This window comes from Paraburkholderia susongensis (assembly GCF_900177725.1).
In the GTDB taxonomy this organism is placed as follows: Bacteria; Pseudomonadota; Gammaproteobacteria; order Burkholderiales; family Burkholderiaceae; genus Paraburkholderia; species Paraburkholderia susongensis.
Genome location: NZ_FXAT01000004.1, coordinates 689456 through 745856, shown reverse-complemented (window position 1 = coordinate 745856; position 56401 = coordinate 689456). Strand labels below are relative to the sequence as shown.

The 56401-nt window shown below is 62.5% G+C and carries 59 protein-coding genes and 1 tRNA gene (2 of these 60 cut by a window edge); 20 read left to right on the top strand and 40 right to left on the bottom strand.

All coding sequences use genetic code 11. The features are described 5' to 3' along the window. The 4 genes from B9Z01_RS16255 to B9Z01_RS16240 form a co-directional block, all read left to right on the top strand. Nucleotides 1-175, top strand: the final stretch of a protein-coding gene (locus B9Z01_RS16255; RefSeq protein WP_085484729.1) for a DUF2863 family protein. It extends 1040 nt beyond the left edge of the window; only the last 175 of its 1215 coding nucleotides appear in the window; its start codon lies off the left edge, out of view; its stop codon occupies nt 173-175. A 214-nt stretch (nt 176-389) separates the two neighbouring features. After that, nucleotides 390-1271, top strand: coding sequence for a response regulator transcription factor (locus B9Z01_RS16250; protein WP_085484727.1), 882 nt, complete (start codon nt 390-392; stop codon nt 1269-1271). Between the two features lie 111 nt (nt 1272-1382). Further along, entirely contained in the window at nt 1383-2057 is a 675-nt protein-coding gene (locus tag B9Z01_RS16245; protein ID WP_085484725.1) for an energy-coupling factor ABC transporter permease, read from the top strand. Nucleotides 2058-2234: 177 nt separating this feature from the next. After that, complete coding sequence (locus B9Z01_RS16240) at nt 2235-2843, top strand: BspC domain-containing protein (RefSeq protein ID WP_085484723.1); 609 nt, start codon at nt 2235-2237, stop codon at nt 2841-2843. A gap of 144 nt (nt 2844-2987) precedes the next feature. On the opposite strand, the gene B9Z01_RS16235 is transcribed toward B9Z01_RS16240, so the two are convergent. Together B9Z01_RS16235 and yaaA are read right to left on the bottom strand one after the other, a co-directional pair. Then, nucleotides 2988-4154, bottom strand: a complete 1167-nt coding sequence (locus B9Z01_RS16235) for a M14 family metallopeptidase (RefSeq protein WP_085484721.1) — start codon at nt 4152-4154, stop codon at nt 2988-2990. 48 nt (nt 4155-4202) lie between these two features. Continuing rightward, entirely contained in the window at nt 4203-4985 is a 783-nt protein-coding gene (gene yaaA, locus B9Z01_RS16230) for a peroxide stress protein YaaA (protein WP_085484720.1), read from the bottom strand. Nucleotides 4986-5042: 57 nt separating this feature from the next. On the opposite strand from yaaA, the gene B9Z01_RS16225 reads away from it, so the two are divergent. Both B9Z01_RS16225 and B9Z01_RS16220 read left to right on the top strand, forming a co-directional pair. Then, complete coding sequence (locus B9Z01_RS16225) at nt 5043-5549, top strand: putative toxin-antitoxin system toxin component, PIN family (protein WP_085484718.1); 507 nt, start codon at nt 5043-5045, stop codon at nt 5547-5549. Nucleotides 5550-5757: 208 nt separating this feature from the next. Then, the gene (locus tag B9Z01_RS16220; protein ID WP_085484716.1) at nt 5758-6930 is read left to right on the top strand and encodes a pyridoxal phosphate-dependent aminotransferase; all 1173 of its coding nucleotides are present in this window, start codon (nt 5758-5760) and stop codon (nt 6928-6930) included. A gap of 106 nt (nt 6931-7036) precedes the next feature. On the opposite strand, the gene B9Z01_RS16215 is transcribed toward B9Z01_RS16220, so the two are convergent. Further along, on the bottom strand, nt 7037-7684 hold the full coding sequence (locus tag B9Z01_RS16215; protein ID WP_085484714.1) for a glutathione S-transferase family protein: 648 nt from the start codon (nt 7682-7684) through the stop codon (nt 7037-7039). Nucleotides 7685-7813: 129 nt separating this feature from the next. Between B9Z01_RS16215 and B9Z01_RS16210 the strand changes: the two genes are divergently transcribed. The 6 genes from B9Z01_RS16210 to B9Z01_RS16185 all read left to right on the top strand — a co-directional run bounded on the left by B9Z01_RS16210 (nt 7814) and on the right by B9Z01_RS16185 (nt 14218). Continuing rightward, nucleotides 7814-9370 carry a 3-hydroxyacyl-CoA dehydrogenase gene (locus B9Z01_RS16210; RefSeq protein ID WP_143808951.1) on the top strand — a complete coding sequence of 519 codons (1557 nt, stop codon included), beginning with the start codon at nt 7814-7816 and terminating at the stop codon, nt 9368-9370. Next, nucleotides 9367-10155, top strand: coding sequence for an oxepin-CoA hydrolase, alternative type (locus tag B9Z01_RS16205; protein WP_085484709.1), 789 nt, complete (start codon nt 9367-9369; stop codon nt 10153-10155). Before B9Z01_RS16210 ends, B9Z01_RS16205 begins: the two co-directional genes overlap by 4 nt. 39 nt (nt 10156-10194) lie before the next feature. Next, the gene (locus B9Z01_RS16200) at nt 10195-10911 is read left to right on the top strand and encodes a histidine phosphatase family protein (protein ID WP_085484707.1); all 717 of its coding nucleotides are present in this window, start codon (nt 10195-10197) and stop codon (nt 10909-10911) included. A 20-nt stretch (nt 10912-10931) separates the two neighbouring features. Then, nucleotides 10932-12038: a phosphotransferase gene (locus B9Z01_RS16195; RefSeq protein ID WP_085484705.1), complete on the top strand. Its 1107-nt coding sequence runs from the start codon at nt 10932-10934 to the stop codon at nt 12036-12038. 28 nt (nt 12039-12066) lie between these two features. After that, the gene (locus tag B9Z01_RS16190; protein ID WP_085484703.1) at nt 12067-13326 is read left to right on the top strand and encodes an acyl-CoA dehydrogenase family protein; all 1260 of its coding nucleotides are present in this window, start codon (nt 12067-12069) and stop codon (nt 13324-13326) included. A 190-nt stretch (nt 13327-13516) separates the two neighbouring features. Then, a complete protein-coding gene (locus B9Z01_RS16185; protein WP_085484701.1) occupies nt 13517-14218 on the top strand; it encodes a glutathione binding-like protein in 702 nt (233 codons plus the stop codon). 98 nt (nt 14219-14316) lie between these two features. Here the strand turns inward: B9Z01_RS16185 and B9Z01_RS16180 are convergent, their stop codons facing one another. The 30 genes from B9Z01_RS16180 to B9Z01_RS16035 form a co-directional block, all read right to left on the bottom strand. Beyond that, nucleotides 14317-14793, bottom strand: a complete 477-nt coding sequence (locus tag B9Z01_RS16180; RefSeq protein WP_085484699.1) for a MaoC family dehydratase — start codon at nt 14791-14793, stop codon at nt 14317-14319. After that, nucleotides 14790-15248: a MaoC family dehydratase gene (locus tag B9Z01_RS16175; protein ID WP_085484697.1), complete on the bottom strand. Its 459-nt coding sequence runs from the start codon at nt 15246-15248 to the stop codon at nt 14790-14792. The genes B9Z01_RS16180 and B9Z01_RS16175 overlap by 4 nt, the downstream gene beginning before the upstream one ends. Nucleotides 15249-15281: 33 nt before the next feature. Continuing rightward, complete coding sequence (locus B9Z01_RS16170; protein WP_085484695.1) at nt 15282-16409, bottom strand: acyl-CoA dehydrogenase family protein; 1128 nt, start codon at nt 16407-16409, stop codon at nt 15282-15284. Nucleotides 16410-16419: 10 nt separating this feature from the next. Continuing rightward, a complete protein-coding gene (locus tag B9Z01_RS16165; RefSeq protein ID WP_085484693.1) occupies nt 16420-17616 on the bottom strand; it encodes an acyl-CoA dehydrogenase family protein in 1197 nt (398 codons plus the stop codon). A 47-nt stretch (nt 17617-17663) separates the two neighbouring features. Continuing rightward, nucleotides 17664-18089 carry a DUF1178 family protein gene (locus B9Z01_RS16160; RefSeq protein ID WP_085484691.1) on the bottom strand — a complete coding sequence of 142 codons (426 nt, stop codon included), beginning with the start codon at nt 18087-18089 and terminating at the stop codon, nt 17664-17666. Nucleotides 18090-18335: 246 nt separating this feature from the next. After that, nucleotides 18336-18860, bottom strand: coding sequence for a helix-turn-helix transcriptional regulator (locus B9Z01_RS16155; protein WP_085484689.1), 525 nt, complete (start codon nt 18858-18860; stop codon nt 18336-18338). A gap of 64 nt (nt 18861-18924) precedes the next feature. Continuing rightward, nucleotides 18925-19170 carry a hypothetical protein gene (locus B9Z01_RS36245; RefSeq protein ID WP_085484687.1) on the bottom strand — a complete coding sequence of 82 codons (246 nt, stop codon included), beginning with the start codon at nt 19168-19170 and terminating at the stop codon, nt 18925-18927. 304 nt (nt 19171-19474) lie between these two features. After that, complete coding sequence (locus tag B9Z01_RS16145) at nt 19475-20065, bottom strand: NUDIX domain-containing protein (RefSeq protein WP_085484685.1); 591 nt, start codon at nt 20063-20065, stop codon at nt 19475-19477. 43 nt (nt 20066-20108) lie between these two features. After that, nucleotides 20109-20405 carry a DUF2818 family protein gene (locus B9Z01_RS16140; RefSeq protein ID WP_007175603.1) on the bottom strand — a complete coding sequence of 99 codons (297 nt, stop codon included), beginning with the start codon at nt 20403-20405 and terminating at the stop codon, nt 20109-20111. Beyond that, complete coding sequence (gene nuoN / locus B9Z01_RS16135; protein WP_085484683.1) at nt 20405-21877, bottom strand: NADH-quinone oxidoreductase subunit NuoN; 1473 nt, start codon at nt 21875-21877, stop codon at nt 20405-20407. Before nuoN ends, B9Z01_RS16140 begins: the two co-directional genes overlap by 1 nt. A 24-nt stretch (nt 21878-21901) precedes the next feature. Further along, nucleotides 21902-23392, bottom strand: a complete 1491-nt coding sequence (locus tag B9Z01_RS16130) for an NADH-quinone oxidoreductase subunit M (RefSeq protein WP_085484681.1) — start codon at nt 23390-23392, stop codon at nt 21902-21904. A 14-nt stretch (nt 23393-23406) separates the two neighbouring features. Beyond that, complete coding sequence (nuoL, locus tag B9Z01_RS16125) at nt 23407-25479, bottom strand: NADH-quinone oxidoreductase subunit L (RefSeq protein ID WP_085484679.1); 2073 nt, start codon at nt 25477-25479, stop codon at nt 23407-23409. 17 nt (nt 25480-25496) lie between these two features. After that, nucleotides 25497-25802 carry an NADH-quinone oxidoreductase subunit NuoK gene (gene nuoK / locus B9Z01_RS16120; RefSeq protein ID WP_006052894.1) on the bottom strand — a complete coding sequence of 102 codons (306 nt, stop codon included), beginning with the start codon at nt 25800-25802 and terminating at the stop codon, nt 25497-25499. Between the two features lie 20 nt (nt 25803-25822). Further along, complete coding sequence (locus B9Z01_RS16115; protein ID WP_085484677.1) at nt 25823-26509, bottom strand: NADH-quinone oxidoreductase subunit J; 687 nt, start codon at nt 26507-26509, stop codon at nt 25823-25825. 182 nt (nt 26510-26691) lie between these two features. Next, entirely contained in the window at nt 26692-27180 is a 489-nt protein-coding gene (gene nuoI / locus B9Z01_RS16110; protein WP_085484675.1) for an NADH-quinone oxidoreductase subunit NuoI, read from the bottom strand. Nucleotides 27181-27195: 15 nt separating this feature from the next. Continuing rightward, nucleotides 27196-28260, bottom strand: coding sequence for an NADH-quinone oxidoreductase subunit NuoH (gene nuoH, locus B9Z01_RS16105; RefSeq protein ID WP_085484673.1), 1065 nt, complete (start codon nt 28258-28260; stop codon nt 27196-27198). After that, nucleotides 28261-30594: an NADH-quinone oxidoreductase subunit NuoG gene (gene nuoG / locus B9Z01_RS16100; RefSeq protein ID WP_085484671.1), complete on the bottom strand. Its 2334-nt coding sequence runs from the start codon at nt 30592-30594 to the stop codon at nt 28261-28263. A gap of 154 nt (nt 30595-30748) precedes the next feature. After that, nucleotides 30749-32077 carry an NADH-quinone oxidoreductase subunit NuoF gene (gene nuoF / locus B9Z01_RS16095; RefSeq protein ID WP_085484669.1) on the bottom strand — a complete coding sequence of 443 codons (1329 nt, stop codon included), beginning with the start codon at nt 32075-32077 and terminating at the stop codon, nt 30749-30751. Further along, nucleotides 32074-32559 carry an NADH-quinone oxidoreductase subunit NuoE gene (gene nuoE / locus B9Z01_RS16090; RefSeq protein WP_085484667.1) on the bottom strand — a complete coding sequence of 162 codons (486 nt, stop codon included), beginning with the start codon at nt 32557-32559 and terminating at the stop codon, nt 32074-32076. Before nuoE ends, nuoF begins: the two co-directional genes overlap by 4 nt. A gap of 133 nt (nt 32560-32692) precedes the next feature. Further along, nucleotides 32693-33946, bottom strand: coding sequence for an NADH-quinone oxidoreductase subunit D (locus B9Z01_RS16085; RefSeq protein WP_085484665.1), 1254 nt, complete (start codon nt 33944-33946; stop codon nt 32693-32695). A 9-nt stretch (nt 33947-33955) separates the two neighbouring features. Next, a complete protein-coding gene (locus B9Z01_RS16080) occupies nt 33956-34558 on the bottom strand; it encodes an NADH-quinone oxidoreductase subunit C (protein ID WP_085484663.1) in 603 nt (200 codons plus the stop codon). Between the two features lie 20 nt (nt 34559-34578). Beyond that, nucleotides 34579-35058, bottom strand: coding sequence for a NuoB/complex I 20 kDa subunit family protein (locus B9Z01_RS16075; protein WP_006052903.1), 480 nt, complete (start codon nt 35056-35058; stop codon nt 34579-34581). 62 nt (nt 35059-35120) lie between these two features. Beyond that, nucleotides 35121-35480, bottom strand: a complete 360-nt coding sequence (locus B9Z01_RS16070) for an NADH-quinone oxidoreductase subunit A (protein WP_025496704.1) — start codon at nt 35478-35480, stop codon at nt 35121-35123. Between the two features lie 158 nt (nt 35481-35638). Next, nucleotides 35639-35723: transfer RNA gene (locus B9Z01_RS16065), tRNA-Leu, on the bottom strand. Between the two features lie 112 nt (nt 35724-35835). Beyond that, nucleotides 35836-36225, bottom strand: coding sequence for a preprotein translocase subunit SecG (gene secG / locus B9Z01_RS16060; RefSeq protein ID WP_085484661.1), 390 nt, complete (start codon nt 36223-36225; stop codon nt 35836-35838). An 82-nt stretch (nt 36226-36307) separates the two neighbouring features. Continuing rightward, entirely contained in the window at nt 36308-37084 is a 777-nt protein-coding gene (tpiA, locus tag B9Z01_RS16055; protein WP_085484659.1) for a triose-phosphate isomerase, read from the bottom strand. A gap of 182 nt (nt 37085-37266) precedes the next feature. Beyond that, nucleotides 37267-38283 (bottom strand): NAD(P)H-quinone oxidoreductase, encoded by a 1017-nt coding sequence (locus B9Z01_RS16050; protein ID WP_085484657.1) that lies wholly within the window; start codon nt 38281-38283, stop codon nt 37267-37269. Between the two features lie 142 nt (nt 38284-38425). Next, entirely contained in the window at nt 38426-40573 is a 2148-nt protein-coding gene (pnp, locus tag B9Z01_RS16045; protein ID WP_208626020.1) for a polyribonucleotide nucleotidyltransferase, read from the bottom strand. 347 nt (nt 40574-40920) lie between these two features. Beyond that, the gene (gene rpsO, locus B9Z01_RS16040) at nt 40921-41193 is read right to left on the bottom strand and encodes a 30S ribosomal protein S15 (RefSeq protein ID WP_008920609.1); all 273 of its coding nucleotides are present in this window, start codon (nt 41191-41193) and stop codon (nt 40921-40923) included. A 251-nt stretch (nt 41194-41444) separates the two neighbouring features. Continuing rightward, on the bottom strand, nt 41445-42848 hold the full coding sequence (locus B9Z01_RS16035) for a branched-chain amino acid ABC transporter substrate-binding protein (RefSeq protein WP_085484652.1): 1404 nt from the start codon (nt 42846-42848) through the stop codon (nt 41445-41447). A 189-nt stretch (nt 42849-43037) separates the two neighbouring features. On the opposite strand from B9Z01_RS16035, the gene B9Z01_RS16030 reads away from it, so the two are divergent. Then, nucleotides 43038-43589: a hypothetical protein gene (locus B9Z01_RS16030; protein ID WP_085484650.1), complete on the top strand. Its 552-nt coding sequence runs from the start codon at nt 43038-43040 to the stop codon at nt 43587-43589. Between the two features lie 172 nt (nt 43590-43761). Here the strand turns inward: B9Z01_RS16030 and B9Z01_RS16025 are convergent, their stop codons facing one another. From B9Z01_RS16025 to B9Z01_RS16000, 6 genes are all read right to left on the bottom strand, one after another. Then, complete coding sequence (locus B9Z01_RS16025; RefSeq protein WP_085484648.1) at nt 43762-45309, bottom strand: 2-isopropylmalate synthase; 1548 nt, start codon at nt 45307-45309, stop codon at nt 43762-43764. Nucleotides 45310-45748: 439 nt separating this feature from the next. Continuing rightward, nucleotides 45749-46618, bottom strand: a complete 870-nt coding sequence (pssA, locus tag B9Z01_RS16020) for a CDP-diacylglycerol--serine O-phosphatidyltransferase (protein ID WP_085484646.1) — start codon at nt 46616-46618, stop codon at nt 45749-45751. A gap of 24 nt (nt 46619-46642) precedes the next feature. After that, nucleotides 46643-47281: a phosphatidylserine decarboxylase gene (locus B9Z01_RS16015; protein WP_085484644.1), complete on the bottom strand. Its 639-nt coding sequence runs from the start codon at nt 47279-47281 to the stop codon at nt 46643-46645. A gap of 144 nt (nt 47282-47425) precedes the next feature. Continuing rightward, nucleotides 47426-48442, bottom strand: a complete 1017-nt coding sequence (gene ilvC / locus B9Z01_RS16010) for a ketol-acid reductoisomerase (RefSeq protein ID WP_085484642.1) — start codon at nt 48440-48442, stop codon at nt 47426-47428. Between the two features lie 141 nt (nt 48443-48583). Next, entirely contained in the window at nt 48584-49075 is a 492-nt protein-coding gene (gene ilvN, locus B9Z01_RS16005; RefSeq protein WP_025602412.1) for an acetolactate synthase small subunit, read from the bottom strand. 145 nt (nt 49076-49220) lie between these two features. Beyond that, nucleotides 49221-50984, bottom strand: coding sequence for an acetolactate synthase 3 catalytic subunit (locus tag B9Z01_RS16000; protein ID WP_085484640.1), 1764 nt, complete (start codon nt 50982-50984; stop codon nt 49221-49223). Nucleotides 50985-51384: 400 nt separating this feature from the next. On the opposite strand from B9Z01_RS16000, the gene B9Z01_RS15995 reads away from it, so the two are divergent. Genes B9Z01_RS15995 through B9Z01_RS15980 form a run of 4 tightly spaced genes read left to right on the top strand, consistent with a single transcriptional unit; the run spans nt 51385 to nt 53686 of the window. After that, nucleotides 51385-51948 carry an RNA polymerase sigma factor gene (locus B9Z01_RS15995; protein ID WP_085484810.1) on the top strand — a complete coding sequence of 188 codons (564 nt, stop codon included), beginning with the start codon at nt 51385-51387 and terminating at the stop codon, nt 51946-51948. Next, nucleotides 51945-52370, top strand: coding sequence for a DUF3619 family protein (locus tag B9Z01_RS15990; RefSeq protein ID WP_085484638.1), 426 nt, complete (start codon nt 51945-51947; stop codon nt 52368-52370). The genes B9Z01_RS15995 and B9Z01_RS15990 overlap by 4 nt, the downstream gene beginning before the upstream one ends. A 16-nt stretch (nt 52371-52386) precedes the next feature. Continuing rightward, on the top strand, nt 52387-53154 hold the full coding sequence (locus B9Z01_RS15985; RefSeq protein ID WP_085484636.1) for a DUF3106 domain-containing protein: 768 nt from the start codon (nt 52387-52389) through the stop codon (nt 53152-53154). A gap of 10 nt (nt 53155-53164) precedes the next feature. After that, nucleotides 53165-53686: an RDD family protein gene (locus B9Z01_RS15980; protein WP_085484634.1), complete on the top strand. Its 522-nt coding sequence runs from the start codon at nt 53165-53167 to the stop codon at nt 53684-53686. 3 nt (nt 53687-53689) lie between these two features. Here the strand turns inward: B9Z01_RS15980 and B9Z01_RS36240 are convergent, their stop codons facing one another. Beyond that, complete coding sequence (locus tag B9Z01_RS36240; protein ID WP_244196032.1) at nt 53690-53911, bottom strand: hypothetical protein; 222 nt, start codon at nt 53909-53911, stop codon at nt 53690-53692. A gap of 357 nt (nt 53912-54268) precedes the next feature. On the opposite strand from B9Z01_RS36240, the gene B9Z01_RS36235 reads away from it, so the two are divergent. From B9Z01_RS36235 to B9Z01_RS15960, 3 genes are all read left to right on the top strand, one after another. Next, nucleotides 54269-54430 carry a hypothetical protein gene (locus B9Z01_RS36235; RefSeq protein WP_244196031.1) on the top strand — a complete coding sequence of 54 codons (162 nt, stop codon included), beginning with the start codon at nt 54269-54271 and terminating at the stop codon, nt 54428-54430. Nucleotides 54431-54508: 78 nt separating this feature from the next. Further along, on the top strand, nt 54509-55450 hold the full coding sequence (locus tag B9Z01_RS15965) for a UDP-2,3-diacylglucosamine diphosphatase (protein WP_085484632.1): 942 nt from the start codon (nt 54509-54511) through the stop codon (nt 55448-55450). A gap of 77 nt (nt 55451-55527) precedes the next feature. Continuing rightward, nucleotides 55528-56401 carry the 5' portion of a glycosyltransferase family 4 protein gene (locus B9Z01_RS15960; protein WP_085484630.1) on the top strand. Its footprint extends 158 nt past the window's final position, so the window shows 874 of its 1032 coding nt (coding positions 1-874); the start codon lies at nt 55528-55530; its stop codon lies beyond the right edge, outside the window.

The window sequence follows — 56401 nt, the reverse complement described above, 5'->3', positions numbered from 1 at the left end:
AATCATCGCGCTGCTCAAGGAGACAGGCATCACCGACGTGCGCCGCCACGCGGGCCGCTTCGAACCTGAATATTGCGATGACTGTGGTGTGCCGCTCTATGCGGACCCGCTCGGTGAAATCGTTCATGCCGAAATGCCCGAAGACGCGGAGCCAGCACAGCCGCACTTCCATTGAACATCGACGCGAGCGTCACGCGTTATCGCAAAAAAGCCCCGCCTTGCGCGGGGTTTTTTGTTGGTGCAGTCACGCTTCCTATGCCTTTTGGACAGCCGTCAAATCGAAGGGAATTTGTCATCATAGGCACGGTGATGCATCGCCGTGAGTGGGTCGGGTTCATGGACCGCACGGGTGCGTCGCGCTATTTCGCCCGATTCATCTGGAGACATGCATGCGCTTCTCGATTCTCAATTCAAACGCGGAACGACGTGATGGACTCAAAGCCCTGCTGCGGCAAATCGACCGGCTGGCGCGTTTTACCGAAGCCCAGGACTGGCGCCAGCTTGAACGTCCGTTCAAGCGTTACCTGCCCGATCTCATCGTGATCGACTGGCAGGACTGGATGTCGGTTCGGGATGCCCGCACGTTGCTCAGCTACTATCCCCAACTGCGGATCGCCGTGCTCACCGACGGGACCTCGCCCTCCCTCGTGCGCGCGCTGATGGACGAAGGCGTGCTCGGCGTCGTGCCGCGCGACACCGATCCATGCCTGATCGTGCGCGCCTTCGAAATGGTGCTGCTCGGTGGTCACTACGTGCCGCCCGGCGCGCTGGCGCTCGATCCCCCGTTGCCGGCAGACACCGCTATCCGCCTGTTCGACGAACAGAATCCGCCGCCACGCCGCAACAGACTCTCGAGCGGACTGTCGCCGCGTCAGGAGCAGATCATGCGCTGCGTCCACATGGGCAGCACCAACAAGATGATCGCGCGCACGCTCGGCATTAGCGAAGGCACGGTCAAGATCCATCTGACCAGCATATTCCAGCAACTCGGCGCGCCCAATCGCGCCGCCGCCGTCGCGCTTTACAACGGCTGGCTCACGAACCATCTGCAGGTGCTGCACAACAACGGCGAAAGCACCGCGCGGCCGGTAACGATGGGGCAGGCGGGCCCGGTTCCCCTGCGACGCCACAAGCGCGCACATTTCCAGTATCCGCAGCCGGCCGGCGACACAAATCCTGCGCTGCCCATGGCCGCCGAACCCGCGACATCCTATGGCGACGCACCGCCTCCGGGGCTCACGCCGAAACCGGTTACGCCGGGCTCGACATGATGCTCATCGTCATGCGCACACAGGTTGCGCGTGTGTGCGCATGCTGGGATGACGGTGGCTGGCATGGAATCCGCTCACACCTTTTCTCGTCCAACGAGTAATATGAGATACATGGGTTTCCTCTACACACCGCTTCCGTTCTGGGTTGCTGTCGGTGGCTGGATTGCCAGCGCGATGGTGATCGCGCTCGCGCTGTGGAAAAATCCTTTCAAAAGACTTCAGGACGGCACGCTCCAGCACGTCTGGCTCGCGATCATCGTCGCCGTGTCGGTGCTGTGGGCAAGCAACGCATGGCTCGATGACGGCACCGTCATGCACCTGCTCGGCGCCACGCTCGTCGTCACGCTATTCGACTGGGGACTCGCGCTGGTCGCCATGGCTGTGGTCACCGGCCTCGCCGCCGTCGTCTTCGACGCCCCCTGGCAAGGTATCGCGGTGACGTTCCTCGTGTACGGCGCGTTGCCCGTCTGTATCTCAACCGTGCTCCAGCGCATCTGCTCCGCGTGGCTGCCGCGCAATCTCTTTATGTTCATCTTCGGCCAGGGCTTCGTTTCGCCCGCTATCGCCGTATCGCTCACAGCCGCGGCGGCGCTCGGCATCCATGTTGCGCTCGCCGGGGGTTCATCGACCGTGGTGCCGGCCGGCTATGCGTTCAGCATGCTACTGCTCGCCACTGGCGAGGCATGGTTCACCGGCATGGCGACGGCGCTGATCGCGGTTTACCGCCCCGCGTGGGTCACCACGTACGATGTGCGACGATACCGCCTGGGCGGCCCACGCACCTGAGAATTTGCGTGCCGATGCCGGCGCGAGTGCGTATCTGTGATAATTCGTCACCTGGTCGCCGGAGACTCACGAGGCGCTCACACCAGGACAAGACCGAATATTTGCCGCAAGATTGAACTCAACGCGGTCGCGAGGCATCTTATCTGCCTCATCTCCCAATAGCGTTTGAAGAACTAGATGGATCGCACCAACGTACCGCGCCGATTGCTGCGTGTGTTCGGCCGGCTGGCAGCCTGCGCAGCGAGTCTCTCGCTTATCTGCACTGCCCCCGCATTCGCCGATCAACTCGAACAGCACAACGGCCTCGTCAGCAAATTTATCAACGACATGCACGCGGACCCGCTCGTTGCGGACTGCGCCGCGCATGGCGACTTTGTCGCAAGCACGTCGACCGCGTTCGACCACGTCGAATTTCCCCCAAGCTCGTTCGATGGCGCCCACTCGTCCGTCACGCCCTGGAACGACTCGTTCGACGAAGGCAAGCAGCGCGTCAAGGTGGACAGCATCGTCACCGTCGAGGGAATTGGCGTGCCCCAGAGCGGCTCCGGCGAGCCTTCAGATCTGAAATTCCGCTGCGGCTACGTCGGCTCGCAGATGCTGGCGTTCAGCTGGAACGATCCGGTGCCGCCGAACCGCGCGCACAGCGAAGGATCGCGCGGCGCATCGGGCAAACATAAAGGCGGCAAGGGCAAGCACTCGGCAAGCGGCAAGACTTCAAAGAAGTCGGCAACGAAGTCGTCGAAGCCAGGCTCGGGTAAATCGTCGCGAGCGCCGTCGAACAAGTAGTCCACCCCAAGCACGACGACGAAAAAAAACCGGGTGACATCCGGCGCTGATTGACCTACGTCAGCACCCGCCCGTCATCCCAATGAAAAACGAGGCATGGGCCTTTCAGCGCGCCTCGTTTTTTTGTGTGCGTCCTTCCGTTCTTTACGCGAACGTCTCCACGTGATGCAGGATCGCCTGCAGCATCGCCGCACCAAGCGACGCGCTACGCTCGCCGTTCCAGCCCGCCCGTTCATCGGGCAGATCGGCGTTGTCCTTGAACGGCATTTCCAGCGTCAACGACAGGCAGCCGAATGCGTTGCCGATGTACTTCGACGCCAGCTTCAACGCATCCTCGCGGTACTTGCTCGCGGCATAGCCGTACTTGTCCTGAAAATCCGGACTCGCGTGCTTGAACGCTTCGATGAACGCCTTCTGTTCGCTCCCCTGCCGCTCGGTGAAGCCCGGCAGCATCTCGGAGCCCGCGACGAACACATACGGCAGCGCCTCGTCGCCGTGGATATCGAAGAACAGATCGCAGCCCGTCGCGTGGATCGCGTCGCGCACCACCAGCACTTCAGGACTGCGCGCGGCGTCCGGCTCCATCCACTCGCGATTCAGGTTCGCGCCGGCTGCATTGGTGCGCAGATTGCCGTGCACGCTGCCGTCCGGATTCATGTTCGGCACGATGTAGAACACCGCGTGATCGTAGAGCTTGCGCGCGACCGGATCGCCTGCCCAATCGCCCCAACCCGCGAGACGCTTCACGAGCCCTTCGATAAACCATTCGGCCATCGTCTCGCCGGGATGCTGACGCGCGATCAGCCAGACCTTCTTCTTCGGCGTGGCGTGTGCGGCATCTTCGGCTTCCGGCGTGGCGAGCGTAAGCAGCGAAATGGGCCGCCCTTCGACGGTCCTGCCTAGCTCCGTGAGCGAGGCGTGCGGCATCTGCTGCACGGCGCCGAGAAATTCCGCGTGACGCTCTTCGCTGTACGGCTCGAAATACGCGTAGTAGATGCTGTCGAACTCCGGCGTGTGATCGATCGTCAGCACGCGGCCGTCATACGAGGTCGGTACGCGGAACCAGTTCACGCGGTCGTAGCTCGCCACCGCCCGATAATCGCGCCAGCCTTCGGCAAACGCACATGCGGCGGCGTTCTCGAAGGTCATCACGCAACGTTCGCCGGCCGCGCCGGACAGGCGGAAATAAAACCACTGCGCGAATTCCGCGTGGCTGTCGGGCCGCACGCGCAGGCGGATATTGCCGGCGTCCTCGCAGGACAACACTTCAATCGCGCCCGCGTCGAAATTGCTCGTAATCGATAACGTCATGAGATTCTTCCCTGCCTGTGTGTTCGCCTGTCCGGCGTGGCGGCACGCTTATTCGGCGATGCGGCGGCGAAATACGTAAGTGGAATCGTTCGAGGCCTCGGCGCTGAACGCATAGCCTTCGGAGTCGAACGCCTTCAACTGCTCGGGCCGCTCGAGGCGGTTCTCGACCGCATAGCGGGCCATCAGGCCACGCGCGCGTTTCGCGTGGAAGCTGATGATCTTGTAGCGGCCGCCTTTCCAGTCTTCGAACACTGTCGTAACGACTGGCGCTTCGAGCAGCTTCGGTTTGACCGACCTGAAGTACTCGCCCGACGCGCAGTTCACCAGCACACGCGAGCCCGCCGCGTTCTTCTTCAGTTGCGCATTCAGCGCCTGCGTGATCCGCTCGCCCCAGAACGCATACAGATCCTTGCCGCGCGGATTGACGAGGCGCGTGCCCATTTCGAGCCGGTACGGTTGCAACAGATCGAGCGGACGCAGCAGACCGTAGAGCCCGGACAGCACACGCACGTGACTCTGCGCATAGTCGAGATCGGCGGACGACAGGCTCTTCGCATCAAAGCCTTCATACACGTCGCCGTTGAAGGCGAGCACCGCCTGCTTGGCGTTGTGCGTGCCGAATTGCGGCGACCAGTCGGCGTAACGCTGGAAATTGAGGTGTGCGAGTTGGTCGGAAATGCCCATCAGCGAAGCGATCTGTTGCGGCGACAAACTGCGCAGGCCACCGATCAGTTCGGCTGCGTCGTCGATGAAATCGGGGATCGTGTGCTTTTTGACGTGCGGCGGGGTTTCGTAGTCGAGCGATTTCGCCGGCGACAGAACGATTATCATAGAGGCTTGCAGGCACGTCGTGCCTGGCGGTCAAAGACGAAAGCCAGATTGTAACGAATGCCCGGTTCCCACGCCTCAAGCGGCGCCTTGCGCGTCGTGCTCGATTCCAATGTCTGGATCGATATTCTCGTGTTCGACGACCCGCATACGCGGCCGATCGCCGCCGCGCTCGAAAGCGGCGCGCTCACCGCGCTGATCGACGCGCGCTGCCTCGCCGAACTCACCTACGTGCTCGACTATCCGCAATTCATGTATAGGAACGTCGACAAAGCCGCCGCGCTCGCGCTCGTCGCGCGGCTCACGCAGAGGTTCGAGCCGCCGGCGCTCACCGAGGCCGCCGAAGACGCACGGCCGCTGCCCCAATGCAAGGATCGCGACGACCAGAAGTTTCTCGAACTCGCGCACGCGGCGCAGGCCGACTGGCTGGTTTCGAAAGATCGCGCGGTGTTGAAGCTCGCCAAACGGATTGCGCGCGATTTCGGCTTCAGGATCGCTCAACCGGCGCCGTTCGTTGCGGCAGCCGGCATTGCGCAGAACACCGGGAGCGAACCTGTCACCGCGTAGATCCAGCCGCCTGAGCCGCGCCTGAGCCGTATGCGCGGCCATCTGTGCCCCGTTGAATGACTTCGGCTCACCCGGGCTTGGCCAGACGGCTAACGTGTATCCCGTCGCGCGCAAACCGTGCCGCGATTCCCTACAATCAGGCTTCGCCCTTCGTAACGACACTTTTCGAGAACCCGGCCAACCCTATCGCCCTGCTACGAACAACGCCATGAACGCACCGCACGACACGCCCACGAGCCCCACGTTTCCATCTCGCCTGCCGGACGTCGGCACGACAATCTTCACTGTGATGAGCGCGCTCGCCGCGGAAAAAGACGCGGTGAATCTGGGCCAGGGCTTTCCCGACTTCGGCTGCGACCCGCGCATCGTCGATGCGGTCGCAAACGCGATGCGCGACGGCCACAACCAGTACCCGCCGATGGCGGGCGTCCTGCCGCTGCGCCAGGCGATCTCGGACAAGATCGCCAATCTGTACGGCCGCCGCTACGACGCAAACAGCGAAATCACCGTGACGGCGGGCGCCACGCAGGCGCTGCTCACCGCGATTCTCTGCACCGTCCATCCCGGCGACGAAGTGGTCGTGATCGAGCCGACCTACGACAGCTATCTGCCGTCGATCGAACTGGCGGGCGGCAAGCCCGTCTTCGTCACGCTCGAGGCGCCCGACTACGCGATCCCGTTCGACAAGCTCGCCGCGGCGATCACGCCGAAGACGCGGCTCATCATGATCAACACGCCGCACAACCCGACCGGCACGGTCTGGCGCGAAGAGGACATGCGCAAGCTCGAAGAGATCGTGCGCGGCACCAACGTGCTGATCCTCTCCGACGAGGTGTACGAGCACATGGTCTACGACGGCGCGCCGCACGAAAGCGTCGCACGCTATCCGGAACTCGCGCAGCGCAGCTTTGTGGTCTCGAGCTTCGGCAAGACCTATCACGTGACGGGCTGGAAGGTCGGCTATGTGGCCGCTCCCGCCGCGCTCACGGCCGAGTTCCGCAAGGTGCACCAGTTCAACGTGTTCACCGTCAATACGCCGATGCAGATCGGCCTTGCTGACTACATGAAGGACCCCGCACCGTATCTGGATCTGCCCGCGTTCTATCAGCGCAAGCGCGACCTCTTCCGCGCGGGTCTCGCAAACTCGCGCTTCAGGCTGCTGCCGTGCACGGGCACGTACTTTCAGTGCGTCGATTACTCGGCGATCAGCGATCTGCCCGAAGCCGAGTTCGCGCAATGGCTGACTGGCGAAATAGGCGTCGCGGCCATTCCTGTCTCGGCGTTCTATCACGAGGCGCACGAATCCGGCGTGGTGCGCTTCTGCTTCGCCAAGCAGGAAAGCACGCTTGCCACCGCGCTCGAGCGGCTGGCGCGACTCTAGGATGTTCCGCGCGATGTCACGAACGAACCCACGTTCCTTGCCATCGCGCACCGCGGCATGGGTGTGCGCGCCGCATCCATGCACGCTGCGTCAAACGCACATTCCATCAGGCCGCGCGCGACGCCGCGATATAAGCCTTGCGATCCTCGTTCACGCGCTGCGCGGCCGGCCGTGCGTTGATCGTCTTGATGTAGCTCTTCCAGTCGATCCCCGCCTCGAGCAGAAAATCGCGACCATAAATGGCCTGTGTCGCCGCGCCCACGAGCGGCAGGCTCACGTAGCCGGCGGTATCGGCGACGCTGAAATGCTCGCCGCACAGATACGGCGCGAACTTCGCAATCCGCTTGAAGCCGGCAATGTGATGAACGAGCAGTTTCTCGACACGCCCCCTCGTCGCGTCGCTCACGGTGCCGCCGAAAAACGCTTCCTTGTACAGATTGCGCGCCGTGAGTTCGAGGTGCACGTCGACGAACGTAATCATCTCGCGCTCCTTGGCCGCCTGCCATGGGCCAGCGGAGAAGATGCGCCTGTCGGGAAAGCGCGCGGCGAGATATTCGACGATGCACTGCGATTCGCACAGGTCACCGTCCTCGGTCTGCAGATACGGCACCTTGCCAAGCGGCGAATGCTCGAGCATCGCCTCTTCCTGGCTCGGTTTCACGAACACCTCCTCGAACGGAATGCCGTGCTCGAGCAACACGAATTTGACCTTGTTGAAGTAGTTGGAAAGCGCGAAACCGCAGAGCTTCATCATCGGGAGTCTCCTTCTTTCGGGTTGTGTGAGACCGCGCATCGAAGTCTCGACGCAGCGGTATTCAATCAAATCATCCATTAAATAGCATGATCGTGCTATTCTAAAATAACCATGGAGCCGAGCATCACAATGAACTCTCGCAATTTCAGCATCGAGGCCATCGGCATTGTCGGCACCGGCGCAATGGGCCGTGGCATCGCGCAGATCGCGGCGCTCGCGGGCCTGAGCGTGCGGCTGTACGACACCAACCCCGCTGCCGTCGGCGCCGCGCGCGACTACCTCGCGGAGACTTTCGCCAAATTGACGGCCAAAGGCAAGCTCGAACAGCCGCGCTCGCTCGCCGCGCTCGCAAACGTGAGCGGCGTGCAGAACATCAGTGAGCTGGCAGGCTGCGATCTGGTCGTCGAGGCGATCGTCGAGAAACTCGAGGTGAAGCAGGCGCTCTTTCGCGAACTCGAAGCCGTCGTGAGCGGCCGCTGCATTCTCGCGTCCAATACGTCGTCGCTGTCGATCACGGCCATCGCTGCAGGCTGCACCGACCCGTCGCGCGTAGTCGGCTATCACTTCTTCAATCCCGTGCCGCTGATGAAGGTCGTCGAAGTGATCGACGGTCTGCGCAGCGACCCCGCGGCCGGCGACGCGCTCATGGATCTCTCGCGCCGCATGGGCCACACGCCGGTGCGCGCGAAAGACATGCCCGGCTTCATCGTCAATCACGCGGGCCGCGGCATGAACACCGAGGGCCTGCGCGTAGCGGGCGAAGGCGTGGCCGGGTTTGCCGACATCGACCGCATCATGCGCGAGCAGGCCGGCTTTCGCCTCGGACCGTTCGAGCTGCTGGACCTGACCGCGCTCGACGTATCGCACCCGGTGATGGAGTCGATCTATCATCAGTTTTATGAAGAACCACGCTACACGCCGTCGCCGATCACCGGCACGCGGCTGGCAGGCGGCCTGCTCGGCCGCAAGACCGGCGAAGGTTTTTATCGCTACGTGGACGGCAAACAGCAGGTGCCCGCCGAAGCGCCCGCGCCGACCGTGCTGCCGTCAAGCGTATGGGTCAGCAAACGCTACCCGCAGGCGCATGAAGCAGTCGTGCAACTCATCGGCAAAGCGGGCGTGAAGCTCGACGAGGGCGCGACGCCCGCTGCGGATTCGCTGATCGTCGTCACGCCGTTCGGCCATGATGCGACCACGGCTGCGGTCGACGAAGCGCTCGACGCGAGCCGCGTCGTCGCCGTCGACGCCCTCTTCCCGCTCGTCAACGCGCGGCGCCGCACGCTGATGACCACGCCGGCCACGACACGCGCGGCACGCGACGCCGGGCATGCGCTTTTCGCCGCCGACGGCGTGCCCGTCACCGTGATCCGCGATTCGACCGGCTTCGTCGCGCAACGCGTGGTCGCGACGATCGTCAACATCGGCTGCGACATCGCGCAAAAGCAGATCGCCACGCCGGGCGACATCGACCTCGCGGTCACGCTCGGCCTCGGCTATCCGCGCGGACCGCTCGCACTCGGCGACGCGCTCGGCGCCACGACCATTCTGACGATCCTGCGCAACATGTTCAGCGTGCTCGGCGAGCCGCGCTACCGTGCGTCGCCGTGGCTCGCGCGGCGCGCGCAGCTCGGCCTTTCGCTGACGCAGCGCGATGCCGCGGACCTGCAAACGGAGACCCAACCATGAGCGCCGCCCTGCTCGCTTCACGCCCTGCCAGCAGCGAATCCACGCTGGTCCTTACGCTCTCGAATCCCGGCGCGCGCAACGCGCTGCATCCGGATATGTACGCGGCCGGCATCGAGGCGTTCGACACCGTCGAGCGCGATCCGTCGATTCGCGCGGTCGTGATCGCCGGCGCCGACAACTTCTTTTGCGCGGGCGGCAATCTGAACCGCCTGCTCGAAAATCGCGCGAAAGATCCGTCCGTGCAAGCCGAGAGCATCGACATGCTCGGCCAATGGATTTCGGCGCTGCGGCTGTCGTCGAAACCGGTGATCGCGGCCGTCGAAGGCGCCGCGGCCGGCGCGGGATTTTCGCTTGCGCTCGCCTGCGATCTGATCGTTGCCGCGGACAACGCCAGGTTCGCGATGTCGTATGCGCGTGTCGGCTTGACGCCCGATGGCGGCGGCTCGTGGTTCCTCGCCCAGGCGCTGCCGCGCCAGCTCGCCACCGAGGTGCTGATCGAAGCCAAGCCGATCGGCGCCGCGCGTCTGCACGAACTCGGCGTCGTCAACCGGCTCACGAAACCAGGCACCGCGCTCGATGACGCGATCGCATGGGCCGACGAACTCAGTGCGATTTCACCCAATTCGATTGCGCGCATCAAAGGGCTGGTCGCCGTGGCCGGCACGCAGCCGCTTGCGGATCATCTGGTCACGGAGCGCGACAACTTCGTCGCCTCGCTGCATCATCGCGAAGGTCTCGAAGGGATTACCGCGTTCCTCGAAAAACGCGCGCCGGTCTACAAGTAACGATCCATGAGCGAAGAGCGAGGAGCGAGCCGCCCGACCATGCCCGACTATCAACTGCCGAAACGCCGCCGCATTTTCCTGATGCGCCACGGCGACGTCACCTACTTCGACGACTCCGGCCGCGCGATCGATCCGGAAACCGTACCGCTCAACGCGAACGGCCGCGAGCAGGCGAGCGCCGCGGGCCGCGTGTTCGCCGAACAGCAGGTGCGCTTCGACCGCGTGATCGTAAGCGGCTTGCCGCGCACGATCGAAACCGCACAACGCGTGCTCGCCGAAACGGGCCAGCAGATCGAGCTGGAAATCGAGCCCGCCTTGCAGGAGATTCACGGCGGCAAGCTCGGCAGCATTCCAGCGAGCGATATCGAGGCTGCGTTTCTCAGCGTGTTCGACGGCATCGTGCCGGAAAGCACGCGCTTTCTCGACGGCGAAACGATCGGCGAATTGTTCGATCGCGTGCTGCCGGCCGTCGCGGCATTGCGCGAGGACGCTTCCTGGGACACCGTGCTGCTGGTCCTGCACGGCGGCGTGAATCGCGCAATCCTTTCGCATGCGCTGACCACGGGCGGGCGCACGTTCTTCGGCCACCTGTCGCAGGCCACCGGCTGCATCAACGCGCTCGACGTCGGCGCCACTCCGCGCGACTGGGTATTGCGCATGCTCAACTACTCACCGCCGTCGCCGCTGCATCGCGACGTGCGCAATACCACGATGGAAATGCTCTACGCACAATTCATTCAATACCGGCGTAGCTGAACCCGAACTGGAGGAGACATATGGCGCAAGCCACGCAGACCGGCGAACCCGCACGCGGACAGGACTATTCGGCTTTCGAGGGCACGCGCCCGGTGAACGAGCGGCAACGCTTCGACAACGACGCGCTCACCGCGTGGCTGACCCGCCACGTCGACGGATTCGCGGGGCCACTCACGCTCGAGCAATTCGCGGGCGGCCAGTCCAATCCCACCTTCAAGCTGATTACGCCGTCGCGCTCGTACGTGATGCGCGCGAAGCCCGGGCCCGCCGCGAAGCTGCTGCCTTCCGCCCATGCGATCGAACGCGAATACCGCGTGATGCACGCGCTTGCCGGCACCGACGTGCCGGTCGCGCAAATGCTCGCGCTGTGCGAGGACGAAAGCGTGATCGGCCGCGCGTTCTACGTGATGGAGTTCGTGGAAGGCCGCGTGCTGTGGGACCAGTCGCTACCCGGCATGACGGCCGGCGAACGCGCAGCGATCTACGATGAAATGAACCGCGTGATCGCGGCCTTGCATAGTGTCGACGTTCAAGCCACAGGCCTCGCCGACTACGGCAAGCCCGGCAATTACTTCGCGCGCCAGATCGGACGCTGGAGCAAGCAATATCTCGCTTCCGAAACCGAGCCGATCGACGCGATGCAGCGCCTGATCGAATGGCTGCCACAGCATATGCCGGCTGAAACGGGCGGCCGCACTTCGATCGTGCATGGCGACTACCGGCTCGACAATCTGATCTTTGCGCGCAACGAGCCGCGCGTGCTCGCGGTGCTCGACTGGGAGCTGTCCACGCTCGGCGATCCGCTCGCCGACTTCGCCTATCACTGCATGGCGTGGCATGTCGACCCGGGGCAGTTCCGCGGCATCGCGGGGCTCGATTGGGCAAGCCTCGGTATTCCTGACGAAGCGCAGTATGTCGAACGTTATTGCAAGCGTACCGGCTTCGAGATTCAGGGCGACTGGAATTTCTATCTGGCGTACAACATGTTCCGCATCGCCGCGATTCTGCAAGGAATCATGAAGCGCGTTGTCGACGGCACCGCGTCGAGCGCGCAGGCACTCGACGCCGGCCGTCGCGCGAAACCGATGGCCGAACTGGCCTGGCGCTACGCGCAGAAGGTCCACTAGCCGCAGTCCCTTATTCGCGAGGTCCCAGATGAATTTCGATTACACCCCGAAGGTCCAGGCATTACGCGAGAAGCTGCTCGCCTTCTTCGACGAGCACATTTATCCGAACGAGCAGGCGTTCTATGCGGAAATTGCGCGCAACCGCCAGAACGGCAATGCGTGGCTGCCGACCGAATTGATCGAGCAGCTCAAACAGAAGGCGCGCGACGCCGGCCTGTGGAATCTGTTTCTGCCGCAATCGGAGCGCGGCGCCGGGCTGACGAATCTCGAATACGCGCCGCTGTGCGAAATCATGGGCCGCGTGCCGTGGGCACCGGAGGTGTTCAACTGCAATGCGCCCGACACCGGCAACATGGAGACGATCGAACGCTACGGCAGCGAGGACAACAAGCGCGAGTGGCTCGAACCGCTGCTCCAGGGCCAGATACGTTCCGCGTTCCTGATGACGGAGCCGGAAGTGGCATCGTCGGATGCGACCAATATCCAGACCAGCATCGTGCGCGATGGCGACTACTACGTAATCAATGGTCACAAGTGGTGGTCCTCGGGCGCGGGCGATCCGCGCTGCAAGGTCTATATCGTGATGGGCAAGACCGATCCCGAGGCGCCGCGCCATCAGCAACAGTCGATGATCCTCGTTCCCGCCGACGCCACCGGCATCACCGTGCACCGGCCGCTCACCGTATTCGGCTACGACGACGCGCCGCACGGCCACATGGAGATCACGCTCGACAACGTGCGCGTGCCCGTCGCCAACATGCTGCTCGGCGAGGGGCGCGGCTTCGAGATCGCACAGGGCCGCCTCGGGCCGGGGCGCATCCATCACTGCATGCGCCTCATTGGTCTCGCCGAACGCGCGCTCGAACTGATGGCGAAGCGCTCGCTGCAACGCGTTGCGTTCGGCAAGCCGGTCGCGTCGCAAGGCGTTACGCAGGAGCGTCTTGCCGAGGCGCGCTGCATGATCGAACAGGCTCGCCTGCTCACGCTGAAGACCGCATACATGATGGACACCGTCGGCAACAAAGGCGCGCGCGGCGAGATCGCGATGATCAAGGTGGTCGCGCCGAACATGGCGTGCCAGGTGATCGACTGGGCGATTCAGGCGCACGGCGGCGGCGGCGTCAGCGACGACTTCCCGCTCGCGTATGCGTATGCGTCGGCGCGTACACTGCGTTTCGCCGACGGCCCCGATGAAGTGCATCGCAACGCGATCGCCAAGCTCGAACTCGCGCGTTATATGGATGCAGGCGCGGCGGCTCGCGTCGAGACGCCGGTGACGCGGGGTTGAGTCTTTCAGCTCGATATGAGCTAGTCGTTGACGTAGCGTCGATGCTCGCGATTGCGATGGGCCCAGGGGCTGCACGTTCACGGAAGGAAGGCCCGGTGCCACGGCAAGCAGCATCGCGCGATCTATGCTCTAATTTTCGGCAATGGCGGCGCCCTCATTGCGGCGCCGCTTTGACGAACAAGGAGCCACGATGATCGATGTCTATAGCTGGGCAACTCCGAACGGCCACAAGGTTCACATCATGCTCGAGGAGACGGGTCTGCCCTACACCGTGCACGGCGTGAATATCGGTGCAGGTGACCAGTTCAAACCCGAATTTCTCGCGATCAGTCCCAACAACAAGATTCCCGCGATCGTCGATTCCGAAGGTCCGAAAGGCGCCGATGGCCGGCCCTTCGCGCTATTCGAATCGGGTGCGATCCTGATTTATCTCGCCGAAAAAACCGGCAAGTTTCTGCCAGCCGATCCGGCCGCGCGCTATTCGGTGCTGCAATGGCTGATGTTCCAGATGGGCGGCCTCGGTCCAATGCTTGGGCAGACTCATCACTTCCGCGTCTATGCGCCCGAGCAGATCGAATACGCGGTCAACCGCTACACCAACGAAACGCGGCGCCTGTACGGTGTGATGGACACCCAGCTCGGCAAGACGCGCTACCTCGCGGGCAACGACTATACGATCGCGGACATCGCCGCGTTTCCATGGACGCGCTCGTGGAAAAACCAGGGCGTCGAACTCGATGCGTTCCCGAACGTGAAGCGCTGGCATGAAGAGATTGCCGCGCGGCCGGCGGTGGTGCGTGGCGTAGAAGTGCTTGCATCCGCCCGCGTGCCGCTGATGGACGACAAGGCGAAAGAAGTGCTGTTCGGCGCCACGCAGTACGCGAAACACTAGTTCTTCGTCTTCTCGACGGCACGGGTCGGCGCAAAGAAAAAGCGCGAGCGGCATGCATGCCGGCTCGCGCTTTTTATCGCGTCTGCATTGTGGAAGCGCTAGAAGTAATGCCGCGTGATGAACTCCGCGGCGCACACCGGCCGCTCGCTGCCCTGCCGCTCCACCGTCACGTTCCACACGAGCTGCACGCCGCCGTTGTCCACTTCGCTCACGGATTCCACCGCGAATTTCCCGCGCAGCGACGAACCGGCGAGCACCGGCGACATGAAGCGCACCCGATTCAACCCGTAGTTGACTCCCATGCGCTGCTCGATCTTCAACGTTTCGTCAAGCCAGGCTGGAATCAACGAGAGCGTCAGAAAGCCATGCGCGACCGCTCCGCCGAACGGCGACTCGCGCCTCGCCCGCTCGGGATCGGTGTGAATCCATTGATGATCGCCGGTTGCTTCGGCGAAACGGTTGATTCTGTCCTGATCGACGATCAGCCATTCGCTAACGAGCGGCTCCGCCCCAACGAGCGAGCGCAAAGCCTCCGCACTGCCGAAAGCGGCGATAGGCGCCGCACTCGCCGTCATGCCACGGCTCCCGGGTTACGCAGCCCGAACATGCCCTTCGAGCTCACCGTAATCACCGTTTCACCGTGCTGATTGATGCCTTCCCAGCGCGTCGATACGATGCCGCGATCGGGCTTGCTCCCCGACACGCGCTTGTCGACCACGATGTTCATCATCGTGATCGTGTCACCGACGCGCACCGGCTTGAGCCAGAGAATCTCGTCGATACCGGGCGAGCCCATCGACGTGGAGCCCGCGAGCACGTTGCGCACGAGCATGCCCATCATCACCGAGCAGGTGTGCCAGCCGCTCGCCACGAGGCCGCGAAACGGCGATTCGGCCGCCGCGGCTTCGTCAAGGTGAAACGGCTGCGGATCGAACTTCTGCGCGAACTCGACGATTTCTTCACGCGTGAACGTATGCTTGCCGACTTCCCGCGTCGTGCCGACTTCCATGTCCTCGAAACTGAGTCCCATCGTGCACCTCCTTTATCCGGTTGAACGAGCCGATCAGACGTCGGCGACGGCGAAGCCGGGAAGCGCGGCGAACCGCGCGAGATGATGATCGACGTCGCCAAGCGTGGTCTCGATGATGGCGAGACGCTTGAACAGATGCGCGGCGGCCACCTCGTTCGTCACACCCATACCGCCGTGCAACTGCACTGCCTGCTGACCGACGAAACGCGCGGCCTGACCGACCCGCACCTTCGCCGCGGAAATCGCGCGACGGCGCTCGTCGACATCTTCGCTCGCATAGCGCATTGCGGCGAGATACGTGATGGAACGCGCCTGCTCGGCGTGAATCAGCATCTCGACCATGCGATGCTGCAACGCCTGGAAACGTGCGATAGGCTGCCCGAACTGCTGGCGCGTTTTCGTGTACTCGACGGTGGCGTGGTTCAGCGCGTCGAGTGCGCCGATCGCTTCCGCGCACAGCAACAGCGTGCCGTAATCGGCAATCTGCTCGAGCGCCGCCGCGCCCGCGTGCTTGCCGGTGAGCCGGCGGGCGGGCGTACCATTGAATTCGAGCGTCGCCGCGCGCTGGCCGTCGATCGTGCGGTACTCGGTGACCTTCGCGCCGGCCGCGCCGCGCGCCACGACGAAAAGAGCGATCTCGCCATCGAGCCGCGCCGGCACGATCCAGTGATCTGCCTGCGCGCCGTGCAGCACGACTGATTTCGTCCCGCTTAGCGTGTGCTGCTCGCCCTGCCCGCTCGCGATCGCGGCAATTTCGAACAGATCGTAGCGTGCGTGTGGTTCGTGAAAAGCCACGGCCAGCTTGCATTCACCCTGGGCCGCGCGCTCGAGCAACGCGGCGTCTTCGTCCTCGCCCGTGCCCGCAATGCGCAGCGCCTCGATACCGACCGCAGTCGCCCAATATGGCTCGATGACCAGCGCGCGGCCAAGTTCCTGCATGACCACCAGCATGTCGATCGGACCGCCGCTGAAGCCGCCCTGCGCTTCCGGCACCGGCAACGCGGTCAGGCCCAGTTCAGTGAACGCGGCCCAGTGCGCATCCGATACGCCCGCTTCCGAGCGCACGATCTCCTGGCGCGCTTCGAAAGCGTAGCTCTTCTCCAGATAGCGGCGCAGCGCGTCGGCAAATTGCTGCTGTTCGTCGTTGAAAGTGAAGTCCATGCGCCGCTCCTCAAAGTCCGAGAATCATCTGCGCGATGATGTTCTTTTGAATTTCGTTCGAGCCACCGTAAATCGACGTCTTGCGGAAGTTGAAGTAATACGCGGCGAGCGGCGCGGCATCGTCGGCGGCGGTGAGGCTGTGCTCGCGCTCGCCTTCGAGGAACGGAACGTCGAACGGCGCGGCGAGCGGCCCGATCGCTTCGAACATCAACTCGGTGAGGCTCTGCTGCACTTCGGTGCCTTTGATTTTCAGCATCGACGCTTCCGGTCCCGGTCCGCGTCCACCCGCCTCGTTGGCGACCACGCGCTGCACGGTAACTTCGAGCGCCATCAACTCGATCTCCAGATTCGCGACCTTCGCGGCAAAAACCGGATCGCGCAACAACGGCTTGCCGTTCTTTTTCTGATTCAGCGCAAGGCGCTTCAGGAACACGAGTTCGCGCTTCGAAGCGCCGACCCGCGCGATGCCCGTGCGCTCATGCCCAAGCAGATACTTCGCGTACGTCCAGCCGCGATTTTCTTCGCCGACCAGATTCTCGGCCGGCACTTTCACGTCTTCGAAAAACACTTCGTTGACTTCGTGATCTTCGTCGAGCGTGATGATGGGCCGCACGGTGATGCCCGGCGTTTTCATGTCGATCAGCAGAAAAGAGATGCCCTCCTGCTTTTTAGCGCTGCTGTCGGTGCGCACGAGACAGAACATCATGTCGGCGTGCTGGCCCAGCGTGGTCCAGGTTTTCTGGCCATTGACCACGTAATGACCGCCGACGCGCTCGGCGCGGGTGCGCAGCGACGCGAGGTCGGAGCCCGAACCCGGCTCGGAATAGCCCTGGCACCACCAGTCCGTGCCGTCGAGAATGCGCGGCAGATAGTGACGCTTCTGCGCCTCGTTGCCGTACTTCATCAGCACAGGCGCCACCATTGACACACCGAAAGGCAGCACGGTCGGCGCGCCGATACGCGCGCACTCCTCCTCCCAGATATGCCGTTGAGTCGCATCCCAGCCCGGGCCGCCGTATTCGCGCGGCCACGCGACTGCTGACCAGCCTCGCGTGCCGAGCAGTTTGTGCCAGCCAGCGAAGTCTTCGCGGGAAAGACGTTTGTGATTGAGTACCTTGTCGCTCAGCTCACGAGGCAGATTCGCTTCGAGCCAGGCGCGGATGTCGGCGCGGAATGCGTTTTCAGCGGGGGAATAGTCCAGATTCATACGTAGTGTCTCCTGGCCGCCACCACCTGGCGCCAGGAGTCACCGCACTATTGCAGCGGTTCCTTCAAGGCAGCCGGGATCGGCAGCGGCGTCACTTCGATGCCTTCCTCGACCAAGGCGCGTGCATCTTCCGGTGTCGTGACACCGCGAATATTGCGTGCGGGCGCTTCGTTGTAGTGAATGCGCCGCGCTTCCTCGGCGAAGCGGTCGCCCACGTTCTCGGTCTTTTCCAGCACCTCGCGCAATGCACGCATGACACGCGCCTGCATTTCTCCTGCATCCGCCGGCGCCTTTGTGTCGGTCGCGCCTGACAGATTCAGGCGCGGCGCCGACGGCAAACGGCTCACTTCGTTCGCGCCGCAGATCGGACATTCGACGAGCTTGCGGGACTGCTGCGATTCGAAGTCATCAGCCGAAGCGAACCAGCCTTCGAACCGATGGCCATGCGGACACTGTAAATCGAGGACCTTCATGTGGAATCAGGGCTTGCGTGCCAGTTTAGCGCAAAATGAAAATTTGTGAACGGTCGTTCGTAAAATTTACGGGCGAGACGCCTACGCCGAACGCTGCGAGCAAATCGGACGCGGTGGGCGATTTTAACGCTTTGCGCCTGGCGCTGCCGAAGGTGTGCTGGCGCGTGAACCACACGGGTTTCGCTTGCTGCACCGGTCGCTGCGCACCTATTGATTCCTTTCATATCAGCATTGCCCGCACCACGCTTACGCCACGAGGTGTTCAAGCTGGCGGCTAACGCGCGTTTCGATCTGGCGCGCCTCCTTGGCAAGATTAATCTGCTTCGCCAGCTTTGCGACATCCGCCACGTCAGCCTTGATGTCGTACCCACCGCGCGCGGTCAACCACTCGAGTACGTCGGACAAATGCCACACCGACGCACTGCCTTCGTGTACCGGCGGCGGAAAGTCTGTGGCGTGGCTCAGCATCAGCTTGCGCATGTTTTGCCGCGACACGCCTGCGACTTCTGCCACATCGGTCAAACCAACGAAATCGGGCCCCGCTTCGACAAGGCGCGCAGACGGCACCGCGCGTTTGACATCCTTGAGCGCGCTGACGACAGCCTCGAGCGCGGACGCACCTTCGCGAGAGAAAAGCAACCCGAGGCGGCCCGGCTGCCCTACACCGATCGTGGCGTCGTCGCATCCTGCTTCGCCCAACCGCTCGACGATTGCGTCGGCCTCGCAATCTTCGTCTGCGAGCCGGTATTTCAACGTGAACACATATTCCATACGTTACTCCTGACTTCGTTCAGCCCAGGTTTTCGCCTTTCATGTTCGGCACCACACGCCTTCGTTACCGACGAGCCGTGCAGTTGTCGACGATGCGCCGCAAGTGCCTGGCGTGATTGCCAGGATTCTTCGGCGTACTCCAGACACTCGATATACAGAACTCTCCGCAACGACACTCCGCGTCTTTGTAGGGACAATAGATTTTTCCCCACGCGTGACCTTTCCCACCGTCCTGGACGCGCCAGCCATGCTTCTCCGCATAGGCCAGTGCGATTTCGATTTCCTTCTTAGCGTGCCTTCCTCGAACCATCGACACCTCCAATTTAGCCGGTCGCCGATTGGTTGTCAAGTGACAACCAATCGGCGACCAAAGTCGGATCTTTTCATCGCTCATCATTCGTTATCCAAAATAAAATCGATGGCAAACGTCGTGACCGGAAGGGTCATACTAGCCGTACGCTGGCGACGCGACGAGATAGCCGGATGGCATAGGAAAAAGACACACTATGGGGTGTCGGAAAAAACGCGCTCCAATGACGAAGCCCCTGCCGGTCATCGACCAACAGGGGCTTCTTCTTGCAGTATTTCAGATCGGATATCCGGCGACCGAGGTCTTATGCCGTCTCCGGAGCAGCCATCGGCCACATCCCTGAGAGCACCTTCTCGAGCCAGAATGTGCCGATGATCGTCTTCACGTCGGTAATCTTGCCGGTGCGCACCCATTCGGATACGTCCTCCAGGGTCGCTGTGAAGAGTTCGAGGAATTCGCCTTCGTCGAGCTTGCGCTCGCCCGCGGTCAACCCGCGCGCGAGATAGATATCGATGAATTCGGTCGAATACGAAATGATCGGGTGAATCCGCGTCAGATACACATACTCGCGCGCGGTATAGCCGGTTTCCTCGCGTAGCTCGCGCACCGCGCAGGCCAGCGCGCCTTCGTTCGGATCGAGCTTGCCGGCCGGATATTCGACCATGACCTTGCCCATCGGATAGCGATACTGGCTCTCAAGCAGCACGCGGCCGTCGTCGAATAACGGGATCACCATGACGGCGCCCGGATGTTGAACGTATTCGCGGGTTGCCTGCTTGCCGTCCGGCAGCCGGATCGTATCGTACTTGACCGTCATGAACGGTCCCTGATGAACCGTCTTGCTGTCGATACACGTCTCGGTTAGCGCAGCGTCGTGGTTGGGAAGTTCAGCCATGTGCGGACCTCAGGACAGCCTGGCGCGCGACGGCGAGACACCGTCAGCGGCGTTTGACGAGATATTGGAAGGTAAAACCGGGGAAAGCGAACACGACGAACAAGGCAAACGTGATCGCATAGAACTGCCAGCCCTGTTCGAAGCGGTTTCCTGCGCGTGCTTCGAGCAGAAAACCCAGCGCGCCGACCACGAAATACAGCACGATCAGCTCGGCAATCCGGATCCAGGCGCTCTTCTTCGCCGCTTTCAACGGCACGGCGGCGAAGAGACGCTGATTCAGGAACGGCAGGTTGGCGCCAACGAGCGCCAACAGCACGATAAACCAACCCGCAGCGGACATCAGAGCAGCAGCGTGTGCTGCATGGCCTGCAGGCAGGCGCGCAGCAGCGGATCGGGCACGATACCGAGCACCAGCACGGCCACACCGTTGAGCGCGAGCAGCGCGCGCGTGCTGGTGTCCGCCAGGATCGGCGATTTGTCCTGCGGCTCGTCGAAGTACATCAGCTTGACGATACGCAGGTAGTAAAACGCCCCGAACAGCGAGGTGATCACAGCCAGCACCGTGAGCCAGGTCAGACCGGCGTTCATCGTCGCCTGCAGCACGGCGAGCTTCGCATAGAAGCCGACCGCGGGCGGAATGCCCGCGAGCGAGAACATCATGATCATCATCACGAACGCGAACACCGGGCTGCGTTGATTGAGGCCCTTGAAGTCTTCGAGCGTATCGGCTTCGAAATCGCGGCGCGCGAGCAGCATGATGACGCCGAAGGTGCCGAGCGTCGTGATCAGGTAGACGATGCTATAGAACATCGCCGAGCCGTACGCGCTCGCGGCGCCCGTGGTCTTCTGATCGACCACGCCCGCGAGCAGGCCGAGCAGCACGAAACCCATGTTCGAGATCGCCGAGTACGCGAGCATGCGCTTGACGTTGCGCTGCACGATACCGGTGATGTTGCCGACGATCAGCGACAGCGCCGCCAGAATCACGAGCATCTGCTGCCATTCAACCGCGAGCGGCAGCAGGCCCATCACGAGGAAGCGCAAACCCCACGCGAATGCCGCGACCTTCGGGCCGCCGCCGACCACGAGTGTCATCGCCGTCGGTGCGCCCTGGTACACGTCGGGCACCCACATATGGAACGGCACCGCACCCATCTTGAACGCCACGCCGGCCACGATGAAGATCACGCCGAACAGCAGCACGCCCGGATCGTAATGGCTCGTGCTGATCGCCTTGAACACTTCGTTCAGGTCGAGCGAGCCGGTCGCGCCGTACAGCATCGAGATACCGTACAGCAGGAAGCCGGACGCCAGCGCACCCAGCACGTAGTACTTCATCGCCGCTTCGTTCGACGACGGCACTTCGCGGCGCAGCGCGATCACCGCGTAAAGCGACAGCGACATCAGTTCCAGACCGAGGTACAACGTCAGGAAGTTGTTGCCCGAGATCATCACGAGCTGACCGAGCAGCGAGAACATGCCGAGCAGGAAGAAGTCGCCGCGGAACAGACCGCGGTCCTCGAGATAGCGGCGCGAATAGACGACCGACACCGCATAGCCGAGCGACACCACCGCCTTCATCACGTTGGCGAACGGATCGACCACGTACATGTGGCCGAAGAAGTAATGCACCTGCGGGTCGAACGCGTTCATCGCGAACCAGATCCCGGCGACCAGCGTCGAGAAGAACGCGATGAAATACGTGGTGCGGCGACCGTCCTGGCCGACGAACGTGTCGTTGAGCCACGCGACGACAACGGCGATCATCACCAGTGCGTCGGGCAACAGAGCAGTCATAGGGGCGTTTTGCATGGTCTTAAATTCCTCCGCTCGTCGTTACTGAGGCAACGGCAGCTTCGATTGAGCAACGTGGGAGAGGAGGTTTTCCACGGATACGTGCATCACATCGGTAAAGGGCTTCGGATACAGGCCCATGAACAGCGTCAGTGCGGCGAGCACTGCCAGCATGAAAAATTCGCGGCGGCTGATGTCGACGAGGTTCTTCACGTGGTCGTTCGCGACCGCGCCGAAGTACACGCGCTTGTACATCCACAGCGTGTAGGCCGCGCCGAGAATCAGCGTGACCGCCGCGCCACTCGCGATCCAGAAGTTGTACTGGACGGAGGCCAGAATCACCATGAATTCGCCGACGAAACCGGAAGTGCCCGGCAAGCCGCAGTTCGCCATCGCGAACAGCATGACGAAAGCCGCGAACTTCGGCATCACGTTGACGACGCCACCGTAATCGGCGATCTGACGCGAGTGCATGCGGTCGTACAGCACGCCGATGCACAGGAACATTGCGCCCGACACGAAGCCGTGCGAGATCATCTGCACGATCGCGCCTTCCGCGCCGAGCTGATTGAAGATGAAGAAGCCGAGCGTGACGAAGCCCATGTGCGCGATCGACGAATACGCGACCAGCTTCTTCATGTCGGCCTGCACCATCGCGACCAGCCCGATGTAGATCACCGCGATCAGCGACAGCGTGATGACGACCGGTGCGAGGAAATGGCTCGCGTCAGGCGTGATCGGCAGCGAGAAGCGCAGGAAACCGTACGCGCCGAGCTTCAGCATGATCGCGGCCAGCACGACCGAGCCGCCTGTCGGCGCTTCCACGTGCGCGTCCGGCAACCATGTGTGCACCGGCCACATCGGCACCTTGACCGCAAAGGCGAGGAAGAACGCTATAAACAACAACACCTGTGGCGTCATCGCGATCTGCGCGTGCTGCCACGTGGCGAGGTCGAACGTGCCGGTTTCGTTGTACAGATAGATCAGCGCGACCAGCATCAGCAGCGAGCCCATCAGCGTGTACAGGAAGAACTTGAACGCCGCATACACGCGGTTCGCCCCGCCCCACACGCCGATGATGATGTACATCGGGATCAGCGTCGCTTCGAAGAACACATAGAACAGCATGCCGTCGGCCGCGCTGAACACGCCGACCATGATGCCCGAGAGGATCAGGAACGCCGCGAGGTACTGCCCAACGTTCTTCGTGATCACTTCCCACCCGGCGATCACGACGATCACCGTGATCAACGCGGTCAGCACGACGAACCACATCGAAATACCGTCCACGCCGAGGTGGTACGAGATGTGGAAGCGCTCGATCCAGTTCGCCTGTTCGACGAACTGCAGATCTGCCGTGCTCGAATCGAAACCGGTGATCAGCGGAAGCGTCACGATGAAGCTGAGGACGGAGCCGATCAGCGCGGTCCAGCGCGCCGGCGCTGGATTCTGGTCGTTGCCGATCGCGAGGACCAGAAGCCCGAAAAGGATCGGCAACCAGATCGCGATGCTGAGAATCGGATAAGCGTGCATTAGTGTCCCTCGCCTTATTTGCCGCCGAGCGTTACAAACAGGGTCAGGAGCCCCAGCATGCCGATAATCATGGCGAACGCGTAGTGGTAGATGTAGCCGGATTGAAGGAAGCGGATCACGCTCGCGAACCAGCCGATGAAACGTGCGCTGCCATTGACGATGCCGTCGATCACGACGACGTCGCCTTCTTTCCACAGACCTCGGCCAATTGCCACGGCACCACGTGCAAATACGACTTCGTTGATCTTGTCCATGTAGTACTTGTTATCGAGCAACGTGTAGATCGGACCGAATGCGCGCTTGATGACAGCCGGCAGATCCGGACGGACCAGGTACAGGAACCATGCGACCACTACGCCCGCGAGCGCGAGCCACACCGGCAGGCCCGACACCGAGTGCAGACCCATCGACGCCCAGCCCTGGAACTCTTCGGCCATCTCATGCAGCGCCGGATGGTTCTCACTGATGTAGATCACCTTGTCGAACGCGACGCCGTGCTGGAAGAAGTCGCCGAACAGCATCGGACCCACACCGATCGCACCGATCACGATCGACGGAATAGCCAGCAGCACGAGCGGCACCCACACGACCCACGGTGTTTCGTGCGGCTCGTGAGCATGGTCGTCGTGACCATGGCCGTGCGCATCGTGGCCGTGACCATGATCGTCATGCGCATGCGCCGCGGCTTCGATACCCATCGGCGATTCCGGATGCTTCGGACCGCGGAAGCGTTCTTCGCCATGGAACACCATGAAGTACATACGGAACGAATACAGCGCGGTCACGAATACGCTCGCCACCACCGCGAAGTACGCGAAGCTCGAACCCGGCAGATGCGACAGCTTCACTGCGTCGATGATCGAGTCTTTCGAATAGAAGCCCGAGAAGAACGGCGTGCCGATCAGCGCGAGCGAACCGACCAGCGACGTGATCCACGTAATCGGCATGTACTTGCGCAGGCCGCCCATATTGCGCATGTCCTGATCGTGGTGCATACCGATGATCACCGAACCCGCGCCGAGGAACAGCAGCGCCTTGAAGAACGCGTGCGTCATCAGGTGGAACACGGCGACCGAGTAGGCCGACGCGCCGAGCGCGACCGTCATGTAACCGAGCTGCGACAGCGTGGAGTAAGCGACCACACGCTTGATGTCGTTCTGGACGATACCGAGGAAGCCCATGAACAGCGCGGTAATCGCGCCGATGACCATGACGAACGACAGCGCCGTATCCGACAGTTCGAACAGCGGCGACATGCGCGTGACCATGAAGATACCGGCCGTCACCATGGTTGCCGCGTGAATCAGCGCGGAGATCGGCGTCGGACCTTCCATCGAATCGGGCAGCCAGACGTGCAGCGGGAATTGCGCCGACTTACCCATCGCGCCGATGAAGAGGCAAATGCAAGCGACCGTCAGCAGGCCCCAGTCCGTGCCCGGGAAGTTCAGCGCAGCAAGTTCGGTGCGCTTCGCGAAGACTTCGCCGTAGTTCATCGAACCGGCGAACGCGAACAGCAGGCCGATGCCGAGCAGGAAGCCGAAGTCGCCGACGCGGTTCACGATGAACGCCTTCATGTTCGCGTAGATGGCCGACTCGCGCTTGAAGTAGAAACCGATCAGCAGATACGACACGAGACCCACTGCTTCCCAGCCGAAGAACAGCTGCAGGAAGTTGTTGCTCATCACGAGCATCAACATCGAGAACGTGAACAGCGAGATGTACGAGAAGAAGCGCTGGTAGCCGTCGTCGTCAGCCATGTAGCCGATCGTGTAGATGTGCACCATCAGCGACACGAAGTTCACCACGCAGATCATCATCGCGGTCAGCGAGTCGACCAGGAAGCCGACTTCGAGCTGCGTCTTGCCGATCGACATCCATTGATAAATGGTCGCGTTGAAGCTCGCGCCTTCCATCACCTGGAAGAACACCATGACCGACAGGACGAACGAAATTGCGACGCCGAGGATCGTGACCGAATGCGCACCCGCTCGCCCTATCGCTTTGCCGAACAGCCCTGCAACCAGGGAACCGGCGAGTGGCGCCAGCGGAATTGCCAACAGCAGGTTTTCATTGAGTATCGTGGACATAACCGCTTTTCCTGAAATTAACCTTTGAGCTGATCGAGATCCTCGACATTGATCGTGTCGAGACTACGGAACAGGGTCACCAGAATTGCGAGGCCGATCGCCGCCTCCGCTGCCGCCACCGTCAGCACGAAGAAAACGAAGATCTGGCCGTGCACGTCGCCCAGGTAATGCGAGAACGCGACGAAATTGGTGTTCACCGCAAGCAGCATCAGCTCGATCGCCATCAGGATGATGATGACGTTACGGCGGTTCAGGAAAATGCCAACGATGCTGATCGCAAACAGGATCGCACCGAGGACAAGGTAATGGGCTAGGGTCAACATGATCTTTATCTCCTGTCCGCTCAGCTGTTCTTGGCAGGTGCCGAGTCGGCTGCCGCTGCTGCTGCCGCGGCTTCTTCCGCTGCGATGGTTGCCGCGGTTTTCTCCGACGGCATCTTCACGACACGCACGCGATCCTGGGCACGCACCTTGACCTGAGCGCTGACGTTCTGGCGCTTGCTGTCCTTCTTGTGACTCGTGGTCAGCGCGACCGCCGCGATGATCGCCACCAGCAGCACGAGGCCAGCGACTTCGAAGGCGAAGATGTAGTCGGTGTAAATGACCTTGCCGATCAGGCGTGTGTTCGACCAGTCGCCCATACCGGCGGCGGCCGCGGCCGTGTCGCGCAGCGCCGTGGTGGTCGCGCCGTAGCCGTGCCACAGAATCAGCGCGGTTTCGATCACGATGATCGCGCCCACTACCGTCGCCATCGGCACGAAACGTTTGAAATCCTTGCGCAGCACGTCGAGATTGATGTCCAGCATCATCACGACGAACAGGAACAGCACCATCACCGCCCCGACGTACACCAGCACCAGCAGGATCGCGAGGAACTCGGCCTCGAGCAGCATCCAGATCGCGGCTGCATTGAAGAACGCCAGCACCAGAAACAGTGCGCACGCCACCGGGTTGCGCGAAGTGATCACCTTCAGCCCTGAAACAACCAGGAGCAGCGCGAAGATGTAGAACAGTACGGTCGTGAATTCCATGATTACCGGTTCATCGTTAGGCCATCGTCAGGCATTGTTCTTTGGCACGTGCATCTGGCAAAACCACCAGAACAGTCGCACAGGTGCGCCGTGCCGCGGTGTTCAGACCGCGGCGGTCGGCCCGACAGCAGGCCGTGTTACTGCTTTTACTGCCGCTATTACTGCATCAACGGAAAAGCGCTTCAACGATACGGAGCATCGGCTGTTTTGTTGGCGGCGATCTCTGCTTCGTAGCGATCGCCGACGGCCAGCAGCATGTCCTTCGTGAAGTACAGGTCGCCGCGCTTCTCGCCGTGATACTCGAGAATGTGCGTCTCGACGATCGAGTCGACCGGGCAGCTTTCTTCACAGAAACCGCAGAAGATGCACTTGGTCAGGTCGATGTCGTAGCGCGTCGTGCGGCGCGTGTTGTCCGCGCGCGTTTCCGATTCGATCGTGATGGCAAGCGCCGGGCACACTGCTTCGCACAGCTTGCACGCGATGCAGCGCTCTTCGCCGTTCTCATAACGTCGCAGCGCATGCAAACCGCGAAAACGCGGCGAAATCGGGGTTTTTTCTTCCGGAAACTGCACCGTGACCTTGCGCTGGAACGTGTAGCGTCCAGTCAGCGCGAGACCTTTGAGCAGTTCCGTGAGGAAGAAAGTCTTGAAGAAGTTTTGAATTGCGGTCATAGGTTCGTCCGCCCTTTATTTCCAGATATTCAACGGCGACATGATCCAGAAGCCGACCACCACCAGCCACACCACGCAGACCGGAATGAACACCTTCCAGCCGAGACGCATGATCTGGTCATAGCGGTAGCGCGGGAACGTGGCACGCGCCCAGATGAATACCGACAACAGGAAGAAGACCTTGGCGACGAGCCAGACGATGCCCGGGATGAACGACAGGAAGCCGAACGGTGCGCTCCAGCCGCCGAGGAACAGGGTCGATGCCAGTGCCGAGATCACGATCATGTTGATGTACTCGGCAAGGAAGAACAGCGCGAACGCCATACCCGAGTAATCGATCATGTGACCCGCGACGATTTCCGATTCGCCTTCCACCACGTCGAACGGGTGACGGTTCGTTTCGGCGATGCCCGAGATGAAGTAGACGGCGAACATCGGCAGAAGCGGCAGCCAGTTCCACGACAGGAAGTTCAGGCCGTGCGAGGCGAAGAAGCCCTGCTCCTGCGAGCCGACGATGCCCGACAGATTCAGCGTGCCGGCCGTCATGAGCACGACCACGAGCGCGAAGCCCATCGAGATTTCGTACGAAACCATCTGAGCCGCGGCGCGCATCGCACCGAGGAACGCGTACTTCGAGTTCGACGCCCAGCCGGCCAGAATCACGCCGTACACGCCGATCGACGAAATCGCCATCGCATACAGCAGGCCCGCGTTGATGTCGCCGAGCACCGCGCCCGCCTGGAACGGAATCACCGCCCAGACCGCGAAGGCCGGCACCACCACCATGATCGGCGCGACGAGGTAGATCCAGCGGCTCGCCTGGGCGGGCTGAATCACTTCCTTCAACAGCAGCTTCAGCACGTCGGCGATCGGCTGCAACATACCGCCGGGACCGACGCGGTTCGGACCGAGACGCACGTGCATCCAGCCGATCAGCTTACGCTCCCACAGAATCAGGTAAGCCACGCACAGCAGGATCACGACGGCCACCACCAGGATGCGCACCAGCGCCCACACCGTGGGCCATGCGACACCGAGAAGCTCGGACCCGCCCGAGTTGATCGTATCGAACAAGCTCATTTACGCCTTCTCCACCAGCAGTTCACCGAACAGGCTGCCCAGCGCCGCACCGGCAGGCGTAGCCGCCGACACGCGGACGACCGTCTCCGCAAGATTTGCATCGCGCACGGCCGGCAACTGCACCGCTTGCTCGCCCTGGCGCACGCGCACCGCGTCGCCTTCCTTCAAACCCAGTTTGTCGAACAGCGCAGCCGGCAGGCAGGCCGAGTTCGCGACACGTGCGGCCGCGGTCAGATGCAGCGACTCCGCGCGACGCACGAGTGCGTCGGCATGATAGATCGGCACGTTCGCGAGACGCTCGAACTTGCCTTCCGCCGCCTTTGCAGCCTTGCCGCGCGTCACCGCGACGCCCGTGCGGTTCGACAGGCGCGAGCCCAGTTCGCCGTCGCCGAGCGCGGCCGTGCGCACTTCTTCAACCGTTTCGTATTCGAAGCCCGGCACGCCGAGCAGGCTGCCCAGCACGCGCAACACCTTCCATGCCGGACGCGTGTCGCCGAGCGGACGCACGACGCCATTGAACGTCTGCACCGTGCCTTCCGCGTTGACGAAGGTGCCGCCCGTTTCCGTGAACGGTGCGATGGGCAGCAGCACGTCGGCGTAGTCGGCGCCCGTCTGGAACGGCGACAGCACGACGACCATCTCGGCCTGCTTGAGCGCGGCCAGAGCTTGCGCCGGATTGGCCGTGTCGAATTCCGGTTCGAGATTCAGCAGCAGATAACCCTTGCGCGGCTGTTCGAACACTTCGCGTGCGTTCAGACCGCCTTCGCCCGGCAGCGCGTTCACGAGGTGCGCGCCGACCGTGTTGGCCGCTTCCGTGAGGAAGCCGAGCGTTGCGCCGGTTGCCTCGGCGATCCACTGCGCCGCGGCGTGGAGCGCCGCGAAATCCGGATGGCGGACCGCTTCGTTGCCGAGCAGCACGAGACGGCGTTCGCCCGTGGCGAGCGAGCTTGCGACCTGCCCGTTCGCATCCGTAGGCTGCGTGCCCGCGAATGCTTCCGGCAGTGCCACGCCCTTCGCTTGCGCAACCGCGCCGGCGATACCCGCGAGCGTGTCGAGCCATGCCGACGGCGCCGCGACCACACGCCGTGCCTGCGGGATCAAAGCATCGTCGTTCGTGGCCTGCACGAGCGTGAGCTGCGCGCCGCCCTTGGCCGCCTGGCGCAGACGCGCGGCGAACAGCGGATGATCGCGACGCAGATCCGAGCCGATCACGAGCGCCGCATCGACGTTCGACAGATCGGCGATAGCGGTGCCGAGCCACGGCGCGCCGGTGACAGGCGCCGAAAAATCGGACTGACGCAGACGGAAGTCCACGTTCGGCGTGCCGACCGCTTGCGCGATCTGCTTGAGCAGGAACAGTTCTTCGACCGTGCTGTGTGCGCTGGAGAGCGCGGCGAGTGCGCTCGCGCCGTGATCGCCCTTGATACCCTTCAGACCCTTGACCACGTAGTCGAGCGCGGTCTGCCAGTCGGTTTCGACCCACTGGCCGCCCTGCTTGAGCATCGGCCTGGTCAGACGCTCGGGGCTGTTGAGGCCTTCATACGAGAAGCGGTCCTTGTCCGAAATCCAGCATTCGTTGATGGATTCGTTTTCGAACGGCAGAACACGCATCACGCGATTGTTCTTCACCTGCACGACGAGGTTCGCGCCGACGGAATCGTGCGGGCTCACCGACTTGCGGCGCGACAGTTCCCACGTACGGGCGCTGTAGCGGAACGGCTTGCTCGTGAGCGCGCCGACCGGGCACAGGTCGATCATGTTGCCCGACAGTTCCGAGTCGACCGTCTTGCCGACGAACGAGGTGATTTCCGAATGCTCACCGCGGCCCAGCATGCCGAGCTCCATCACGCCGGCGATTTCCTGGCCGAAACGGACGCAACGCGTGCAGTGAATGCAACGCGACATTTCTTCCATCGAGATCAGCGGGCCAACGTTCTTGTGGAACACCACGCGCTTTTCTTCGCTGTAGCGCGACGACGACTTGCCGTAACCGACGGCCAGATCCTGCAACTGGCATTCGCCGCCCTGGTCGCAGATCGGGCAATCGAGCGGATGGTTGATCAGCAGGAATTCCATCACGGCTTGCTGGCCCTTCACCGCCTTTTCCGATTTCGTGCGCACGATCATGCCAGCCGACACCGGCGTCGCGCATGCGGGCACGGCCTTCGGCATCTTCTCGACATCGACCAGGCACATCCGGCAATTGGCCGCAATCGACAGCTTCTTGTGATAGCAGAAGTGAGGAATGTACGTGTCGACCTTATGTGCAGCCTGGATCACCATGCTGCCTTCAGGCACCTCGACTTTCTTGCCGTCTATTTCCAGTTCAACCATGATGGTCAATCTTCCTTAACCTGTTACCGCTCAATCGTTCGCCTCTTCACCACCGCTCTCGGGCGATGAATCCTGCGGTTGAGGCGTACGTCTGGTAGTTATCCGTCAGTCAACCCTGTCGGCCTGACTCAAGCAGCCACCTCAGGCAGCCACTTCATGCAGCCACTGTTTCCGGCGCCGCCGCCGTGCCGGCATGGCCGCCGACGAGGCAATGCTTGTGGGCGACGTGATATTCGAATTCGTCCCAGTAGTGCTTGAGCATGCCGCGAACCGGCATGGCCGCTGCGTCGCCGAGCGCGCAGATCGTACGGCCCATGATGTTTTCCGCGACCGAGTTCAGCAGATCCAGGTCTTCCTGACGGCCGAGCCCATGCTCGATACGATGCACGACGCGATACAGCCAGCCCGTGCCTTCGCGGCAAGGCGTGCACTGACCGCACGACTCTTCGAAATAGAAGTACGACAGACGCAGCAGCGAGCGCACCATGCAGCGCGTCTCGTCCATCACGATCACCGCGCCCGAGCCGAGCATCGAGCCGGCCTTCGCGATCGCGTCGTAATCCATGTCGGTCTGCATCATGATGTCGCCCGGAATGACCGGCGCCGACGAGCCGCCAGGAATCACGGCCTTGATCTTCTTGCCGCCGCGGATGCCGCCGGCGAGTTCCATCAGCGTCGCGAACGGCGTGCCGAGCGGAATTTCGTAATTGCCCGGACGCTCGACGTCGCCCGACACCGAGAAAATCTTCGTGCCACCGTTGTTCGGCTTGCCGATTTCGAGGTAATTCTGCGGACCGATCGCGAGCAGGAACGGCACTGCCGCGAACGTTTCGGTGTTGTTGATCGTGGTCGGCTTGCCGTACACGCCAAAGCTTGCCGGGAACGGCGGCTTGAAGCGCGGCTGGCCCTTCTTGCCCTCGATCGATTCGAGCAGCGCGGTTTCTTCGCCGCAGATATACGCGCCGTAACCGTGGTGCGCATGCAGCTGGAACGAGAAGCCCGAGCCCATGATGTTGTCGCCGAGGAACCCGGCGCGGCGAGCTTCCTCCAACGCTTCTTCGAAGCGTTTGTAGACTTCCCAGATCTCGCCGTGGATGTAGTTATAGCCGACCGTGATGCCCATCGCGTACGCGCCGATGGCCATGCCTTCGATCAGCGAGTGCGGATTGAAGCGCAGGATGTCGCGGTCCTTGAACGTGCCCGGCTCGCCTTCGTCCGAATTGCAGACGAGGTACTTCTGACCCGGAAACTGACGCGGCATGAAGCTCCACTTCAGACCGGTCGGGAAGCCCGCACCGCCACGGCCACGCAGACCCGACGCCTTGACGTCGGCGATCACCTGCTCGGGTGGGATCTTTTCTTCCAGAATACGGCGCAGCTGGGCGTAACCGCCGCGCGCCACGTAGTCTTCGAGATGCCAGTTATCGCCGTTCAGACCAGCGAGAATCAGCGGTTTGATGTGACGATCGTGTAAAGACGTCATTTGGAAAGTTCCTCGAGCAGCTGGTCGATCTTCGCGCGGCTCATGAAGCTGCACATGCGATGGTTGTTCACCAGCATCACCGGCGCATCGCCGCACGAACCCATGCACTCACCTTCTTTCAGGGTGAACTTGCCGTCGGGCGTGGTTTCGCCGAAGTCGATGCCGAGCTTCTGCTTCAGGTATTCAGCGGCGCTCTCGGAGCCGCCATCCGGGCCGAGCTGGCACGGCAGGTTCGTGCAAAGCGTGATCTTGTGCTTGCCGACCGGCGAGGTCTCGTACATCGTGTAGAAGGTTGCCACCTCCTGCACGGCGACTGCCGGCATGCCGAGATAATCCGCGACGAACTGCATGAGTTCGGGCGACAGCCAGCCATGCTCTTCCTGAGCAGTAGCCAACGCCGACATCACGGCGGACTGTTTCTGATCGGCGGGATACTTCGCGATCGCACGATCGATTTCTTTCAGGCCTTCAGCTGAGATCATTTTCAGACACGACTCTTTCAATTCCTACCGAACGAAAACCCGTCGCTCATATCTTGCTGCGACAGACCCGGCGTTCCTTTGCTTGACGCGCGTGCCGGTGTGGTAACCGGAGACGCACGTCGATGAATACGTCCTAGCGATCCACTTCGCCGAACACGATGTCCTGCGTGCCGATGATCGTCACTGCGTCGGCGATCATGTGCCCGCGCGCCATTTCGTCGAGCGCGGACAGGTGCGCATAGCCCGGTGCGCGAATCTTCAGGCGATACGGCTTGTTGGCGCCGTCCGAGATCAGATAGATGCCGAACTCGCCCTTCGGATGTTCGACCGCGGCGTACGCTTCACCTTCGGGCACATGGAAGCCCTCGGTGAACAGCTTGAAGTGATGGATCAGATCTTCCATGTTCGACTTCATGCCGACTCGCGACGGCGGCGCAACCTTGTGATTGTCCGTCATCACCGGGCCCGAATTTTTGCGCAGCCACTCAATGCACTGTTTCGCGATGCGTGTGGATTGACGCATTTCTTCGACGCGCACCAGATAACGGTCGTAGCAGTCGCCGTTCACGCCAACGGGAATGTCGAAGTCGAGCTTGTCATACACTTCGTACGGCTGTTTCTTGCGCAGGTCCCACTCGATGCCCGAGCCGCGCAGCATCGCGCCGGTCATGCCGAGTTGCAGCGCGCGCTCCGGACTCACCACGCCGATGCCGACCAGACGCTGCTTCCAGATCCGGTTGTCGGTGAGCAGCGTTTCGTATTCATCGACGCACTTCGGAAAGCGCGTAAAGAAGTCGTCGATGAAGTCGAGCAGCGAACCCTGGCGGTTCTCGTTCATCTTCGACAATGCCTTCGCATTGCGAATCTTCGACGCCTTGTATTGCGGCATCACGTCAGGCAGATCGCGATAGACACCGCCCGGACGGTAGTAGGCCGCGTGCATCCGTGCGCCGGATACCGCTTCGTACACGTCCATCAGGTCTTCGCGCTCGCGGAACGCGTAGAGGAACACCGCCATCGCGCCGACGTCGAGCGCGTGCGCGCCGATCCACATCAGGTGATTCAGAACGCGCGTGACTTCGTCGAACAGCACGCGAATGTATTGCGCGCGCAACGGCACGTCGATGCCGAGCAGCTTTTCGATCGCCATCACATAGCCGTGCTCGTTGACCATCATCGACACGTAGTCGAGACGGTCCATGTACGGCACCGACTGGATGAACGTTTTGGTTTCGGCGAGCTTTTCAGTCGCGCGATGCAGCAGACCGATGTGCGGATCGGCGCGCTGGATGACTTCGCCGTCGAGTTCGAGCACGAGGCGCAGCACACCGTGCGCTGCCGGGTGCTGCGGGCCGAAGTTGAGCGTGTAATTCTTGATCTCTGCCATGGCGTTCTCTTAGTGTTTCAGACCGCCATAGCGATCCTCGCGGATCACGCGCGGCGTGATTTCCCGCGGCTCGATCGTCACAGGCTGATAGACGACGCGCTTCTCTTCCGGGTCGTAACGCATTTCAACGTAGCCGGAGACCGGGAAATCCTTACGGAACGGGTGACCGATGAAACCGTAGTCGGTCAGGATGCGACGCAGGTCCGGGTGACCTTCGAAGACGATGCCGTACAGGTCGAACGCTTCGCGCTCGTACCAGTTGACCGAATTCCAGATCTCGACGACGGACGGCAGGATCGGCATGTCGTCGTCCGGCGCGAACACGCGCAGACGCAGACGCCAGTTGTTCTGCACCGACAGCAGATGCAGCACGGCCGCGAAACGCGGGCCGTCGTAAGCACCGTCGGCATAGGTTTGGTAGTCGACGCCGCACAGATCGACGCATTGCTCGAAACCGAGCGAGCGTTCGTCACGCAGACGCTTTGTCACATTGAGATAGTCGGCTGCCTTCACGACGATCGTCAGCTCGCCGATGGCTTCGGTAGTGCTCAACAGGAGGCCGCCAAAGGCCGCCTCGAGGTTCGCTTTCAGGGTCTCGAGTTTGCTTGCCATATTGTGGGGAGGCGTTGGCCTTATTGACGGGCGATGGTGTTGGTGCGGCGAATCTTGGCTTGCAACTGGATTACGCCATACACGAGCGCTTCCGCTGTGGGCGGACAACCCGGCACATACACGTCGACCGGGACGATCCGGTCGCAGCCGCGCACCACCGAGTACGAATAGTGGTAATAGCCGCCGCCGTTCGCGCACGAGCCCATCGAGATCACCCAGCGCGGCTCGGCCATCTGGTCGTAGACCTTGCGCAAAGCGGGCGCCATCTTGTTGCACAGCGTGCCGGCGACGATCATTACGTCCGACTGGCGCGGACTCGGACGAAACACCACGCCGAAACGGTCGAGGTCATAACGGGCCGCACCCGCATGCATCATTTCGACCGCACAGCACGCAAGACCGAACGTCATCGGCCACAACGAGCCGGTGCGCGTCCAGTTGATCAGTTTGTCCGCCGTGGTGGTGACAAACCCTTCTTTCAAGACCCCTTCGATACTCATTTGCTTTCCACTCCAGACGGGGCGGCAAGCCTGGCCACCCACGCAAACCGGCGATTAATCCATCATTCCCAGTCGAGGCCGCCCTTCTTCCAGATGTAGGCAAAGCCAAGCAGGAATTCGAGCAGGAAAATCATCATTGCCATGAAGCCAGTCCAGCCGATATCGCGCAGGGCCACGCCCCACGGAAACAGGAATGCGGTCTCAAGGTCGAAAATGATGAAGAGAATGGCGACGAGGTAGTAGCGCACGTCGAACTTCATGCGCGCATCTTCGAATGCTTCGAAGCCGCACTCGTACGGTGCGTTTTTCTCGGTGTCGGGCTTGTTGGGACCGAGGATCTTGCCAATACTGACCAGTGCTACGCCTAAACCGGTGCCCACAATGAGGAACAACAAAACGGGGAAATAGGCTGCGAGGTTCAAGACAATCCTCAATCGGTTGGTTCTGAGTGCCCTCAGGAGCATAGCACCCCTGACGCTAAATCACTTCTTCAACGCACATGACGCAAGCGCTACGATCATGCGCCAGAAGTGAAAATGCCAGCCGAAGCGAAGCAAGCGGCTGGCATTTAGATAACATTTGGTGCCGACGGCGAGACTCGAACTCGCACAGCTTTCGCCACTACCCCCTCAAGATAGCGTGTCTACCAATTTCACCACGTCGGCACTCTATGCAATCCGGGAAAACAACTTATAAAACCCGCGAATCGCTTCAAGACTTGAATTGTAACTTGTTTAAGCAGTTTGTTCAACGCACAAAAGCACGTCTGACGAAAATTTATTTCGGCACGCCCGTAGCCGGAACCGACGCTGGCGAAGCCGGTGCCGCAGCCTGGGCCGGCGCCGAAACAGGAGCCGGCGCCGACGCGCCAGCAGGTGCCGCCGGTGCGGTCACTGCCGCGCCAAGCACGCCAGCAGAAGGTTTCGTGTGATACGCGCCGAGGTAAGTAAGCGCCAGCGTCGTGATGAAAAACACGGCGGCGAGCACAGCCGTGGTACGCGACAGAAAGTTAGCCGAGCCCGTCGCGCCGAACAGACTGCCCGAGGCGCCGCTGCCGAACGCCGCGCCCATGTCGGCGCCTTTGCCGTGCTGCAGCAAGACGAGTCCGATGACCCCGAGCGCCGACAGCAACTGAACGACGATAATCAATGTTTTCAAATACAGCATCACACTCACCTGAGTCTTTATTTAACCGCGCCGCACACAACGTGCCGCGCGAAATGGAGTCATCCTCGCCGAGGCGCCCTGCTCAACCGGCGACGCTCGTGACGGCCGCCGCCCTGCAGATCGCCAGGAAATCCTGGTCTTTCAATGACGCGCCGCCGATCAGGCCACCGTCGATATCCGGCTGGCGGAACAGTTCTTCCGCGTTTTCCGGTTTGACGCTGCCGCCGTACAGTAACGGCACGTCCGCCGCGCCCTTCGCCGCAAGACGCGCACGCAGGAACGCATGCACCGCCTGAGCCTGCTCCGCGGTCGCGCTCTTGCCGGTGCCGATCGCCCAGACCGGCTCGTAAGCAACAACGAGACGGGCCGCTTCCTGCGCCGACAGCTTCGCCAGCACTTCATCGAGTTGCGCGCCGACCACCTGCTCGGTCGAACCGGCTTCGCGCTCTTCGAGCGTTTCGCCCACGCAGACGATCGGCGTCAAACCCGCTTCCAGCGCGCGCTGCGTTTTTACCGCAACCAGTTCGGCGCTTTCGCGATGGTACGCACGACGCTCCGAGTGCCCGACGATTGCGAGCATGGCGCCGAAATCCGTCACCATCGGCGCGGCTACTTCACCGGTATAGGCGCCATGCGTGAACGCGGAGACGTCCTGCACGCCCCACTCGACCCGGCTGCCTTCGAGCAACGCCTGCGTCTGCGCGAGATAGACACCCGGCACACACACCCCAACACGCACGTCGGCCGGCAATTCGCCGGAGCCTTGCGCCACAGCCTGCAACAGCGTGGCATTCGCGGCGAGGCGCCCGTGCATCTTCCAGTTACCGACTACCAGTTTGGCTCGTTGCTGTTTCGACATCGTCTCGTGTTGTCCTGTTTTGCGTGTACTGCCAGCGGATACCAGCGGACTTCGTGCGCGGCATTTCCTGCATTCATTCCCCGCTTTCCGCCCCTCGCCCGCAGTCCGCCCGTCGGGTTTATCCGGCGCGCGCAAAACGTGCAATTTTACTGCGTGGGGGGAAGCGGGTCAAACCAGCCGTGTCAAGCGTCCTGCTTCCAGCTCAGCACGATCTTGCCGACGTGCGCGCTGCTTTCCATCAGCGCATGCGCTTCGGCAGCCTGCGCGGCCGGAAGCACGCGATACACGATCGGCTTGATGCGGCCGGCTTCGAGATGCGGCCACACGCGCTCCTTCAGTTGCGCGGCGATCCGCGCCTTGAATTCGATCGGCCGCGGACGCAGCGTCGAGCCGGTCACCGTCAAACGGCGGCGCAATACCTCGTGCAGATTCAGTTCCGCTTTCGCTCCGCCGAGGAGCGCGATCAGCACGAGGCGCCCGCCGTCGGCCAGCGCCGTAAGCTCGCGCGGCACGTAGCTGCCCGCCACCATGTCGAGAATCACGTCGACGCCGCGATCGTTCGTCAGCGACTTGATGACCTCGACGAAATCTTCCGTCTTGTAGTTGATCGCGCGCTCCGCGCCCAACGCTTCGCACGCGCGGCATTTTTCGTCCGACCCCGCCGTCGCGAACACGCGAAAACCAAGCGCGTGCGCAATCTGGATCGCCGTCACGCCGATGCCGCTCGAGCCGCCCTGCACGAGCAGCGTTTCGTTCGGCCCGCCCTCGCCCTGGCCGAGCTGCGCGCGGTTGAACACGTTGCTCCATACCGTGAAGAAGGTCTCGGGCAGCGACGCCGCCTCGACGTCCGACAACCCCGCCGGCACCGGCAGGCATTGCAGCAGCGGCGCGCTCGCGTACTCCGCGTAGCCGCCGCCCGCGAGCAGCGCGCACACGCGATCGCCGATTTTCAGGCCGAACGGGTTGTTCTTCTCGTCGATCGTGCCGCCGACAATCTCGCCCGCCACCTCCAACCCAGGCAGGTCAGATGCACCCGGGGGCGGCGCATAGCCGCCCTTGCGCTGAAACACATCCGGACGATTGATGCCGGACGCCGCCACCTTGATCAGCACCTCGCCTGCCTTGGGTTGCGGCATCGGCCGCTCCGCCAGCTTGAGGACTTCAGGCGCACCGAATTCGGTGATTTCGATCGCTTTCATCTGCGTCAACTCCAAGATTGGATTGCGTTGCCTACCCGTTGCAGGCATCTGCCGCGCCGCCGTTTGAATCCGCAACGCAATCCATCCTGCATGAAAAACGGCCGGAGCGCATACACGCTGCCGGCCGTTGTCCGCTACCGCGTTACTGCGGCGTCGGTTCGCCTTGCGGCGCACCGTTCGCGGCGTCGTTCAGCAAAGCCTTCGCCGACAGACGCACACGACCCTTCTCGTCCGTCTGGATGACCTTGACCTTCACCTGCTGGCCATCCTTCAGATAGTCGTTGATGTCCTTGATGCGCTCGTTGGCGATCTCGGAGATATGCAGCAGACCGTCCTTGCCCGGCAGGATGTTCACGATCGCGCCGAAATCCAGCAGCTTGAGCACGGTGCCTTCGTACACCTGGCCCACTTCGACTTCGAGCGTGATGTTCTCGATACGCTTCTTCGCTTCGGCCATACCTTCGCTGTTCGTGCTCGCGATGGTGACGACGCCGTCGTCCGAAATGTCGATCGTCGTGCCGGTTTCCTCGGTCAGCGCACGGATCACCGAACCGCCCTTGCCGATCACGTCGCGGATCTTTTCCGGGTTGATCTTGATCGTGATCATGCGCGGTGCGAACTCCGACAATTGCGTGTTCGCGCCCGACACCGCCGTGGTCATCTTGCCGAGGATGTGCATGCGGCCTTCCTTCGCTTGCGCGAGGGCGACCTGCATGATTTCCTTGGTGATGCCCTGGATCTTGATGTCCATCTGCAGCGCGGTCACGCCGTGCTCGGTACCCGCGACCTTGAAGTCCATGTCGCCGAGGTGATCTTCGTCGCCGAGGATGTCGGTCAGCACCGCGAAGCGGTTGCCTTCGAGGATCAGACCCATCGCGATGCCCGCGACGTGCGCCTTCATCGGCACGCCTGCGTCCATCAGCGCGAGGCAGCCGCCGCACACCGAAGCCATCGACGACGAACCGTTCGACTCGGTGATTTCCGACACGACGCGGATCGAGTAGCCGAATTCATCGGCGCTCGGCAGGCACGCGACGAGCGCGCGCTTCGCGAGACGGCCGTGACCGATTTCACGGCGCTTCGGCGAACCGACGCGGCCCGTTTCGCCGGTCGCGAACGGCGGCATGTTGTAGTGGAGCATGAAGCGTTCGCGGTATTCGCCTTCGAGCGCGTCGATGTTCTGCTCGTCGCCCTTCGTGCCGAGCGTCGCGACCACCATCGCCTGCGTTTCGCCGCGCGTGAAGAGCGCCGAGCCGTGGGTACGCGGCAGCACGCCGGTACGGATTTCGATCGGGCGCACGGTGCGCGTGTCGCGGCCGTCGATACGCGGCTCGCCGTCCAGGATCTGCGTACGGACGATCTTCGCCTCGATGTCGAACAGCACGTTGCCGACCGATGCCTTGTCGGCCGCCACGGTGCCGGCTGCCGCTGCTTCTTCCTCGAGCTTCGCCGACGTTGCCGCGTAGACTTCCTTCAGCTTGGTCGAGCGAGCCTGCTTGTCGCGGATCTGGTAAGCGGCGAGCAGATCGGCTTGCGCGAGTTCCGTGACGCGCGCGATCAGCGGCTCGTTCTTCGGCGCCGGCTGCCAGTCCCATTCCGGCTTGCCGCCTTCGCGGACCAGCTCGTGGATCGCGTCGATCGCGATCTGCATCTGCTCATGGCCGAACACGACAGCGCCGAGCATCACTTCTTCGCTCAGTTGCTGCGCTTCCGATTCCACCATCAGCACCGCGCGCTCCGTACCGGCGACGACGAGGTCGAGCGCCGATTCCTTCATCTGCGGACGCGTCGGGTTCAGCACGTATTCGTTGTTGATGTAGGCCACGCGTGCCGCGCCGACCGGGCCGTTGAACGGCAGGCCCGACACCGCGAGCGCCGCCGACGCGCCGATCAGCGCGGGGATGTCGGCGGGGATTTCCGGATTCAGCGACAGCACGTGAATCACGACCTGCACTTCGTTGTAGAAGCCTTCCGGGAAGAGCGGGCGCAGCGGACGATCGATCAGGCGCGAGATCAGCGTCTCGCCTTCCGACGGACGGCCTTCGCGGCGGAAAAAGCCGCCCGGGATCTTGCCGGCGGCGTAGGTCTTTTCGAGGTAGTCGACGGTCAGCGGGAAGAAGTCCTGACCCGGCTTGGCGGTCTTTGCGCCGACCACGGTGGCCAGCACGACGGTGTCTTCGACATCGACGATCACCGCACCGCTCGCCTGGCGAGCGATTTCACCGGTTTCGAGGCGGACGGTATGCTGCCCCCACTTAAACTCTTTGACGATCTTGTTGAACATAGTCATTGCTTTTCCTCATCGTAATGCCGCGCGGACCGGAAGCGGCGCGGCAACGCCGGGGCCGGCGCCGCATGGGAAGAGTCGTGTTATGCCATTCCAGAGAACCACGCGCCACGCGAGTACGCGCGAACCGCTGGAATGACACAAAACTCCGCCCTGAAGCCCGGCCATGTTTCTGTTGCTGCTGCTTTACTGCTCGTTTTGCTGCTGATACTGCCTTGCCTGTGGGCGCCGCGCGAACCGGCATACGCCGCAGATCACAGGTGGCGCACGTCACATGAAGCGTGCCGTGCAAAAACAAAATGCCTGTATCAGCGAAACTGACACAGGCATCTTGCTGAACGACTGGCCGATTACTTACGCAGACCCAGCTTCTCGATCAGGCTGCGGTAACGATCCGCGTCCTTACCCTTCAGGTAGTCGAGCAGCTTGCGACGGCGGCTCACCATGCGCAGCAGACCGCGGCGGCTGTGGTGATCCTTCGTGTGCTCCTTGAAGTGGGAGGTCAGTTCGTTGATACGGGTCGTGAGCAGTGCGACCTGAACTTCGGGGGAGCCGGTGTCGTTGGCTGCGCGTGCGAATTGCGCGACGACTTCGGACTTCTTGCTTGCTTCAACTGCGGACATGTCGATTTCCTTGATAACTGGACAGGCGGTCACGGAAGAAAGGCCGTGCCGTGGATTACCCGTTTCACAAAATTTACTGAGCCCCGTTCATGGTTGAATCGGCTGAATCAGAACCCAGCCCCATAACGGGACGCGTATTGTAGCACAGCGTGCTCCGGCCGCGAACCCCACGGCTGGCAAGGCGGGTTGCGTACCGCTCAGGGCCTCCAGGACCGCCCGGCGCGGCCCGGCGGCCATAGCCATCGCTCGCCTCACGGACGCCGCATCTTGCACACGGTCGGCAGGATCGTGCGCTCGGACGGCAGCGCCAGCACCGTGAGGAATCCGTAGCCGGAGCCTTCGTTATCGAAACGCACGCCCGGCGTACCGGCTTTGTCCATCTCCATCACGTAAAGGGGCTGGATCAGCTGGTGGTCGTCGGCGCGCATCCACGATGCGTGAAAGCCGTTATCGAACCGGATGCCTTCGAGCGCTTTCGCGACCGCCGTCGGATCAGCGTTGCCGGCGCGCTTCATCGCGGCGGCGAGCGTTTCGATCATGAGCGGCATGCGCAGCACCGGATAGTCGTCCTGCGCGGCCGGGAAACGGGTGCGGAACGCGGCATACCAGGCGTCGGAGGCCGCTCCGCCCACGTTCGGATGCCACTCGGCCACCGCGATCACGTGACCGACACCCGCCTCGCCGAGCGCCGCCGGCGCGCCGAGGCTGTTGCCGTAGAACGTGTAGAACTTCGTGTCGAGCCCCTGCTCCCGCGCCGCCTTGACGAGCAGCGTCAGGTCGTTGCCCCAGTTGCCCGTGATCACAGCGTCCGCGCCGCTCGCGCGAATCTTCGCGATATAGGGCGCGAAGTCCTTCACGCGGCCGATCGCGTGGAATTCGTCGCCGACCACCGCGATATCCGGGCGTTTCGCCGCCAGCGTCGAGCGCGCGAGACTGCTGACGTCGTGGCCGAAGCTGTAATCCTGGTTCAGCAGATACACCTTCTTTACCGCCTTGTCGCGCTCGATCACGTCGGCGAGCGCGGCCATGCGCATGCCCGCGTGGGCGTCGAAACGGAAGTGCCAGAAGCTGCAGCTCGCGTTGGTGAGCGCGGGGTCGTCGGCGGAATAGTTGAGGAACAGTTCGCGGTTGTCCGGTTCGCGGCTGTTCTGCTTGTCGATCGCGCCGATCAGTGCGGCAGCGACCGCCGAGCTGTTGCCCTGCAGGATGTAGCCGATATGGCGGTCAGCGGCCGCGCGCAACTGCGTGAGCGCTTCCTCGGCGCTGCCTTTGCTATCGAGCACGACCAGTTCGAAGGGGTGCGCGCCGTCCGCGAGCTTCACACCGCCGTGCGCATTCACCTGCTCGACGCCGAAGCGCAGATTGCGCTCGACCGCCGCACCGGCGTTCGCGAACGGGCCGGACATGCCTTCGATCAGCGCGAGCTGGATCGGCGTGCCGGTGGGCTTATCGGCCAGTGGGCCCGCCGATCCGTTTGCTGGCTGGTTTGCCGGCTGGTTCGCCGGCTTGCCCGCGGCGTCTGCGACGGGGGCTGCCGCCACACTCATTGCCTGAGCGGCTGCCGAATTTGCCGTCGCCGCATGAACCGCACTCGCCCCCACCGCCATCGAAATCGCCGTCAGCGCCGCTGCCGCCGACCGTTGCCAGATTGCCATCGTTACCGCCCCGCCTGAATCCTCGAAGCGCGGATCATAGGATGCCGCACATGGAATAGGCAAGCCGGCGCATCCGTTACCGTTCTACCAGGAGGGCGATCACGAAGCGCGCGTCTTTTGCCGCAGCGCGTGTCAAAATGGTGCGTCTCGATGATAAGAAACGCTACTCAAACGCCATCGGAGGAATACATGCTGAACCGCCACCACCGCACGGCGGCCTCGATCGCGGCGCCGGCCGGCGCACGCCTGCGCCGCGCCGCGCTCGTCTGCCTGAGCGCACTGGCGCTCGCCGGCTGCGCACAGCCCTGGCAGCAGTACAGCCAGGGAGCGGACGCATCGACGATCATCGCGCGCCTCGGTCCGCCGCGCGAAACCTATGATCTGCCCAACGGCGGCAAGCGCCTGATGTGGCCGACCCAGCCGATGGGCGAAACCACCACCGCCGCCGACATCGACGCGGCCGGCAAAATCGTCAACATGCGCCAGGTGCTGCAGCCCAACGAGTTCTACCGCGCCGAGATCGGCAAATGGACGCGCGGCGACGTGCTCGTGAACTTCGGCCGCCCGGTCGAAACGTCCTACTTCCCGCTGATGAAGCGCGAAGTCTGGACCTATCGCTATCTCGAAGACAACGTCTGGTACATGCTGTACAGCTTCTATTTCGACGATCAGGGCATCCTGCGGCTCACGCAGAAAACGCCCGACCCGTTGCACGACCCGGATCGCCGCAGCCTGTTCTGAGCGACTCCTCACGCGTTGTGCGCGAAACCGCGCAGCGCGACGGTCCTCGCCCACGGCACCCCAAGGCGACCACCCAAAAAGAAGCCCCGTGCACTGAACCGCACGGGGCTTCTTTTCACGACATTTCCACGGCACGCACAAGATCGCGCGCAATCAGCGCGCTGCGCTCACGTTACTCCGAGCGTTGTGGATTGAGCTTGTCCGCGTTCGAATACAGCCTGTTGAGCGCGGAGATATACGCCTTCGCGGATGCCGCGACGATATCCGGATCGGTGCCCACGCCGTTGACGATACGCCCGCTCCTCGACAACCGGACCGTCACTTCGCCCTGCGCCTGCGTGCCGGTCGTAATCGCGTTGACCGAGTACAGCAGCAGCTCGGAGCCGCTGCCCACTTCCGTTTCGATCGCGTTGAGCGTCGCGTCGACGGGGCCGTTGCCGCGCGCTTCGCCGGTGATCTCCTTGCCCTCGACCGAGAACACGATCTTCGCGTGCGGCTGTTCGCCGGTTTCCGAATGCTGCGACAGCGACAGGAACTTGTAGTGCTCCTTCTCCTGCGCTTCCGCCGATTCCTCGTTGACGATCGCGATGATGTCCTCGTCGAAGATTTCCGACTTGCGGTCGGCCAGTTCCTTGAAGCGCGCGAACGCGGCGTTCAGTTCCGCCTCCCTATCGAGCGCGATGCCGAGTTCCTGCAGACGCTGCTTGAACGCATTGCGGCCCGACAGCTTGCCGAGCACGATCTTGTTCGCGGTCCAGCCCACGTCTTCGGCGCGCATGATTTCGTAGGTGTCGCGCGCCTTGAGCACGCCGTCCTGGTGGATGCCCGACGCGTGAGCAAATGCGTTCGCGCCGACCACCGCCTTGTTCGGCTGCACGACGAAGCCGGTGATCTGCGACACGAGCTTCGAGGCCGGCACGATCTGTGTCGTGTCGAGCCCGATATCGAGGCCGAAATAATCTCTGCGGGTCTTCACCGCCATTACGATTTCCTCGAGCGACGTATTGCCCGCGCGCTCGCCGAGCCCGTTGATCGTGCATTCGACCTGGCGCGCGCCGCCAAGCTGCACACCGGCAAGCGAATTCGCGACCGCCATGCCGAGGTCGTTATGGCAATGCACCGAGAACACTGCCTTGTGCGAGTTCGGAATGCGCTCGCGCAGCGTCTTGACGAGCTGGCCGTACAGCTCCGGCACGCCGTAGCCGACCGTGTCCGCGATGTTGATCGTGGTCGCGCCTTCGGCGATCACCGCTTCGAGCACGCGGCACAGGAAGTCCATGTCGGAGCGGCTGCCGTCTTCGGGCGAGAACTCGACGTCGTCGGTGAACTTGCGCGCGAAACGCACGGCGAGCCTGGCCTGCTCGAACACCTGGTCCGGCGTCATGCGCAGCTTCTTTTCCATGTGCAGCGGCGACGTCGCGATGAACGTGTGGATGCGGAAATGATCGGCGGGCTCGAGCGCGTCGGCGGCGCGCTGGATGTCTTTGTCGTTCGCGCGGGCGAGCGAGCAGATCGTGCTGTCCTTCACGAGACCCGCAATCGTGTGAATCGCGTCGAAGTCGCCGTTCGAGCTGGCCGCGAAGCCGGCTTCGATCACGTCGACTTTCATCCGCTCGAGTTGCTTCGCAATGCGGATCTTTTCTTCCTTCGTCATCGAAGCGCCGGGCGATTGCTCGCCGTCGCGCAACGTGGTGTCGAAAATGATCAGTTTGTCGGACATGTCGGGTCTCCTCGGGAGTCGTTCAGATGTGGGGATAGGATTTGGAATTCGGAGATTGGCGCTGCCGCTCACGACACGGCCGCGATGGCCGCAATGGCCGCGACCGAAACACACGGAGCAAATGCATCAAGGCGAGAAAGAAGCATGATGGCGCCGCGTGGAAATCGGTCTCGACGACAAGGCTCGGACGGCCACGCAAACGCGCTTATCCGACGACTATAGCGACATTCACGCGGCCGTGCAATGCGCGCCGGAGCGGCCGGCGGCGAGGTTTACGCTGGGCCGCGAACACCGTTGCCAAGCCGTTGAGAAGCTGTTGAGAAGCGGCCGGCATGCAACTCTGAAGCGGGCTGCGCAACGAAGCGCTATCAAAGAAAAACGGCAACCCGCGGGCTGCCGTTTTTCTTTGAGCGCCGACGCAAAAGCGCTGGCTGCACCGTCACCGGTCGCGCGTCACCGAGCGCGCCGGATTCGCCCTGCCGCGCACCGCCTGATAAGCCCAGAACACATAGCCGGACAGACCGTACAGCACGAAGAGACCAAACAGCATCAGCGGTGGATCGGACGACACGAGCACGAACGCGACCACCACGAGCAGGATCACGCCGAACGGCACGCGATGCCGCACGTCGAGCGCCTTGCCGCTGTAGAACGGCGCGTTCGACACCATCGTCACGCCCGCATAAATGGTCAGCACGAACGCGACCCACGGCAGCCAGACGAGCTTGAGGGGCACGCGGTTGTCGGTGGCGAGCCACACGAAACCGGCGATCAGCGCCGCGGCGGCCGGACTCGGCATGCCCTGGAAGAAACGTTTGTCGACGACGCCGATGTTCGTGTTGAAACGCGCGAGCCGCAGCGCGGCGCCCGAGCAGTAGACGAACGCCGCGAGCCAGCCCCAGCGCCCGAGGTCCTTGAGAATCCACTCGTACATGACGAGCGCCGGCGCGACACCGAACGACACCATGTCCGACAGGCTGTCGAACTGCTCGCCGAACGCGCTTTGCGTATGTGTCATGCGCGCGACGCGGCCATCCATGCCGTCGAGCACCATCGCGACGAAGATCGCGATAGCCGCGATTTCGAAGCGCACGTTCATGGCCTGCACGACGGCGAAGAAGCCGCAGAACAGCGCCGCCGTGGTGAATGCATTCGGCAGCAGATAGATGCCGCGCTTTCTCAGAAACTGCTGACGCTGCGCGCGCCGGCTCTCGATGGCCGACGGCTCCGTCACCACCGGTTTGTTACGGCGGAACGGCCGTGGCAGCGGGCCGCTGGTGCGGGGTCGACGCGGTTTGAGTGCGGCCATTCGGACAACCTCCTTTATGCCGCTTTACAGCTCAGCGAGAATCGTGGACGACGCCGACACCTTCTCGCCGATCGACACACGCGGACGGCTGCCCACCGGCAGATACACGTCGACGCGCGAGCCGAAGCGGATGAACCCGTAACGCTGGCCGCGGGTCAGCGGCTCGCCTGCACGGACATAGCAAAGAATGCGCCGCGCGATCAAACCCGCGATCTGCACCGAGGTCACCGTCTGGCCGCCGGCCATTTCGATCACGATCGCATTGCGCTCGTTTTCGAGCGAGGCTTTATCGACCGCCGCATTCAGATACGCGCCCGGGAAATACTCGACCTTGGAAATCGCGCCATCGACCGGCGAGCGTTGCGAGTGGACGTTGAAGACGTTCATGAACACGCTGATTTTGAGCGCTTCGCGATTCGCATACGGGTCATGCGCGGTTTCGACCGCGACGATGCGCCCGTCGGCCGGACACAGCACCGCATTCGCCTGAGTCGGAATCGGACGCGCCGGGTCGCGGAAGAACTGCACGACGAAGATCAGGAGCAGCCAGAAGATCCACGCAATGCCGAACCCCGCGAAGGCGTGAACCAGTAATGCAACGACGGCCGCGATGGCGATGAACGGCCAGCCTTCTCGCGCGATGATCGGATGAGGGTAATTCATGGATGGCTTCTGTGTTTTTGTAAAACCGTAGGATAGCAAAAGCCGCCCAGGGTTCAGCACCCTTGGACGGCTTTTTGATTTGCCCGGCCTGATTCACCCGGCCGACACAGTAATGCATCGGGCCGGACCTGGGCCGCGACTCGCTTAGTTCTTCGACTGGTCGACGAGCTTGTTCTTGGCGATCCACGGCATCATCGCGCGCAGCTTCGCACCGACCTGTTCGATCTGGTGCTCGGCCGTCAGACGGCGGCGCGATTGCAGCGTCGGCGCGCCAGCCTTGTTCTCGATGATGAAGCTCTTCGCGTATTCGCCGGTCTGGATGTCGGTCAGCACGGCCTTCATCGCCTTCTTCGTTTCAGCGGTCACGATGCGCGGACCCGTCACGTACTCGCCGTACTCGGCGTTGTTCGAGATCGAGTAGTTCATGTTAGCGATGCCGCCTTCGTAGATCAGGTCGACGATCAGCTTCAGTTCGTGCAGGCATTCGAAGTACGCCATTTCCGGCGCGTAGCCCGCTTCGACGAGCGTTTCGAAGCCGGCCTTGATGAGGTCGACGGTGCCACCGCACAGCACGGCCTGTTCGCCGAACAGATCGGTTTCGGTTTCTTCGCGGAAGTTCGTTTCGATGATGCCGGCACGGCCGCCGCCGTTCGCCGCTGCGTACGACAGGGCGATGTCGCGCGCTGCGCCCGACTTGTCTTGCGCAACCGCGATCAGGTGCGGCACGCCGCCACCTTGCGAGTAGGTGCCGCGCACCGTGTGGCCCGGCGCCTTCGGCGCGATCATGATGACGTCGAGGTCGGCACGCGGGATCACCTGGCCGTAGTGAACGTTGAAGCCATGCGCGAAGGCGAGCGCTGCGCCCTGCTTGATGTTCGCGTGCACTTCCTTCGCGTACACGTCGGCGATCTGCTCGTCCGGCAGCAGCATCATGACGACGTCCGCGCCCTTGACCGCTTCCGCGACTTCCTTCACTTGCAGGCCGGCGTTCTCAGCCTTGCTCCACGATGCGCCGCCCTTGCGCAGACCGACGGTGATGTTCACACCGCTTTCCTTGAGGTTCAGCGCGTGTGCATGGCCTTGCGAGCCATAGCCGATGATGGTGACCTGCTTGCCCTTGATGAGGGAGAGATCGGCGTCCTTGTCGTAGAAAACTTTCATGTCGGTTCCTTGGCTAGATTCGATGATTCAGTGAAATTCAGGTACTGCGAATAAGGTGTTGTGAGCCGGGTTCATCATGCGCTGCCCGGCCTTGCGATCATGACGTCAGCGCACGGCGTCAGGGTTTGAAAGCGCCGCGCGTCAGACCTTCAGAATGCGCTCGCCGCGACCGATGCCCGAGCTGCCCGTGCGGACCGTTTCGAGAATCGCCGTGGAATCGAGCCCTTCGATGAAGGCGTCGAGCTTGTCGCTCGCCCCCGTCAGTTCGATCGTGTAGGTCTTTTCGGTGACGTCGATGATGCGGCCGCGGAAAATGTCCGACATCCGCTTCATCTCTTCACGCTCCTTGCCGACCGCCCTCACCTTGATCAGCATCAGCTCGCGCTCGATGTGGGCGCCCTCGGTAAGGTCGACCACTTTCACCACCTCGATCAGGCGGTTCAGATGCTTCGTGATCTGTTCGATCACGTCGTCCGAGCCAATGGAGACGATGGTCATGCGCGACAGCGAACGGTCTTCGGTCGGAGCCACCGTCAAGGTTTCAATGTTGTAGCCGCGTGCCGAGAAGAGACCAACCACGCGTGACAACGCGCCCGGTTCGTTTTCCAGCAGGACGGAAATGATGTGTCTCATGTTTCGCTTCTTCCAGATGTTGTGTCGATGTCCGCGAGCGGTGCGGCGCCGCTTCGTTTGCTCTCGCCTTTTTTGAAGGCGCGCATGACGAAGCCAGCGCTGGGTTTATGCAAAATGCGTGCAAATGCGCCCAAACGCCCCGTCGTTAAAGATCTTCCGAACCCATGAGCATCTCGGTGATGCCCTTGCCGGCCTGAACCATCGGCCAGACGTTTTCGGTCGGATCGGTCTGGAAATCGAGAAACACCGCGCGATCCTTGAGCCGCAGCGCTTCCTTCAGCGCCGGTTCCACATCGGCCGTGCGCTCGACGCGCATGCCGACGTGACCGTACGCTTCGGCGAGCTTCACGAAATCGGGCAGCGCATCCATGTACGAATGCGAATAGCGCTTGCTGTATTCGATCTGCTGCCACTGGCGCACCATGCCCAGATAGCGGTTGTTCAGCGAAAGAATCTTGACCGGGAGGTCGTACTGCTTGCAGGTCGACAGCTCCTGGATGCACATCTGGATCGAGCCTTCGCCCGTGATGCAGAGCACGTCGTCGTCCGGGTGCGCCATCTTCACACCCATCGCCGCGGGCAGGCCGAAGCCCATCGTGCCGAGACCGCCGGAGTTGATCCAGCGGCGCGGCTTGTTGAACTTGTAGAACTGCGCGGCCCACATCTGGTGCTGACCGACGTCGGAACACACGAAGGCATTGCCGTCGGTGAGCTCCCACGCCTTTTCGACCACGTATTGCGGCTTGATGATGTCGCTCTTGCGATCGAACTTCAGGCAGTCTTTCGCGCGCCAGGCTTCGATGTCCTTCCACCAGTCGGCGAGCGCCGCGGTGTCCGGACCATGCTCGGCCGCCTGCAGTTGCTCGATCAGTTCCTTGAGCACTTCCTTCACGTCGCCGACGATCGGAATGTCGACCTTGACGCGCTTGGAAATGGAGGAAGGATCGATGTCGATATGGATGATCTTGCGCGGCCGCGACGCGAAGTGCGCCGGGTCGCCGATCACACGGTCGTCGAAGCGTGCGCCGATCGCGATCAGCACGTCGCAGTGCTGCATCGCCATGTTGGCTTCGTACGTGCCGTGCATGCCGAGCATGCCGAGGAATTTCTTGTCGCTCGAGCGATAGCCGCCCAGACCCATCAGCGTGTTGGTGACCGGATAGCCGAGCAGGTCGGCGAACTGGTTCAGCTCACGCGAGGCGTCCGCGAGGATGATGCCGCCGCCGGTGTAGATGTACGGGCGCTTCGCCGACAGCAGCAGTGAAACCGCCTTGCGGATCTGGCCGGAGTGGCCCTTCGTGACCGGGTTGTATGAGCGCAGCGAAACGCTCCTGATCGGCTCGTACTGGCACGGCGCCTTCGACACGTCTTTCGGAATGTCGATCAGCACCGGGCCGGGGCGGCCGGTACGGGCGATATAGAACGCTTTCTTGACGGTGGCGGCGAGATCGCGCACGTCCTTCACGAGGAAGTTGTGCTTCACGCAGGGACGCGTGATGCCGACCGTGTCGCACTCCTGGAATGCATCCTGACCGATCGCGGCAGTCGGCACCTGGCCGCTGATCACCACCATCGGGATCGAATCCATGTACGCGGTGGCGATGCCGGTCACCGCATTGGTGACGCCGGGGCCGGAGGTCACGAGACACACGCCGACCTTGCCGGTGGAGCGCGCGTAGGCGTCGGCGGCATGCACGGCGGCCTGTTCGTGACGCACGAGCACGTGCTGGAATTTGTCCTGCTTGTACAGCTCGTCGTAAATGTAGAGTACCGAGCCGCCGGGATAGCCCCAGATGAACTCGACGTCTTCGTCGGCCAGTGCCTTCATGAGCACGGTGGCGCCGATAGAGTCTGCTTCGTGATGGAGGGTCGTATCCGACGTGGAGAATTCCGCGCTGGGCATATTCATTTATTCACCTTTCGAATTTTCGGCAAAAAATTGATCGGGTGCTCTCTGCCGGGCTTGTGGCTCGGGTTCAAGCGGCGCGTCCAGTTGACAGGTGAGCTTCTTGGGCCACACCTCAATTGAGACAAACTCACTTATGTTGCGAACCAGCGAAGATAGCGTCTGGCGCGCTTACGGTCAAGCAAATATTGCCGTCGGCTTGCGCGCCGGGGCGCAAAATCGGGCAGACCTGACCGCGATCATTCTCGTGGCGGGAGTGCGGCAAGCCCTCATGCGGCCGTCATGCAAATGCAAGTTAAAGCACGTTTCGCCCCTCGCGGCGCAAAAGTTTGTTAGCATCCGCGAGTTTTACGACATTTTTCGAACGATTACGCGCACGCCCGCTGCGCCGACCCCCAAACGGATGGCATCAGACAAGGAACTCGCCGATTTTCTGGCGGGCGTCGAAAGGCGCGCATTCAAGCAGACGGTCTACGCCGTGCGGGACGACGACGCCTCGCTCGATATCGTGCAGGACGCGATGATCAAGCTCGCCGAAAAGTACGGCGATCGTCCGGCGGCCGAATTACCGCTGCTGTTTCAGCGTATTCTGCAGAATGCGATGCACGACTATTTCCGTCGTGCCAAAGTACGCAATACGTGGATTAGCCTGTTCTCGTCGCTCGGCAATGCCGACGACGACGAATTCGACCCGCTCGAAACATTCGAGGCCGCGCAAGGTTCAGCCGGCGCCGAGAGCAACGAGCAGAAGCTCGAGCGCGAGCAGGTCCTGCAGTTGATCGACGACGAGATCCGGAAATTACCGGCACGTCAACGGGAGGCGTTTCTCATGCGTTATTGGGAGGATATGGATGTCGCCGAGACTGCCGCCGCAATGGGCTGTTCCGAAGGCAGCGTGAAAACGCACTGCTCCCGGGCTACCCACACGCTGGCACAAGCGCTCAAGGCCAAAGGAATCACGCTATGAGCTCCCTCGAAACCAGAGAATTCGAGTTCGCGCGCGAGGTGCGCCGCGCGCTCGACGAAAACACCGCCAATCTTCCCCCCGCTACCGTCGACCGGCTCGCCGCGGCGCGCCGCGCGGCGCTTGCCCGCAGGAAGCCCGAAGCCGTCAGCGCGCCGGTATTCGCGCCTGCTTTCGCCGGCATGCCGGCGGCCATGCCGCAGGCCGGCTTCGAGCAGCCGCGCCGCCGTTCGCCGCTGCGCCGTTTCGCGCTCGCGTGGCCGCTCGCCGCACTGGTGGTGAGCCTCATCGGCATTGCGTACTGGGAAGACCACCAACGCACCGCCGAGCTCGCCGATATCGATGCCGCGATGCTAAGCGACGACCTGCCGCTCAATGCCTACCTTGACCACGGCTTCAACGCGTATCTTTCACGCGCCCACTGAGCGGGAGATTCTTCGGGTGAGTTACAAGCGCGGCCTCGCCGTTGTTTTCGGATGCACGATTGCGGCGCTGGTGTCGTTTGCCGCGACGTACCCGCGCTTTCATCCGAGCCCGTCGCCCGCGGCCAGCCCCTCGGCTAGCGGCAACCTCGCGACGAAGGCGCCCGCGCCTGCACTGTCCGTCGAATTACCCAGCCTGCCTGGCAGCAACAGCCCGCTCGCGTGGTCGCGCCTGAGTGCCGCCGAACATACCGCGCTCGCGCCGTTCGCATCCCAATGGAATTCGTTCAGCGACGAACGTAAGCGAAAATGGATCAGGATCGCATCACGTTACGCGAAGATGTCGCCTGATGCGCAAAAACGTCTGCATGAGCGCATGAGCGAATGGGTGCGCATGACGCCCGATCAGCGCCGCGTCGCGCGCGAGAACTATCAAGTGTCGAAGGAATTGCCGCGCGAAGCTCGCCAGAACGCGTGGAAGGCTTACCAGCAACTGTCCGAGGAACAGAAGGAACGGCTTGCCGCCAGCGAACGCAAGCGCCGGCCGAGCGTCGTCAGCGCGCCGCCGTCGGCACGCAACGAGATCAAGGGAATCGACCGCTTCGTCAACGCGCGTGAGCATGGCGCAAGCAATGCAGCCGCCGCGAGCGCCGCGGTGGCCGCGTCGGCGCCGGGCGCAGCCGTACTGCCTTCGCCTCCGGAGATTCCGGCAGCAGGCAGCTTCGTGCCGGCCACGCCGGTGCCTGTGTCGCCGGCCGAGGCGCCGTCGATCTTCAACGGCTCCTGATCCCCGCCCCGTGTCCCAGCCGCTCGTCACCCCGACCTTGCCCTCCGCCTCGCCCGGCATGGCGCCCACCGTGCGGCGCCGGCTCGCGGCGCTGCTTTACGAGGCGGTGATCCTGTTCGGGGTCGTGTTCATCGCAGGCTATCTGTTCAGCACGCTGACGCAGCAGCGCAACGGACTCACGCACCACAACCTGCTGGCCGGATGGATCGGCCTCGTGGTCGGCGTGTACTTCGTGTGGTTCTGGACCCACGGCGGCCAGACGCTGCCGATGAAAACCTGGCGCTTGCGCGTCGTCGCGGCCGATGGCACACCGCTCTCCATCTCACGCGCGATCGCCCGCTACGTGCTCGCGTGGCTGTGGTTTCTGCCGCCGCTCGCGCTGCATCCGTTGCTTGGGTTGCGCGTGCCGCAGACGCTGCTGATCGCTGGCGTCTGGTTCGTGGTGTGGGCCGCGACTGGGCGCTTCGATCCGCAGCGTCAGTTTCTGCATGATCGGCTCGCGGGTACGCGGGTGATTGGGGTTATGGGTTGAGGGCTACGCGGCGCGTAGGGTGTTGCTGATTTTTGCACTCCTTATCTTCTTTATCGTTGTTTGCGGATTTGTGATGTAGGTGTCTTGGGTGGGTTCTGCTTTTTTCGTTCCTGCGGTGGTGGCCTTTCCTTGTTTTCTTATCGGTCTATTAGCGTTGCCCCTGTGCGGGGCGGCACCTACTTTCTTTGCGGCTGCAAAGAAAGTAGGCAAAGAAAGCAGCTTCACACCGCCAGTTCTTAAGCGGGTCCCCTGGCTTGGAGGGGGTAGTGGTGCATCTGGAATCTGTGCCCCCGCACATTGCACGCTGGTGACAAAGCCGTCATCCGCTCCCACTCCGCACTACGTGCGTCGCGGACGGGTCTGCAGGGGAAACCAGTGAGACAAGCCTTGCTCCGTGAGGGCCATCGGCTTCGCCTCGGCGATGCGCCGAAAAAAACCGATGGTTTTTGAACAGGGGTTCGGGGCGCGCAGCGCCGCCGGAAGAATGACTGCCTTGTCACTCACGGCAAATGTGCGAGGAGACAGATTCCAGATGCACCACTACCCCCTCCAAGCCAGGGGACCCGCTTAAGAATTGGCGGTGTGAAGCTGCTTTCTTTGCCTACTTTCTTTGCAGCCGCAAAGAAAGTAGGTGCCGCCCCGCACAGGGGCAACGCTAATAGACCGACAAGAAAACAAGGAAAGGCCACCACCGCAGGAACGAAAAAAGCAAACCCCAACAAAAAAAAGAAAACACCCTCGTAATAAGAACTTCTCATGACTGTCACGGCACAGTCACGCGCGCCCGGCCCAATACGGGCACCGCCACTCGACGCGCGCGCCATGGACCCGAAAACGTCCGCGACTTCCCTGTTCCGCCAGATCGGCCCGAGCGTCGACCCCGTCGCGTTCCGCCCGGCCCCAGGCTCCACCCAGCACGGCCTGCCGCTGCCGGCAACGCCACCACTCGACACCCACGCCGACCATCCCGACGACGGCCACGCCGATCCGCACCGCTACCGCACGATCTGGCTCTCCGACATCCATCTCGGTTCGAGCGGCTGCCAGGCGCACTATCTGCTCGACTTCCTGCGCCACAACGAATCGGAGTACCTGTACCTGGTCGGCGACATCATCGACGGCTGGCAGTTGAAAAAAGGCTGGTACTGGCCGCAGGCGCACAACGACGTCGTGCAGAAAGTGCTGCGCAAGGCACGCAAAGGCACCCAGGTCATCTATGTGCCCGGCAATCACGACGAAGCCGCGCGCCAGTTCTGCGACCTCGCGTTCGGCGACATCCACGTGCGCGGCGAAGCGTTTCACACGACGCTCGTCGGCAAACGACTGTGGATCGTGCACGGCGATCTGTTCGACGGCGTGATCCAGCACGCGAAATGGCTCGCCTATCTCGGCGACACGCTCTACACGATGATTCTCGTGCTGAACCGCTGGTTCAACCGGATCCGCAGCAAACTCGGCTTCCCATACTGGTCGCTCTCGCAGTACCTCAAGCATCAGGTCAAGAACGCGGTGAATTTCATCTCGTCGTTCGAAACGGTGATGACCGACGAAGCGCGTCGCCGCGGCTGCGACGGCGTGGTCTGCGGCCATATCCACAAAGCCGAGATGCGCGACATCGACGGCGTGCTGTATTGCAACGACGGCGACTGGGTCGAGAGTCTCTCGGCGCTCGTCGAGACCTACGAAGGCGAATTGAAGGTGATCTACTGGACCACGCTGCGCGCCCCGCAAGCCGGCGCGCAGAAGGCCCGGGCTACCGCGTAGCCCCGTCCACTTCCACCGGGCCCGAATCGGGGAATCAGATCGGGAATCAATCGAGCAACGAATCGAGGAACCAATCGATGAAGATCATGATCGTCACCGACGCGTGGGAACCGCAGGTCAACGGCGTCGTGCGCACGCTGAAAAACACCACACGCGAACTCATTGCGCTCGGCCATCAGGTCGATCTGCTGACACCGCTCGAATTCAGAACGATCCCCTGCCCCACGTATCCTGAGATCCGCCTGTCGCTGCTGCCGCGCCGCAAGCTGCGCGAGCGCATCGACCGCTTCGCGCCCGACGCGCTGCACATCGCGACCGAAGGGCCGCTCGGAATGGCCGCGCGCGCCTATGCACTCCAGCAGAAGCTGCCGTTCACGACCGCGTATCACACGCGCTTTCCCGAATACGTGCAGGCGCGCTTCGGCATTCCGCTCTCCGCGACCTACAAGTTCCTGCACTGGTTTCACAAGCGCTCGCTCGCCGTGATGGCGCCGACACCCGTCGTCAAGCACGACCTGGAGAAGTTCGGCTTCACGAACGTCGTGCTGTGGACGCGCGGCGTCGACCTCGAGATTTTCCATCCGATGGATTCGAAGGTGCTCAACACCGCGCGGCCGATCTTCCTGTACGTGGGACGCGTAGCGGTCGAGAAAAACGTCGAGGCGTTTCTGCGGCTCGACCTGCCCGGCTCGAAGTGGGTCGCGGGCGAAGGCCCGGCGCTCGCCGAACTGAGGTCGCGCTATCCGCAGGCGAACTACCTCGGCGTGCTCTCGCAGGCCGAACTCGCGAAGGTCTACGCGGCCGCGGACGTCTTCGTGTTCCCGAGCCGCACCGACACGTTCGGTCTCGTGCTGCTCGAAGCGCTTGCATGCGGCACGCCGGTTGCCGCGTACCCGGTCACCGGTCCGATCGATGTGCTCGGCGATGGCGGCGCCGGCGCGATGCATGAGG

Coding starts and splice junctions, on each gene's coding strand:
- B9Z01_RS16250 (WP_085484727.1), top strand. CDS start 390: ATGCGCTTCTCGATTCTCAATTCAAACGCGGAACGACGTGATGGACTC.
- B9Z01_RS16245 (WP_085484725.1), top strand. CDS start 1,383: ATGGGTTTCCTCTACACACCGCTTCCGTTCTGGGTTGCTGTCGGTGGC.
- B9Z01_RS16240 (WP_085484723.1), top strand. CDS start 2,235: ATGGATCGCACCAACGTACCGCGCCGATTGCTGCGTGTGTTCGGCCGG.
- B9Z01_RS16235 (WP_085484721.1), bottom strand. CDS start 4,154: ATGACGTTATCGATTACGAGCAATTTCGACGCGGGCGCGATTGAAGTG.
- yaaA (WP_085484720.1), bottom strand. CDS start 4,985: ATGATAATCGTTCTGTCGCCGGCGAAATCGCTCGACTACGAAACCCCG.
- B9Z01_RS16225 (WP_085484718.1), top strand. CDS start 5,043: ATGCCCGGTTCCCACGCCTCAAGCGGCGCCTTGCGCGTCGTGCTCGAT.
- B9Z01_RS16220 (WP_085484716.1), top strand. CDS start 5,758: ATGAACGCACCGCACGACACGCCCACGAGCCCCACGTTTCCATCTCGC.
- B9Z01_RS16215 (WP_085484714.1), bottom strand. CDS start 7,684: ATGATGAAGCTCTGCGGTTTCGCGCTTTCCAACTACTTCAACAAGGTC.
- B9Z01_RS16210 (WP_143808951.1), top strand. CDS start 7,814: ATGAACTCTCGCAATTTCAGCATCGAGGCCATCGGCATTGTCGGCACC.
- B9Z01_RS16205 (WP_085484709.1), top strand. CDS start 9,367: ATGAGCGCCGCCCTGCTCGCTTCACGCCCTGCCAGCAGCGAATCCACG.
- B9Z01_RS16200 (WP_085484707.1), top strand. CDS start 10,195: ATGCCCGACTATCAACTGCCGAAACGCCGCCGCATTTTCCTGATGCGC.
- B9Z01_RS16195 (WP_085484705.1), top strand. CDS start 10,932: ATGGCGCAAGCCACGCAGACCGGCGAACCCGCACGCGGACAGGACTAT.
- B9Z01_RS16190 (WP_085484703.1), top strand. CDS start 12,067: ATGAATTTCGATTACACCCCGAAGGTCCAGGCATTACGCGAGAAGCTG.
- B9Z01_RS16185 (WP_085484701.1), top strand. CDS start 13,517: ATGATCGATGTCTATAGCTGGGCAACTCCGAACGGCCACAAGGTTCAC.
- B9Z01_RS16180 (WP_085484699.1), bottom strand. CDS start 14,793: ATGACGGCGAGTGCGGCGCCTATCGCCGCTTTCGGCAGTGCGGAGGCT.
- B9Z01_RS16175 (WP_085484697.1), bottom strand. CDS start 15,248: ATGGGACTCAGTTTCGAGGACATGGAAGTCGGCACGACGCGGGAAGTC.
- B9Z01_RS16170 (WP_085484695.1), bottom strand. CDS start 16,409: ATGGACTTCACTTTCAACGACGAACAGCAGCAATTTGCCGACGCGCTG.
- B9Z01_RS16165 (WP_085484693.1), bottom strand. CDS start 17,616: ATGAATCTGGACTATTCCCCCGCTGAAAACGCATTCCGCGCCGACATC.
- B9Z01_RS16160 (WP_085484691.1), bottom strand. CDS start 18,089: ATGAAGGTCCTCGATTTACAGTGTCCGCATGGCCATCGGTTCGAAGGC.
- B9Z01_RS16155 (WP_085484689.1), bottom strand. CDS start 18,860: ATGGAATATGTGTTCACGTTGAAATACCGGCTCGCAGACGAAGATTGC.
- B9Z01_RS36245 (WP_085484687.1), bottom strand. CDS start 19,170: ATGGTTCGAGGAAGGCACGCTAAGAAGGAAATCGAAATCGCACTGGCC.
- B9Z01_RS16145 (WP_085484685.1), bottom strand. CDS start 20,065: ATGGCTGAACTTCCCAACCACGACGCTGCGCTAACCGAGACGTGTATC.
- B9Z01_RS16140 (WP_007175603.1), bottom strand. CDS start 20,405: ATGTCCGCTGCGGGTTGGTTTATCGTGCTGTTGGCGCTCGTTGGCGCC.
- nuoN (WP_085484683.1), bottom strand. CDS start 21,877: ATGCAAAACGCCCCTATGACTGCTCTGTTGCCCGACGCACTGGTGATG.
- B9Z01_RS16130 (WP_085484681.1), bottom strand. CDS start 23,392: ATGCACGCTTATCCGATTCTCAGCATCGCGATCTGGTTGCCGATCCTT.
- nuoL (WP_085484679.1), bottom strand. CDS start 25,479: ATGTCCACGATACTCAATGAAAACCTGCTGTTGGCAATTCCGCTGGCG.
- nuoK (WP_006052894.1), bottom strand. CDS start 25,802: ATGTTGACCCTAGCCCATTACCTTGTCCTCGGTGCGATCCTGTTTGCG.
- B9Z01_RS16115 (WP_085484677.1), bottom strand. CDS start 26,509: ATGGAATTCACGACCGTACTGTTCTACATCTTCGCGCTGCTCCTGGTT.
- nuoI (WP_085484675.1), bottom strand. CDS start 27,180: ATGACCGCAATTCAAAACTTCTTCAAGACTTTCTTCCTCACGGAACTG.
- nuoH (WP_085484673.1), bottom strand. CDS start 28,260: ATGAGCTTGTTCGATACGATCAACTCGGGCGGGTCCGAGCTTCTCGGT.
- nuoG (WP_085484671.1), bottom strand. CDS start 30,594: ATGGTTGAACTGGAAATAGACGGCAAGAAAGTCGAGGTGCCTGAAGGC.
- nuoF (WP_085484669.1), bottom strand. CDS start 32,077: ATGACGTCTTTACACGATCGTCACATCAAACCGCTGATTCTCGCTGGT.
- nuoE (WP_085484667.1), bottom strand. CDS start 32,559: ATGATCTCAGCTGAAGGCCTGAAAGAAATCGATCGTGCGATCGCGAAG.
- B9Z01_RS16085 (WP_085484665.1), bottom strand. CDS start 33,946: ATGGCAGAGATCAAGAATTACACGCTCAACTTCGGCCCGCAGCACCCG.
- B9Z01_RS16080 (WP_085484663.1), bottom strand. CDS start 34,558: ATGGCAAGCAAACTCGAGACCCTGAAAGCGAACCTCGAGGCGGCCTTT.
- B9Z01_RS16075 (WP_006052903.1), bottom strand. CDS start 35,058: ATGAGTATCGAAGGGGTCTTGAAAGAAGGGTTTGTCACCACCACGGCG.
- secG (WP_085484661.1), bottom strand. CDS start 36,225: ATGCTGTATTTGAAAACATTGATTATCGTCGTTCAGTTGCTGTCGGCG.
- tpiA (WP_085484659.1), bottom strand. CDS start 37,084: ATGTCGAAACAGCAACGAGCCAAACTGGTAGTCGGTAACTGGAAGATG.
- B9Z01_RS16050 (WP_085484657.1), bottom strand. CDS start 38,283: ATGAAAGCGATCGAAATCACCGAATTCGGTGCGCCTGAAGTCCTCAAG.
- pnp (WP_208626020.1), bottom strand. CDS start 40,573: ATGACTATGTTCAACAAGATCGTCAAAGAGTTTAAGTGGGGGCAGCAT.
- rpsO (WP_008920609.1), bottom strand. CDS start 41,193: ATGTCCGCAGTTGAAGCAAGCAAGAAGTCCGAAGTCGTCGCGCAATTC.
- B9Z01_RS16035 (WP_085484652.1), bottom strand. CDS start 42,848: ATGGCAATCTGGCAACGGTCGGCGGCAGCGGCGCTGACGGCGATTTCG.
- B9Z01_RS16030 (WP_085484650.1), top strand. CDS start 43,038: ATGCTGAACCGCCACCACCGCACGGCGGCCTCGATCGCGGCGCCGGCC.
- B9Z01_RS16025 (WP_085484648.1), bottom strand. CDS start 45,309: ATGTCCGACAAACTGATCATTTTCGACACCACGTTGCGCGACGGCGAG.
- pssA (WP_085484646.1), bottom strand. CDS start 46,618: ATGGCCGCACTCAAACCGCGTCGACCCCGCACCAGCGGCCCGCTGCCA.
- B9Z01_RS16015 (WP_085484644.1), bottom strand. CDS start 47,281: ATGAATTACCCTCATCCGATCATCGCGCGAGAAGGCTGGCCGTTCATC.
- ilvC (WP_085484642.1), bottom strand. CDS start 48,442: ATGAAAGTTTTCTACGACAAGGACGCCGATCTCTCCCTCATCAAGGGC.
- ilvN (WP_025602412.1), bottom strand. CDS start 49,075: ATGAGACACATCATTTCCGTCCTGCTGGAAAACGAACCGGGCGCGTTG.
- B9Z01_RS16000 (WP_085484640.1), bottom strand. CDS start 50,984: ATGAATATGCCCAGCGCGGAATTCTCCACGTCGGATACGACCCTCCAT.
- B9Z01_RS15995 (WP_085484810.1), top strand. CDS start 51,385: ATGGCATCAGACAAGGAACTCGCCGATTTTCTGGCGGGCGTCGAAAGG.
- B9Z01_RS15990 (WP_085484638.1), top strand. CDS start 51,945: ATGAGCTCCCTCGAAACCAGAGAATTCGAGTTCGCGCGCGAGGTGCGC.
- B9Z01_RS15965 (WP_085484632.1), top strand. CDS start 54,509: ATGGACCCGAAAACGTCCGCGACTTCCCTGTTCCGCCAGATCGGCCCG.